The 45,641-nt window shown below is 61.1% G+C and carries 40 protein-coding genes; 17 read left to right on the forward strand and 23 right to left on the reverse strand.

The genetic code is table 11. The features are described from left to right. Positions 1–566: tRNA(Met) cytidine acetyltransferase TmcA domain-containing protein (locus LWH94_RS15435; RefSeq protein WP_232902774.1), on the reverse strand; the 566-nt coding region annotated here is incomplete at its 3' end. A 223-nt stretch (positions 567–789) separates the two neighbouring features. On the opposite strand from LWH94_RS15435, the gene LWH94_RS15440 reads away from it, so the two are divergent. Then, on the forward strand, positions 790–3,069 hold the full coding sequence (locus LWH94_RS15440) for an ATP-dependent helicase (RefSeq protein ID WP_232902775.1): 2,280 nt from the start codon (positions 790–792) through the stop codon (positions 3,067–3,069). A gap of 166 nt (positions 3,070–3,235) precedes the next feature. Then, complete coding sequence (locus LWH94_RS15445; RefSeq protein ID WP_232902776.1) at positions 3,236–4,423, forward strand: OmpA family protein; 1,188 nt, start codon at positions 3,236–3,238, stop codon at positions 4,421–4,423. A gap of 64 nt (positions 4,424–4,487) precedes the next feature. Here the strand turns inward: LWH94_RS15445 and LWH94_RS15450 are convergent, their stop codons facing one another. After that, a complete protein-coding gene (locus LWH94_RS15450) occupies positions 4,488–5,729 on the reverse strand; it encodes a methyltransferase (RefSeq protein ID WP_232902777.1) in 1,242 nt (413 codons plus the stop codon). Here LWH94_RS15450 and LWH94_RS15455 point away from each other — a divergent pair. Then, positions 5,728–6,411, forward strand: a complete 684-nt coding sequence (locus LWH94_RS15455) for a tRNA/rRNA methyltransferase (protein ID WP_232902778.1) — start codon at positions 5,728–5,730, stop codon at positions 6,409–6,411. The genes LWH94_RS15450 and LWH94_RS15455 overlap by 2 nt on opposite strands. 1 nt (position 6,412) lies before the next feature. Here LWH94_RS15455 and LWH94_RS15460 read toward each other — a convergent pair whose 3' ends face one another. Continuing rightward, positions 6,413–7,684 (reverse strand): D-amino acid dehydrogenase, encoded by a 1,272-nt coding sequence (locus LWH94_RS15460; protein ID WP_232902779.1) that lies wholly within the window; start codon positions 7,682–7,684, stop codon positions 6,413–6,415. A 12-nt stretch (positions 7,685–7,696) separates the two neighbouring features. Then, on the reverse strand, positions 7,697–8,527 hold the full coding sequence (locus tag LWH94_RS15465) for a polyphosphate kinase 2 family protein (RefSeq protein WP_232902780.1): 831 nt from the start codon (positions 8,525–8,527) through the stop codon (positions 7,697–7,699). Between the two features lie 118 nt (positions 8,528–8,645). Here LWH94_RS15465 and LWH94_RS15470 point away from each other — a divergent pair, with 118 nt between their 5' ends. Both LWH94_RS15470 and LWH94_RS15475 read left to right on the forward strand, forming a co-directional pair. Beyond that, entirely contained in the window at positions 8,646–9,455 is an 810-nt protein-coding gene (locus LWH94_RS15470; RefSeq protein WP_094624889.1) for a TatD family hydrolase, read from the forward strand. Further along, complete coding sequence (locus tag LWH94_RS15475; RefSeq protein WP_232902781.1) at positions 9,452–11,071, forward strand: Na/Pi cotransporter family protein; 1,620 nt, start codon at positions 9,452–9,454, stop codon at positions 11,069–11,071. Before LWH94_RS15470 ends, LWH94_RS15475 begins: the two co-directional genes overlap by 4 nt. On the opposite strand, the gene LWH94_RS15480 is transcribed toward LWH94_RS15475, so the two are convergent. The 5 genes from LWH94_RS15480 to acnA all read right to left on the reverse strand — a co-directional run bounded on the left by LWH94_RS15480 (position 11,041) and on the right by acnA (position 18,511). Next, complete coding sequence (locus LWH94_RS15480; protein ID WP_232902782.1) at positions 11,041–13,335, reverse strand: diguanylate cyclase domain-containing protein; 2,295 nt, start codon at positions 13,333–13,335, stop codon at positions 11,041–11,043. The two genes, LWH94_RS15475 and LWH94_RS15480, sit on opposite strands and share 31 nt — an antisense overlap. After that, positions 13,332–14,288 carry an ABC transporter substrate-binding protein gene (locus LWH94_RS15485; RefSeq protein ID WP_232902783.1) on the reverse strand — a complete coding sequence of 319 codons (957 nt, stop codon included), beginning with the start codon at positions 14,286–14,288 and terminating at the stop codon, positions 13,332–13,334. The genes LWH94_RS15480 and LWH94_RS15485 overlap by 4 nt, the downstream gene beginning before the upstream one ends. A 102-nt stretch (positions 14,289–14,390) precedes the next feature. Continuing rightward, positions 14,391–15,299, reverse strand: coding sequence for a lysine exporter LysO family protein (locus LWH94_RS15490; protein ID WP_232902784.1), 909 nt, complete (start codon positions 15,297–15,299; stop codon positions 14,391–14,393). Positions 15,300–15,333: 34 nt separating this feature from the next. After that, positions 15,334–15,651 (reverse strand): DUF2288 domain-containing protein, encoded by a 318-nt coding sequence (locus tag LWH94_RS15495; RefSeq protein WP_058342036.1) that lies wholly within the window; start codon positions 15,649–15,651, stop codon positions 15,334–15,336. Positions 15,652–15,751: 100 nt separating this feature from the next. Then, positions 15,752–18,511, reverse strand: coding sequence for an aconitate hydratase AcnA (acnA, locus tag LWH94_RS15500; RefSeq protein ID WP_232902785.1), 2,760 nt, complete (start codon positions 18,509–18,511; stop codon positions 15,752–15,754). A 250-nt stretch (positions 18,512–18,761) separates the two neighbouring features. On the opposite strand from acnA, the gene LWH94_RS15505 reads away from it, so the two are divergent. From LWH94_RS15505 to LWH94_RS15530, 6 genes are all read left to right on the forward strand, one after another. Beyond that, positions 18,762–19,142 (forward strand): PAS domain-containing protein, encoded by a 381-nt coding sequence (locus LWH94_RS15505; protein WP_232902802.1) that lies wholly within the window; start codon positions 18,762–18,764, stop codon positions 19,140–19,142. After that, a complete protein-coding gene (locus LWH94_RS15510; RefSeq protein ID WP_232902786.1) occupies positions 19,028–19,264 on the forward strand; it encodes a diguanylate cyclase domain-containing protein in 237 nt (78 codons plus the stop codon). Before LWH94_RS15505 ends, LWH94_RS15510 begins: the two co-directional genes overlap by 115 nt. Positions 19,265–19,351: 87 nt before the next feature. Further along, positions 19,352–23,836 carry an EAL domain-containing protein gene (locus tag LWH94_RS15515; protein WP_232902787.1) on the forward strand — a complete coding sequence of 1,495 codons (4,485 nt, stop codon included), beginning with the start codon at positions 19,352–19,354 and terminating at the stop codon, positions 23,834–23,836. Next, positions 23,833–25,302 carry a GAF domain-containing protein gene (locus tag LWH94_RS15520; RefSeq protein WP_232902788.1) on the forward strand — a complete coding sequence of 490 codons (1,470 nt, stop codon included), beginning with the start codon at positions 23,833–23,835 and terminating at the stop codon, positions 25,300–25,302. The genes LWH94_RS15515 and LWH94_RS15520 overlap by 4 nt, the downstream gene beginning before the upstream one ends. 12 nt (positions 25,303–25,314) lie before the next feature. Next, a complete protein-coding gene (locus LWH94_RS15525) occupies positions 25,315–25,878 on the forward strand; it encodes a biliverdin-producing heme oxygenase (RefSeq protein WP_232902789.1) in 564 nt (187 codons plus the stop codon). 89 nt (positions 25,879–25,967) lie between these two features. After that, positions 25,968–27,422 carry a B-box zinc finger protein gene (locus tag LWH94_RS15530; protein WP_232902790.1) on the forward strand — a complete coding sequence of 485 codons (1,455 nt, stop codon included), beginning with the start codon at positions 25,968–25,970 and terminating at the stop codon, positions 27,420–27,422. Here LWH94_RS15530 and LWH94_RS15535 read toward each other — a convergent pair. Then, the gene (locus LWH94_RS15535; protein ID WP_232902791.1) at positions 27,419–28,864 is read right to left on the reverse strand and encodes a rhomboid family intramembrane serine protease; all 1,446 of its coding nucleotides are present in this window, start codon (positions 28,862–28,864) and stop codon (positions 27,419–27,421) included. The genes LWH94_RS15530 and LWH94_RS15535 overlap by 4 nt on opposite strands. Before the next feature lie 232 nt (positions 28,865–29,096). On the opposite strand from LWH94_RS15535, the gene LWH94_RS15540 reads away from it, so the two are divergent. Further along, on the forward strand, positions 29,097–29,537 hold the full coding sequence (locus tag LWH94_RS15540; protein ID WP_058342040.1) for an OmpA family protein: 441 nt from the start codon (positions 29,097–29,099) through the stop codon (positions 29,535–29,537). 64 nt (positions 29,538–29,601) lie between these two features. On the opposite strand, the gene LWH94_RS15545 is transcribed toward LWH94_RS15540, so the two are convergent. From LWH94_RS15545 to LWH94_RS15565, 5 genes are all read right to left on the reverse strand, one after another. Then, positions 29,602–30,003, reverse strand: coding sequence for an MAPEG family protein (locus LWH94_RS15545; RefSeq protein WP_022988559.1), 402 nt, complete (start codon positions 30,001–30,003; stop codon positions 29,602–29,604). A 1-nt stretch (position 30,004) separates the two neighbouring features. Next, on the reverse strand, positions 30,005–30,247 hold the full coding sequence (locus LWH94_RS15550) for a GlsB/YeaQ/YmgE family stress response membrane protein (RefSeq protein ID WP_199457116.1): 243 nt from the start codon (positions 30,245–30,247) through the stop codon (positions 30,005–30,007). A 63-nt stretch (positions 30,248–30,310) separates the two neighbouring features. Continuing rightward, on the reverse strand, positions 30,311–31,030 hold the full coding sequence (locus LWH94_RS15555) for a lysophospholipid acyltransferase family protein (RefSeq protein WP_232902792.1): 720 nt from the start codon (positions 31,028–31,030) through the stop codon (positions 30,311–30,313). 48 nt (positions 31,031–31,078) lie between these two features. Next, positions 31,079–31,663, reverse strand: coding sequence for a class GN sortase (locus LWH94_RS15560; RefSeq protein ID WP_232902793.1), 585 nt, complete (start codon positions 31,661–31,663; stop codon positions 31,079–31,081). After that, positions 31,660–33,810, reverse strand: coding sequence for a marine proteobacterial sortase target protein (locus LWH94_RS15565; protein ID WP_232902794.1), 2,151 nt, complete (start codon positions 33,808–33,810; stop codon positions 31,660–31,662). The genes LWH94_RS15560 and LWH94_RS15565 overlap by 4 nt, the downstream gene beginning before the upstream one ends. A 180-nt stretch (positions 33,811–33,990) precedes the next feature. On the opposite strand from LWH94_RS15565, the gene pdsR reads away from it, so the two are divergent. From pdsR to LWH94_RS15580, 3 genes are read left to right on the forward strand one after another with little or no spacing between them, the layout of a single operon-like run. Next, positions 33,991–34,692: a proteobacterial dedicated sortase system response regulator gene (gene pdsR, locus LWH94_RS15570; RefSeq protein ID WP_022988564.1), complete on the forward strand. Its 702-nt coding sequence runs from the start codon at positions 33,991–33,993 to the stop codon at positions 34,690–34,692. 3 nt (positions 34,693–34,695) lie between these two features. Then, the gene (locus LWH94_RS15575; RefSeq protein ID WP_232902795.1) at positions 34,696–36,699 is read left to right on the forward strand and encodes an ATP-binding protein; all 2,004 of its coding nucleotides are present in this window, start codon (positions 34,696–34,698) and stop codon (positions 36,697–36,699) included. Positions 36,700–36,713: 14 nt separating this feature from the next. Then, positions 36,714–38,021 (forward strand): DUF3422 family protein, encoded by a 1,308-nt coding sequence (locus LWH94_RS15580; protein ID WP_232902796.1) that lies wholly within the window; start codon positions 36,714–36,716, stop codon positions 38,019–38,021. 6 nt (positions 38,022–38,027) lie between these two features. Here LWH94_RS15580 and LWH94_RS15585 read toward each other — a convergent pair whose 3' ends face one another. Further along, positions 38,028–38,807 carry an ATP-binding protein gene (locus tag LWH94_RS15585; protein WP_232902797.1) on the reverse strand — a complete coding sequence of 260 codons (780 nt, stop codon included), beginning with the start codon at positions 38,805–38,807 and terminating at the stop codon, positions 38,028–38,030. A gap of 103 nt (positions 38,808–38,910) precedes the next feature. Here LWH94_RS15585 and cysK point away from each other — a divergent pair, with 103 nt between their 5' ends. Beyond that, entirely contained in the window at positions 38,911–39,882 is a 972-nt protein-coding gene (gene cysK / locus LWH94_RS15590) for a cysteine synthase A (RefSeq protein WP_058342049.1), read from the forward strand. 63 nt (positions 39,883–39,945) lie between these two features. Here the strand turns inward: cysK and LWH94_RS15595 are convergent, their stop codons facing one another. The 3 genes from LWH94_RS15595 to LWH94_RS15605 all read right to left on the reverse strand — a co-directional run bounded on the left by LWH94_RS15595 (position 39,946) and on the right by LWH94_RS15605 (position 41,857). Then, entirely contained in the window at positions 39,946–40,524 is a 579-nt protein-coding gene (locus LWH94_RS15595; RefSeq protein ID WP_058342050.1) for a porin family protein, read from the reverse strand. A gap of 119 nt (positions 40,525–40,643) precedes the next feature. Further along, on the reverse strand, positions 40,644–40,949 hold the full coding sequence (locus tag LWH94_RS15600; RefSeq protein WP_022988570.1) for a hypothetical protein: 306 nt from the start codon (positions 40,947–40,949) through the stop codon (positions 40,644–40,646). Next, positions 40,946–41,857: an alpha/beta hydrolase gene (locus LWH94_RS15605; RefSeq protein WP_232902798.1), complete on the reverse strand. Its 912-nt coding sequence runs from the start codon at positions 41,855–41,857 to the stop codon at positions 40,946–40,948. The genes LWH94_RS15600 and LWH94_RS15605 overlap by 4 nt, the downstream gene beginning before the upstream one ends. A 225-nt stretch (positions 41,858–42,082) precedes the next feature. Here LWH94_RS15605 and LWH94_RS15610 point away from each other — a divergent pair, with 225 nt between their 5' ends. Beyond that, the gene (locus tag LWH94_RS15610; RefSeq protein ID WP_232902799.1) at positions 42,083–42,676 is read left to right on the forward strand and encodes an ATP-dependent zinc protease family protein; all 594 of its coding nucleotides are present in this window, start codon (positions 42,083–42,085) and stop codon (positions 42,674–42,676) included. Here LWH94_RS15610 and LWH94_RS15615 read toward each other — a convergent pair. The 4 genes from LWH94_RS15615 to LWH94_RS15630 form a co-directional block, all read right to left on the reverse strand. Next, positions 42,673–43,569 carry a DNA ligase gene (locus LWH94_RS15615; protein WP_232902800.1) on the reverse strand — a complete coding sequence of 299 codons (897 nt, stop codon included), beginning with the start codon at positions 43,567–43,569 and terminating at the stop codon, positions 42,673–42,675. The two genes, LWH94_RS15610 and LWH94_RS15615, sit on opposite strands and share 4 nt — an antisense overlap. A gap of 52 nt (positions 43,570–43,621) precedes the next feature. Then, positions 43,622–44,059, reverse strand: coding sequence for a YtoQ family protein (locus LWH94_RS15620; protein WP_022988574.1), 438 nt, complete (start codon positions 44,057–44,059; stop codon positions 43,622–43,624). A gap of 65 nt (positions 44,060–44,124) precedes the next feature. Then, on the reverse strand, positions 44,125–44,382 hold the full coding sequence (locus LWH94_RS15625; RefSeq protein WP_022988575.1) for a YdcH family protein: 258 nt from the start codon (positions 44,380–44,382) through the stop codon (positions 44,125–44,127). A gap of 115 nt (positions 44,383–44,497) precedes the next feature. Further along, a complete protein-coding gene (locus tag LWH94_RS15630; protein WP_232902801.1) occupies positions 44,498–45,322 on the reverse strand; it encodes a hypothetical protein in 825 nt (274 codons plus the stop codon). Positions 45,323–45,641 lie beyond the last annotated feature (319 nt).

The following is a 45,641-nucleotide window of genomic DNA, read 5'->3' on the forward strand; positions in this document are numbered from 1 at the left end:
ACCAGCTCCGGCTGCTCCGGCGTCGACCCCGGCCTGAAAGCCAACCCGTCACCCCCGACATCCGGCAGCACCGGGCATTCATCAATACCCTGCCGAACCCGGACCACCGCACCGTCAGACGCCACAACCTCCGCCAACCGCGCCAGAAACGGATGCTCCCCCGCACCGTCCAGCCCCGTGCGCAAGTAATCCGGATCCTCAAACCCCGGCCAATCCTCCAGCGGCGGCATCAACCAGAACAACAACCCACCGGCCCTCAACGTACCCGCCAACCCGGCAAACCCATCCGGCGGATTCCCCTGCCAGCCATCCCAAACCAACACCCCGGTCTCCTGCCCCAGCCACCGCTTGTACTGCGCTGAAGAGACGCCACGTACACCCGCAACCCCGGCGTCCTCATCACGGCCCACCCACAGCGCCCCGGCGACATCAAAACCACCCAACCGCTCCTGCACCCAGCCCCGGGCCCACTCCTGCTCACCCTCCACCAGAACGAGGCGGCGTTGACCGGTATGGGCCAGTTGCTGCGAGAAAAGCGGCCAGCTTTGTTCAGAAGGCAATGACATAGGCGAACTCGAACTCCGAAGGAGTGTTCGGCCGGGTATGGCTTGCCAAAAGTCTGCGGAGCCAGGGATGGCGGAGCCGAAGCGCCACAGGGAAGTGCCGAAGGAGCGTCTTTTGGCAAGCCATACCCGGGTGAACACGGGCGGCAAACGCTGTGTATGAACAAGAACCAAGATTATGGGACAACACTACTCCCGCTGCCAGCAGCCAAGTACAATACCCACCATGCCAAACCAGCCCCAGATGCCAGACACCAGCTACCTGCCAAACCACCTAACCGACGAACAGCGGGCCATCATCACCGCCGGCTACGAACACTCGGTAATCACCGCCGTGGCCGGTAGCGGCAAAACCTCCACCCTGGCCTGGCGCATACGCTACCTGCTGCAACAGGGCCACGACCCGGACCGCATGCTGGTACTCATGTTCAACCGCAGCGCCCGCATCGACTTCCAGCGCAAACTGCAGCAAGTGTGCCACCAGTCCGGCCTGGCCCTGCCGGAAATCCGCACCTATCACGCCATGGGCCTGCGGCTGTACAAACGCTTCGTGCGGGAAGGCTACCTTCCCGGATTCTCAGAAAAAATCCTCACCGAACAGGAAATCGGCTACCAGGCCTGGCTGCTCACCCGCCGGCTGGCACCGGAAGACCTGGCCGACGAAATCCGCCGCAACAAAAAAGACTATGTGGAAACCGCCACCGGCTTTATCGACCTGGTCAAAACCTGCCTGTCGCCGGCAGAGATCGTGTTCGAAGAGCTGGGCTACTCGGAAAAGCACAAATATCTGATCGACCTGTTCCACAGCTTCGAACAATGGCGCAAAGGCCAGGGCCGCATCAGTTACGCCGACATGCTGTACGAACCGGTGATGGCCATCCACCAGAACCCGCCCCTGCAACGACTGGTGGGCAACAAGATAGACCTGATCCTGGTGGACGAATACCAGGACACCAACGAAATCCAGCACCTGCTGCTGCGCTACGTGGCCGGCGACCGTGCCCGGGTGACCGTAGTTGGCGACCCGGACCAGACCATCTACGAATTCCGCGGCGCCAAGCCGGAATTTATCCTGCGCCGGTTCAGCGACGAGTTCGAAAGCCCGCTGGAACAGACCCTGAGCTACACCTTCCGCTACGGCCACCAGGTCGCCTTGCTGGCCAACCACCTGATTTGCCACAACACCGGCCGCAAGGATGTGCTGTGCCATTCCCACTCATCCACTCCGGCTACCGGTGTCAGCCTGCACCGGGCAGAGAACGACAGCGACCAGATCCTGAAAATCCTGCAGCAACAGACCCCGGAGCAAACCAGCCAGAGCGCCATCCTGTTCCGGGTCTGGAGTCAGAGCGTGCCGATCGAGCTGAAACTGCTGGCCCGGCAGATCCCCTATCGCATCGACAGTGGCAAGGGCGCCCTGTTCAGTCGGGAAGTGCAGGCCATCATCGCCCTGCTGATGGTGGTCAGCGGCCGCCTGCAACAACTACCCGACAGCGACCGGCTGGACCTTGCGCGGCAACTGCTGCGTTTTCCCCACGTTGGCCTGAAAGAACCGGAACTGGAAAACCTGGCGCAGTTCCTCGCCGGCTTCGACAGCGACTGGCACGAACGCCTGCTGGCCATGGACTTCAACGCCCTGGCCCCCATGGCCGCCCGCAAGCTGAAAAAACTGGGCGAAGTGTTGATGCAGCTGCGCAACTACAAGGGCCCCGTGGCCGGACTGATCAGCGTCTACGCCGACCATACCGATCTGTACGAAGGCATTCGCAGCCTCGCCCTGACCCACGACAGCGCCGAGGAGCGCATCGACACCATTCAGGGCTTCCGCGACTACCTGAAAAGCCTGGATGTCGACGCCGCCGGTGCGCTGGACCACCTCAAGGCACTGAAACAGCAGGCCGGCGAGCAGCGGGAACAGGGCGTGCTGTTATCCACCATCCACCGCACCAAGGGCCTGGAGTGGCCGGTGGTCATCATTCCCGGCCTGCAGGAAAAGTACCTGCCCTACAGCCCCCGCCCGCAGGACGATGCCCGGGCCCTGCTGGAGAGTGAACGGCGGCTGCTCTACGTGGGCATGACCCGTTGCCGGGAGCAGCTGCACCTGATTACCCGCCCCGACAGCAGCCACCCGCACCTGGAGGGTGATCAGGGCCCCAGCCGCTTCGTGGCAGAATTCTGCTTCCCCCTGGCCCGGGAGCTGGGGCAGGTTCTGGACGCAGGTAACCCCGCCTCTGACCAGCCCATAACGCTCCGGCATCCCCTCACTCCGGTCAGCCTGCGCTATGCCGAAAGGGCCAAAATCACCCTGAATGGCCAGGCGCCGGCCAGCACCCCGGACGCCTCACAACCCGTATGGCACCAGCCCCGGCTCATTCACGCCATCTTTGGCGCCGGCCGCGTAACCGGGGAAAACGAAAGCTCATTCGAGGTACGCTTTGATAATGGCGACACCCTGAATTTCAGCAAGAAAAGCGCCCACCTGTACTTCACCCCGGTAACGGACTGATCCATAAATGGAATTCCCTGCGTACAACTCCTGACCCCGGTAAAGGTGTAATTTTTTGTATTTTTTGGCTTACTGTCCTAGATTCCAGATAAGACGTTGTATCTAGGGATTTGTCTGCGTTCCTGATGAGAGAACGGGAACATAAAAACGAAACAGGAGGTTCTGCATGAACATCATGCGCCCGGTCGCCTTGGCCGTTTTAGCTTCATCCCTGTCTGCGCCTGCCCTGGCCGCCGACAAACAAACCATTTACCTGAACCCGTTCGCCGGTTACCAGCTGTTTGACGACAAGCGTGACCTTAGCGAAACCGACACTTACGGCATTGGTGTTGAATACCGGTTCAAACCCCACTGGGCGGTAGAAGCGGTTTACTCACGCGCTGATGCAGACCGCAAGTACGTGAACGGCGATTCCGAGTTCGAAGAGCTGCGCCTGGACGGCCTGTATTACTTCCGCGGCCAGGATTCTGCCTGGAACCCGTACCTGGCCTTCGGTGCCGGCCACGCTGATTTCGGTGACGGCCCGGTATTTACCGCTGGCACCAACCACGATGAAACCCGTGTAAACGTGGGCGCCGGTGTACGTTACAACATCAGCGACATGATCTCCCTGCGCGGTGACCTGCGCGAGTTCCACGGCATTGACGAAAGCACCTTCGACACCATGGTGTCGCTGGGCCTGAGCCTGGCCTTCCACCGCACCACCACCGAGCCCAAGCCGGCGGATGCGGACAACGACGGTGTGCCCGATTCCCGTGACCAGTGCGCCAACACCCCGGCCGGTGCCCAGGTAGACAGCCGTGGCTGTGAACTGGATACCGACAACGATGGCGTTGCCGACAGCAAGGATCAGTGCCCGAACACCCCGGCTGGCGCTGAAGTAAACAGCCGCGGCTGTGAGCTGGACAGCGACAACGATGGCGTGGTGAACAGCAAGGACCAGTGTCCGAACACGTCCGCCGGTGCGGAAGTGGATGAGACCGGTTGCGAAGGCGTCACCGAAACCGTCGAAACCATCGAGCTGCGGGTTCAGTTCCCCACCAACAGCTCCGTGATTGACGCCACCTACGACGCCGAAATCCGCAAGGCTGCAGACTTCATGGAAGAGTACCCGGACACCACCGTTGAGATTGCCGGTCACTCCGACAGCATTGGTGATGCCGAATACAACCGCTTCCTGTCCCAGCGCCGTGCCGAAGCCGTGGCTGATCGCCTGACTTCCGTACTGGGCGTGGATCCGGACCGTGTGACAGCGGTTGGTTACGGTGAAGCCGAGCCGATTGCCAGCAACGACACTGCAGCTGGCCGTGCCCAGAACCGTCGTGTGGAAGCCCGTATCCAGGTTCGTCGCTAAGACCAGCCAAACGGGTAGTGAATAAGTAAGGCGCCTTCGGGCGCCTTACTTGCTTCTGTCGCAGTCATTCCACCCGAACAGCATCCACCAGCAGGTTTCGGGGCGTCAGTTCCCGTGCACAGAAACGGCCCAGGCGCACCCTGTAACCCTGCTCCTCCAGAAACACCGCGTAATCCAGCACCATCCAGAGCTCCAGTGGCCGGCGGAACAGATGCCTCAGTAACTCGTGGCGCAGAACCTGCAACGCCCGCTGTTCACCCCGCGCCAGCCAGTGCTGCCAGTCCAGGTCATCCGGCAAGTCCAGCTGTTTCTTGCCCGCAGCCCAGCGGCAGAAGCCTTCGAAGTCACCGTTATTCAGGGACGGCGGATGGGAGGGCACCGGCAGATAGCCGTCTACTGCCCGCAGATGGCGCTGCAGGGCATCAAAGCCCAGCCGCCATGCCGTTACCCGGACCGTCTGCTCCCGTACCCTTGCGGGCGCTGTGACCGTTTCCTGAACGGCCAGGCGCAGGGTGTTACGGCCTGGCCTCAGGGCGGGTGCGTGGTTTCGGCTGCCTTGTGCCAGGGGTTGATACTGCTCCTGGGCCGTCAGGTGATAACAGCACGGGGAAAAACTCAGTCTCGGCGTACCGGCCGCCGCGCCGCGCTTCAGCAGTTGCCGGTGCAGGTCGCCACAGGCATGCAGCGCCACGCCATGCACTCCCGCAGGCCAGTTCAGGGAATCCGCCATCACATCCTGATGGTGCAACTGCACCGGATCGCCGTAATGCCGGGCCAGCCGGTTGCCGTCCTGAACCAGCTCATCATTCCACTCGAAGCCCTGCACGCGCGCTGCCCCCCGGGCCGCCAGCGTTCGTGCCAGGTGGCCTTTGCCACAGCACCAATCCAGCACCGGCTGTTGCAGCGGCAGCACCGCGGCGGCAAAGGCACCGGCCTGCAAACGCTTGCGGCCGGGCATATCCACGGCCTGCAGCTCCGGCAGTGCCGACCGGGCCCCGCTGTCGGGAGGCGACAGCTCCGGCAGCTCTACCAGGGCGTCATAGTCAGCAAGGCCCGGCACAAACCGGGCAGCTTCGACGGCAAACGCCGCCAGGTTTTCTTCAAAGGCTTCGCAGGCGTCCAGCGTCAGCGTGTCCAGCCAGTGTGCAAGCTCCGGATAACGTTCGCACCAGGCCGGTTCCGGCTCCATAAACGGTGCCGGTTGCCACAACTCCTGGTGCCGGACCAGCCAGTCATTCACCTGCTGCCAGTGGCTGTAAAAAGATCTCGCTGGCTGGTGTAAACTCGCCGCCGGAGGTAACGTCATGAAACTGGCCTTTGTACTGGTTGAACCAAAAGTTCCGGAAAACGTGGGCGCAGCTGCCCGGGCCCTGTGCACTATGGGTTTTGCCGAGCTGTGGCTGGTCAATTCCGACCTGCACACCCGGCCTGAAGCCCACTGGCTGGCTCACGGCAGTGATCACATCCTGGATAACGCGCGCATTTTCCCTGATCTGGCAGCGGTTAGAAACTCCGCGGATTTGCTGATGGGCACCTCGGCCAAGCCCCGCCATAACCGGCAGGACTGGCACCCGCCGGCGCAGCTGAAATCGGTACTGGCCAACAAGGGCGCGGCAGTGGCTACCGCGGCCCTGGTGTTCGGGCGGGAAGACCGGGGCCTGTCGAACGACGAACTGGCCCTGTGTGACCTGCTGACCGGCTTCCCCATGGCGGTCAGTTATCCGTCACTGAACCTGGCCCAGTCGGTGATGCTCTACGCCTGGGAACTGTCGGGGCTCGCCGGTGCCGGCACCGACAGCCCTGCCGAAGAAACAGAAGCCGCCGGTTTCGGTGCCCTGCGCACCCGGCTGGAAACTCTGTTGCCGAAACTGGATGCCCCAGCTGACGAAAAGCTGTCGCAATGGGTGTTCGAGCGCCTGCCCCTGCTGTCGGAGCGGGATATCGGCTTTGTGCATACCCTGTGCGGCAACATCGAGCGCAAGCTCTGAGCTATTCTGAAAACCGCCCGGGCCGGAAGGCGTCCAGTTGCACCGCCGGCTCCTCGCCATCAATTACCTGGGCAATCACCGCCGCGCTGCCTGCCGACAGGGTCCAGCCGAAGGTGCCGTGCCCGGTATTCAGGAACAGGTTGTCCCTGGGGCCCCGCCCGATAATGGCGGGGCCGTCCGGCGTCATCGGCCGGAACCCGGTCCAGGTTTCGGCGTCATCCAGGTTGGCGCACCCCGGAAAGCGCGACTGCACGGATTTTTTAATGGTGGCAATGCGGGCCCCGGGGATATCCCGGTTGAAGCCCGCCAGCTCCACAAACCCGGTGGCCCGCAAGCGGTTGCCCAGCCGGGTGGAAACCACCTTGAAGTTGTCATCGTGAATGGTGCTCACCGGCGCCCGGCCGGGCTCGCTGAGTGGCACGGTAATGCTGTAGCCCTTGACCGGGTATATCGGCAGTTTCAGCCCTAACGGCCGCACCAGCTCCGGCGACCAGCAGCCAGCAGACACCACGAAGGCATCCCCCTCGACAATCTCGGTACGGCCATCAGCCCGCCGGATCTGCACGCCATTCACCCGCTGCTGGTCCGCCAGCAGGTGTTCCACTGACACTTCATAGCGGAATTCGGCCCCCAGCTCCTGGCATGCCCGGGCCAGTTCCTGGCTGAACAGGTGGCAATCACCCGTTCCGTCGGTGTCGTAGCGAATGGCACCGTACAGGGGGCCGCCACCGGTCATGCCCGGCTCCACCTGCCACACCTGCTCCGGGGTCAGCAGGCTTGAGGCAATGCCCATGCCGGCCAGCAATTCACGCAACTTGCGGTAGTCGTCCATGGCGCTTGGCGTGCTGGCCAGGTGCAGCAGGCCCCGATGGGCACCGTCAAAGGCCAGCTTGTGTTCCTGTTCCAGGGCCAGGAAACGTTCCCGGCTGTAGATACCAAGGCGCAACATGGCCCGCTTGTTCAGCCCGAATAACCCCGGCGACCAGGCGTAGCGCAGGGTGGCAAACATGAACCGCAAGGCCTCCAGCGACGGCGGCAGGCCCAGTTTCAGCGGGCCGTCCTGTTGCAACAGCCATGGCAGGGACTTGAACACCATGGACGGATCCGCCCAGGGATACACCACCCCGTAGGAGCGCTGGGCCGCATTGCCCTTGCTGGTTTCGTTACCCGCCACCGGGTGCCGTTCCAGTACCGTTACCCTGTGGCCACGCCGTATCAGCTCCCGGGCGGTGGTTACGCCCACTACACCGCCGCCTATTACCACAATGTGCATGACTTGCCTCCGTTAACTCACGCCATTCTCGGCCAGCAACTGCCGATACTCCTCCAGCACCTCCGGATGTTCCGCCGGATACTCCGGTGCCAGCTGCTTCAACACATCCGCCACCAGCGCCGCCACAATCGCACGGGCAACCGGCTTGCTGTCTCCGGGCACAACAAACCAGGGTGCATCGTCGGTATGGGTTGCCGCCAGCGCCTGTTCGGCATACTTCTGGTAAGTGGCCCGCTGCTTCCAGCCTTCGATATCGGAATGATCAAATTTCCAGCGTTTCCGGGGTTTGTCCAGGCGCTTCAGCAACCGCCGTTTGTGCTCATCTTCCGACAGGTTGAGCCAGACTTTCACAATACAGGTGCCTTCAGACACCAGATGCCGTTCGAAGTCACAGACCGCCTGGTACCGGGCCGGCCAGTTGTAGGTGTCCTCGGCCCGCACCGGCCACACCCGTTCGCCAATCACCGCTTCATGGTGGCTGCGGTTGAAGGCCACCATCTGGCCATAGGCCGGCAGGTAAGGCGTCACCCGCCACAGAAAATCATGGGCGGCCTCGGCCCCGGTCGGCCGGCTGAACGACCAGGCATGAAAGCCGGCAGGGTCTGCATAGGTGGCCAGGGTGCGAATCAGGCTGTCCTTGCCACTGGTATCCGGGCCATGGACCACCAGCAACAGCGCCTGCTTGCGGTTGGCCCAGAGCCTGCGCTGGTATTCCCCGATGTCTTCCAGGCTGGCCTCAAGCGATGGCACACCTGCGCTGTCATCCAGCTCGGTGGGGTAATGCCCCAGCCCCGGTTGTTTCGGGCTCAGAAACCAGGAACGGGCAAACGCCGTGTACTTCATCAAGGAAACTCCCTAGGCCTGCCGGGCAGGTCAAGCTGTATGCAAACTGTTAAACTCAGGGTATCAACTTTCAGGATAGCAGCCAGCTCTGTGCTGCGATGGAGCCAGAACCCCGGATATGAGCAAAAAACGTCGCGAGATTCCCGTTTTCGATCACCCGATCATTGAGACCCACTGCCACCTGGACTATCTGAAAGACCAGCCCCTGGCGGATATTCTCGAGCACAGCCGGAAGGTCAATATCGAAAAGGTCATCACCATCGCGGTGTCGCCGGACAACCTGGCGGCAGTGCGGGAACTGAGCCAGGCTGCCGACTGGGTGTATGGCACCCAGGGTATCCACCCCCATGAAGCCGAGAGCTACACCGATGCGGTGGAAGCCGAAATCCGCCAGCACGCGGGCGACAGCAAGATCGTCGCCATTGGCGAGATCGGCCTGGATTATTACTACGACAACGCCGACCGCGAAGTGCAGCGGGAGGTGTTCCGCCGCCAGCTGCAAATTGCCTGCGACACCAACCTCCCGGTGGTGATCCACAGCCGGGATGCCGATGACGACACCATCGCCATCCTCAAGGAATTCGAAAACACCCTGGAACGGCGCGGCGTCATTCACAGCTTTACCTCCGGCCCCGGCCTGGCGCAATACGCCCTGGACCAGGGCTGGTGTCTGGGCTTTAACGGCATCACCACCTTCAACAAGGCAGAAAACGTGCGGGACATCGTGCGCATGACACCCATCGAGCAGATTCTGCTGGAAACCGATGCCCCGTTCCTGACGCCGGTGCCCTACCGCGGGCGGGAGAACGCGCCCTTCTACCTGCCGTTCGTGGCGGAAAAAATCGCCGAGGTTAAAGAACTACCGCTCGGGCAGGTTGTGAGCCAGACTTATCAAAACAGTCTCAGGGTGTTTTTCCCGCAACCATGATCTCATCCGTTTTTCAGGTACTCGGCGGGCTGGCGTTGTTCATGCTGGCCATGGAAATGATGACCAACGGCCTGAAAAACGCCGCCGGCCATTCCCTTCGCCACCTGCTTGGCCACTGGACCCGCACCCCGATGCGCGGGCTGATGGCCGGCTTTGTGATTACCGGTATTGTCCAGCACTCCGGCGCGGTCACCGTGGCCACCATAGGCTTTGTTAACGCCGGCTTGCTGTCCCTGAAACACTCCCTGGGCGTGATCTTCGGCTCCAACATCGGCACCACCATGACCGGCTGGCTGGTGAGTCTGGTGGGCTTCGGCTTCAAAATCGAAGCCATTGCCCTGCCCCTGCTGGCGGCGGGCGTGGGATTCCGCACCATCAGCCGCACGCCCCGAAACCAGTTTCTGGGAGAGGCCCTGGCCGGTTTTGCGCTGTTTTTCCTGGGCCTGTCGATTCTGAAAACCGCGCTGGAATCCGCCGCCGGCGGCCTTACCAGTGGCGACATCATCAGCCCGGACTACGGCCTGCCGGCGTTCTTCATGATTGGCCTGATCGCCACCGTTCTGACCCAGTCCTCCAGTGCCTCGCTGGCCATTGTGCTGACTGCAGCTGCCGGTGGACTGATCCCGCTCGACAATGCCGCAGCAGCCGTGGTGGGTGCCAACCTGGGGTCTACCTCCACCGCTGCGCTGTCTGCCCTGAAAGCCACCGCCAACGCCCGGCGCCTGGCTATTGGCCACATTCTGTTCAACGTGGTGACCGGCATCATCGCCCTGCTGATCCTGCCGGTGATGCTCTGGATGGTCGCCACACTGACCGACCTGCTGGACCTGGAAGCCAACCCGGCAGTATCGCTGGCCCTGTTCCACACCCTGTTCAACGTGTTGGGCGCCGCCGTGATGCTGCCGTTTATCACCCCCTTTGCCCGTTTTCTGGGCCGGCTGTTCCGCAGCAAGGAAGAGGACAATGCCGAACCCCGGCACCTGGATGACACCCTGATCACCACCCCGGAACTGGCGATCGGCGCCGTAGACCAGGAGATGAAACGGCTGATCGGCCATACCCGGGGCCTGCTGAGGGTATGCCTGGACCGGGAAGGCCTGAATGTCGCCCAGATCCGCCCAAAAATGGAGGCCATCAAGGCCCTGAACAGCGCCATTACCGACTATATCGGGCGGTTGCGGGCGGAGAAAATGCAGGTCTCCATTGTCGATGCCCTGACGATCAGCGTTCGCACCTGTCGCTACCTGGCCGAAGCCACCGACCTGGCAGACCGGTTGCTGACCCTCAGGGAACTGGCAGACCGCACCGAATTTGCCGGTTCCAAACAGGCCTACAGCGACTACCTGGACACCCTGCGGGCACTGGTGGCGTCGGAAGAACCGGCCCCTGAGTTGCTGGCGAAAACCGAACAGGTTTATCACAGCCTGAAGAACGACACCCTGCAGAAAATTGTCTGGCAGCGGCTGGCCACCACCCTCGGGGAACAGATGCTGGATACCCTCAGCTCGGTACGCCGGCTGAGTGACCAGTGGGCCAAGTCACTCTACTGGCGCGCCGGTACCGATATCCTGAACGGCTACCACCATCAGGAGCCGGTGCCGGAGAACCCGCAATAACCGTTGCGGCCCGTGTTCTTGGCCTGGTACATGGCCTGGTCGGCCTGCCGTAGCAGCTGGTCGCCGTCGAGCTCCACAGGCTGGGGATACAGGGTGTAGCCGACACTGGCAGAGACTTCCACCATGTGGTCGGCTACCCAGACCGGCTCGGCAACCGCCGTCAGCAGCCTGTCCATCAGGTTTTCAATGGCGTCCACATCGGCCACGTTCACCACTATGGCGGCAAACTCGTCGCCACCCAGCCGTGCCAGGGTATCTTCTTCCCGCAGCACCGTACGCAGTCGCCGGGCCACTTCCACCAGTAGCTGGTCGCCGGCGTCATGGCCGAAGGCATCATTCACCGGTTTGAATTTATCCAGGTCGATATAAAGCACCGCCAGCCGGTAATCCTGCCGCCTGGCCTGGGCCATGGCCTGCTGCAGGCGCTCGGCAAACAGCACCCGGTTGGGCAGGTTGGTGAGGGCGTCATAGTGCGCCATGGTGCGAAGCTTCTTCTCGGTTTCCTTGAGCCGGGTGATATCACCGAACACACCCACGAAATGGCTTTTCTCGCCCTGATCATCCACCACTCTGCTCAGGGTCAGGCTCAGGATCAGCCGCCGGCCATCCCGGTTACGGCTGGCGAACTCGCCGCTCCATACTCCGTGTTTGCGGGCAGCCACCAGTATCGAGCTGCCTTCATCCACCGGCAGCGGTGGCAGGCGGCCTATTGCGGTGTTGCGGTCCCAGCCGGTAATCAGGAAGTAGGCCTCGTTGGTGTCGATGACCACACCATGGGCATCGGTGATGAAGATCGCTTCCCGGGCATTTTCAAACACCTTCAGGGCCAGCCGCTGGCGTTCTTCGGCCTGTTTCCGCCGAGTGATGTTGTACCAGGAACACAGCACCGAAGGTGTGTCGTCATCATTTTCGTAGACCGGGGCCAGGGTCATGTCCACCCACACGTGGCTGCCATCCTCCCGGCCGAATAGCCACTCTGATTGCGCCACATCCCCTACCTGAACCCGCTGCAGCAGTCCCGCCAGCTTTCGGGCGGAGTCCTGGCCATCCGGCTGGACCTCCGGGGAAAACCGCTCCAGGGGCTGGCCCAGCATGTCAGCAGCAGAGCGGCACTCCAGCAGCTCCACTGCGGCCCGGTTACAGTCACTCAGGGCCCGGCCACGGATCATCAGCATGGGCTGGGGCCAGCTTGCCACCAGCTCCTGAAGCCGGCGGCTTTCCCGGGACAGCTGGCGCTTCTTGCGGCCCAGCCAGATGCTGGTAGCCAGCAATAGCAGCACCAACACGGTTACCACCGCGACCCATAGCCGGTACTGGTGGAGTACATCCAGCCAGGTTACCCGGGGGACCTGGTCGTAAGGCGGCAGGCGAAGGCTGCGGGTCAGGTGTTCCACCGACTGGTAATCGGCCGGGGGTGCGAAGGAAGCCAGGCCTGCGGCCACGGCAGCCGGGTCGTCTGGTTCCAGGGCAAACAGGGCGGAGGCAATCTGGCGAATGGTGCGGGAATCCACATGGGGCAGAGACACCAGTGGCCATTCCGGATACAGGCGGGTTGAAAGCCGGAACGGATAGCCCCGGAGGTTCTGGGCGTTGATCACCTTCAGCGCGGTTTCCAGCCCCGGTTCTTCCTGCAGAAGTTCTTCCAGAACACCGGTGCGGATAAAGCCGATGTCGGTGTCTCCCGCCAGCACAGCCCGAACCACCCGGTCATGGTTACCCAGATAGATGATCCGGTTATCCCGCCGGATATCCAGGCCTGCCGACTGCAGCTCCAGGGCCTGGGCCTGGTAGCCGCCCAGATAGTGAAGGCCCGGGGTAGCAATGCTTTTGCCGCGCAGGTCTTCCAGTGCTTGAATATCACTGCGCCCGGCTCGGGCAATGATCACACCGCCAATGCTGCCGGTAGTGATGCCGTTCCAGTCGCGCTGCAGGGTAGCCAGTACGCCGGTCAGGCTGCGCTCGCTGCGGATCATCAGGAAATGGGCCGGATTGGTCAGGAAAAAATCAATGCGGTTGGAGGCAACCGCACGGTCCATTTCTTCCTGGGCCAGCACACGGATGGTGATATCCCGGCCGGTCTCCCGGCTCAGATAATCCGCCAGCGGCTGATACTTTGCCATCACCAGGGGGTCGGGGCGGTATCCCAGCACCCCCAGCGTCACGCTATCCGCTTCTGCCGCCACCGGGAGCGGCGCCAGAACCAGCAGCACCAACAGCGCAATCGCCCGCGCCGGGTTACCTGCAAGAACCGAGAACCAACTCACTCTGCCCGCCTTGGCAGAAACTGCTGGCTGGCGATCCGTTCGTGTTCCGGGTGCTTGTCCATCAGTCCCTCCCGTTCCAGAAGCCCGGCCAGGCGTATGGCCGTTGTTTCAATTGTTCCGTTCTTGGCCAGGTAACGCTGGTTGGCGGCGAGATCTGGCAACATAACCGTCGCCAGTGCCTGGCGGATAAGCTCCGGCGCCATGCCCTGCCGCGTTGCTATCCGGTAAACCGCATCGTGCAGGTTGCGCACCAGGTACCGGTAACCGGCAAAATGGCCGGCCACCAGGTCCTTTATTGGCCCGGGCTGGCGGCCTTCGGCCCGGTGGGTCACCGCCAGCACATCAAAGATGGTATCCGGCAACTCCCGGCTGTCAAACAGGCTGACGGCCCCAGCCTGCTGCAGGCGGGCAGCGACCGGCTGGTAACAGACCGACGCATCAATCAATCCGTTATTCCAGGCTTCCAGGTGCTGGTCTACCGGTATATCGACAACCGAAATATCCCCTGTCGTCAGCCCTGCCCGTTCAAGCAGGTGCAGCAGCATAACCCCGGACACGCCATTGAGTTCCACCCCCACCGCTCGTCCCTTCAGCTGCTCGATTGCGGTGATGTCCGGTCGAACCAGCAGCATATCGGCGCCCACCGAAACGTTGGTGACCGCCACCAGCCGCAGGTCTACCCCCGCCGAACAGACCCGCAGCGCTTCATCCAGTGTCAGGGCGGCTGCGTCCAGTTGCCCTGACAACAAGCCGCTCATGGAATCCCTGGCCGCCGTGCCCTTGACCAGTTGCACGGTATCCGGTAACCAGCCGAATTCTTCCGCCAGGTACAAGGGCTCGTACCCGATCCAGGGGTGAATACCGACTCGCAGGGGGTCACCCCGGCCACAACCGGGCAGGCTGGCGGCCAGGCCGGCGGCAAGCGAGAGCTGTAGGAAGCGACGGCGGTGCATAAAAGGCTCCGAATAACACAATGTGTCGGATAGTAATACAGATGTTCTGCAGCCGCCTACCCGCAAGGGCCATCGGACCCAACCAGAACCCTGTTATTCAGCTTAGCCGAAAGACAGGAACACGCCCATCAACACCGGAGACAGAAACGACAGCAGAAAACCGGAGGCAATGGCCACCGGCACACAGGCCAGGCCGCCACTGCTGCGGATAACCGGCAAAGTGAAGTCCATCGCGGTGGCACCACCGTAACCGATGGCCATGGCCGGGCGAGCGGTGATCACCAGCGGAATCAGCGCCAGGGCAATGATTTCCCGCAGCACGTCGTTCAGAAACGCCACGCCACCCCAGGCCGGACCCAGGGCATCGCCAATGACAATGCCGGACAGCGAATACCAGCCAAAGCCAGACGCCAGCGCCAGGGCCTGGTGCCAGGGCACCTGCAATACCGGAACCAACGCCAGGCCCGCCACCAGGGAGCTTGCCACCAGCGCCAGGGCAATGCCCAGCCCCTGACGGTTCATCAGCAACTTGCGCAGGGAAAGGCCGGCATTACGTAATTGCAGGCCAATCAGAAACAGCAGAAACATCAAGGCACCGGTAGCCACATCGTCCACCAGCGGCAGCTCCGGAAACAGGAAATAACCCAGCAAAGCCCCCACAAGCACCGCCAACAGGGGTTTCAGCCCCGCCAGGAACAGGCGCCGGTAACCCGGCCGGCCCTCGCCGGTTTGTTCCCCGGTATCCAGTGGCGCCCAGCGATGAAACAGCCACAGCCCCAACATGTTCGCTACCAGCAACACCAGCACCAGCGCGCTGACCTGTCCCGCCATGGTGCCCAGTTGCCCCAGCAGCCCTTCCATCTGCCCGAGGCTCAGGCCCAGCAGTGCAAGAATGAAATACACCAGCCCTTCCACGGTGTAGTGAATCGCCGTCATCAACCGGCGATTGGACAGGGCAAAGGCAAAGCCCAGAAATAACGGGGCAAGAATCAGCAAAGCGCCGGTGAGCATGGCAACCTCGGAAAAGAACGGCTAAGGGAAACGATCAGTGCAGGCTGGCGCCCGAGCGATCCTGCACCAGTACCCAGGGCGCAATGACCACGGCCCAGAGTTCCGCGTTGCGGTCGTACCAGCCGCGCGCCAGGTCCGGTGCCACTTCACCCACCTGCCCGGAGGTCATCCACTGTTCGAACCGGGCCTTGTTGTCGGCGGTCAGTTCTGCGGCCACATCCAGCAAGTCCAGCTCCGGTGCAACCCGCACAACTTGCCCGCGGGCGTAGTAGGTCTGCAGCTCGTGCCAGTGAATTCGGGAGGTTTCGAGGTTGAGTTTGGCTTTGATGTCGTCGCGTGGGGAGTCAGCCATGGCACCTTGTCTTCATTCAGGGATTAAGAAAAGGCCGCCAGCTTACCTGAAAATGCGGGGCAGGACACGGGGCCAGCCGGGCTGGCCCCGCAGGATGGCATCAGGCGGTGCGAAGCATCTCCCGCACCACATAGTGCAGGATACCGCCATGCTGGAAGTACACCGCCTCATTCGCGGTGTCGATCCGCGACTTGAGTTCACAGCTCTCGGTGGAGCCGTCCTTGTACTTCACGGTCATCTTAAGGGTCTGGCCCGGCTTGATCTCGCCGGACAGGCCTTCGATGCTGATGGTTTCCTCACCGGTGAGTTTCAGGCTCTTGCGATCCGTACCCTCCGGGAACTGCAGCGGCATCACCCCCATGCCGATCAGGTTGGAACGGTGAATACGCTCATAGGATTCCGCCACCACGGCTTTCACGCCCAGCAGGCGGGTACCCTTGGCGGCCCAGTCCCGGCTGGAGCCGGTGCCGTACTCCTTGCCGGCAATCACAACAAGCGGGGTGCCGCTTTCCTGGTACTTCATGGCGGCATCGTAGATGGCCATCTGCTCGCCGGTGGGCACGAATTTGGTGAAGCCGCCTTCCACGCCGTCGAGCATCTCGTTGCGGATGCGCACGTTGGCGAAGGTGCCGCGCATCATCACCTCGTGGTTGCCCCGGCGGGAGCCGTAGGAGTTGAAGTCTTTCGGCTCAACACCGTGTTCCTGCAGGTATTTACCGGCAGGAGTGTCCGGCTTGAAGGAACCGGCCGGGGAGATGTGGTCTGTGGTCACCGAATCCCCCAGCAGGGCCAGGATGTTGGCATCCTTGATGTTCTCGATGGGCTCGGGCTGCTCGCCCATGCCTTCGAAGAAGGGTGGGTGCTGAATGTAGGTGGATTTGTCGCTCCACTCGTACACCTTGCTCTCCGGCACCTTGATCGATTTCCAGATGTCGTCACCTTCGAACACCTCGCCGTATTCCTTGCGGAACATGTCGGTTTTCACCTTCTCGACCGCTTCGGCAATTTCCGCCTGGCTGGGCCAGAGATCGTTCAGGTACACCGGGTTGCCGTCTTTGTCGGTACCTAGCGGGTCTTTGGTCAGATCCAGCCTTACGTTGCCCGCCAGGGCATAGGCCACCACCAGGGGCGGCGAAGCCAGCCAGTTGGTTTTCACCAGCGGATGCACCCGGCCTTCAAAGTTGCGGTTGCCGGACAGCACCGAGGCTACGGTAATGTCGCCATCGGTAATGGCCTTTTCCACGGCATCCGGCAACGGGCCGGAGTTACCAATGCAGGTGGTACAGCCGTATCCCACCAGGTTGAAACCGAGCTTGTCCAGGTCGTCCTGCAAGCCGGCCACTTTCAGGTAGTCGGTGACCACCTTGGAGCCCGGCGCCAGAGAAGTTTTCACCCAGGGCTTGGTGCTCAGGCCCTTCTCCACCGCCTTCCGGGCGATCAGGCCGGCGGCCATCATCACGCTCGGGTTGGAGGTATTGGTGCAGGAGGTAATGGCAGCAATCACCACGGCACCCGGATCCAGCCGGCACTTTTCGCCGTTCATTTCCAGCGGCTGACTAGCCGGGTGTTCGTAGCTGTTATCCACGCCCACTGCGGTCTGGCCGCCTTCTGATTCCAGTTTGCCTTCCTGGGCTTTCGCCGGGCCTTCAGCGGTTTCCATCAGTAACTCGAAGGAAGCCTTCATGTTTTTCAGGGCCACCCGGTCCTGGGGCCGCTTCGGGCCGGCCAGGCTGGCCTCGACATCGCCCATATCCAGTTCCAGGGTGTCGGTGTACACCGGCTCATGGCCCGGCTCGCGCCACAGGCCCTGGGCCCTGGCGTAGTTCTCGACCAGTTCCAGCAGTTCTTCGTCGCGGCCGGTCAGGCGCATGTAGGTGATGGTCTGGTCATCCACCGGGAAGAAGCCGCAAGTAGCACCATATTCCGGCGCCATATTGGCAATCGTGGCCCGGTCGGCTACCGGCATGTCTTTAAGGCCGTCGCCATAGAATTCCACGAACTTGCCCACCACGCCTTTCTTGCGCAGCATTTCCACCACGGTCAGTACCAGGTCGGTGGCGGTAATGCCCTCACGCAGCTTGCCGGTGATCTTGAAGCCGATGACTTCGGGAATCAGCATGGACACCGGCTGCCCAAGCATGGCCGCCTCGGCTTCGATACCGCCAACACCCCAGCCCAGGATACCCAGGCCGTTGATCATGGTGGTGTGGGAATCCGTACCCACGAGGGTATCCGGATAGGCAATGGTCTTGCCATCCACATCCTTCTGCCAGACGGTCTTGCCCAGATATTCCAGGTTCACCTGGTGACAGATACCGGTGCCCGGCGGAACCACCCGGAAGTTGTCAAAGGCCTGCTGGCCCCAGCGCAGAAACTCGTAGCGTTCCTGGTTGCGCTCCATCTCGATGGCAACGTTGTCTTTGAAGGCAGACGGATTGCCGTACTTGTCCACCATTACCGAGTGGTCGATGACCAGGTCCACCGGCGACAGCGGGTTGATCAGGGCCGGGTCTTTACCCGCCCGCTTCACCGCCTCACGCATGGCCGCCAGATCCACCACCCCGGGCACCCCGGTGAAGTCCTGCATCAGCACCCGGGCCGGGCGGAACTGGATTTCCGTGTCGGAGCCCCGGTCTTTCAGCCACTGCACCATGGCATCGATGTGGGAACGGTCGACCGTGGTGTCGTCTTCGTTGCGCAGCAGGTTCTCCATCAGTACTTTCAGGGAGAACGGCAGGCGGTTGAGATCGCCCAGGGTGTCTGCTGCCTTGGGCAGGCTGTAGTAGTGGTACGTCTTGCCGCCCGCGCTCAGGGTGGAGAGGGTATTCAGGCTGTCTTTGCTTGGTGATGTGTTCGACATACGTTGCCTCCTCGTGGAGTTTGTCTGGTAACACTCTATCCACTAACTATTGCACCGATAAGTGAGACTTCAACCGGCGACGATGAATGTTCGACATTTCCTTGGTGAATAGTCACTTGCGTTGACACGGCCGGCAATCTGAACAATGCTGGCCTATGGTTTCAATCCAACGTCACCCGACACCACAGGCGGCAACTTGACCAAGGTACCTTCCATGAACCTGCCAGGTATCTCTGCTGATGACTCACTCATGTTGTTGCGCGCGGCAACGGAGTTGTCGTTCAGCTCTATACTGGTCACCGACGCCCAACACCGGATTCTCTATGCCAACCCGGCCTTCTGCGCAACAACCGGGTATAGCCCGGACGAGCTGGAGGGCCAGAACCCGCGCATTCTTCAAGGGCCGCTGACCGACGAAAGCGTGATCGAAAAGTTGCGCCATGACCTGGACACCACCGGGCATTTCACCGGTTCTACCTTCAATTACCGCAAGGGTGGCCGCCCGTACCTGGTGGAATGGAGGAGTTCATCGTACTGCTGCCATTCTGCTACCTTGAGAAAGCAACCATTATTGCCGAGAGTATCCGTATCGCCCTGGCCAGCCAGGTTTTCGACGAGATTGGCCAGGTAACCCTGTCGATCGGCGTAACCGAATCCCGGAACGAGGACACGCCCACCAGCATCCTGGACCGTGTAGACCAACTGCCGTACGACTCCAAGCGCGGCGGCAAGAACCGGGTAACGTCAGGCTGAGTCCGGCAGGGTTATCCGCAATAAACACAACGCCTTGAAATGAACTAATCTGTCAGCAAAACATACACTTTCAGGACTCTTTCATCCTTGATCCCGACAAGCGACTACCTGACTCGACCACCCGTTGTTGGTATCGGCGCCTCAGCAGGCGGCCTTGAGGCAACCACCCAGGTTCTCAGAAACCTCGGGCCGGAATTGCCCTTCGCCTATGTTGTTCTGCAACACGTCTCGCCCACCCACAAAAGCCTGCTGCCGGAAATCCTGGGGCGGGAAACCCGACTGACAGTCCGTACCATGGAACACGGCGGGGCACCCGAGGCCGGCGTGGTGTACGTCGTGCCGCCCAACAGCAACGCGGCCATCCATGAAGGTCGGTTTGTCCTGGTGCCAGCAAAGCCGGAGGTATTCCCGAAACCTTCAATCAACGATTTTTTCATTTCGCTGGCTGCGGAATTCGAGGAAGCCGCCATCGGCCTTATACTGTCCGGCACCGGGTCAGACGGCACCGCCGGCCTGCGGGCCATTATGGCAGCCGGCGGCATGACACTGGTGCAGGACCCCGCCACGGCAAAATACGATGGCATGCCCCGGTCCGCCATTGAAGCCGGTGTTGCAGACCGGGTGCTGAAGCCGGAAGACGTGGGCAACGAGCTCGGCAAGCTGGCCACGGTCCAGAAACTGATTGCCTCGAGTGACGAAGAGCACCGCATCCCCGACACCCTGCTGGAACTGCTGCAGGAGCGCAAAGGCGTGGATTTTTCCGGCTACAAATCCGGCACCCTTTCCAGGCGAATGCGCCGAAGAATGGTGGCCACCGGCAACACCACCCCCGATGAATACACTGCGTTTATAACCCGGACACCGGAAGAGCTGGATGTGCTGGCCCGGGACATCCTGATCTCCGTTACAGCATTTTTCCGTGACATCACCGCGTTCGACACCTTGCGCAGCCATGTGGAAGAGCTGTGCCGGAAGTCGGTAGATACCCGGTCAGAGATCCGGGTCTGGGTGGCCGGCTGTGCAACAGGAGAAGAAGCCTATTCCGTTGCCATGCTCTTTGAAGAGGCCTTGTCCGGCGAAGAAACGCCGCCATCGGTTCAGATCTTCGCAACCGATATCGATGAAGATGCCCTTGCCTTTGCCCGCCGGGGGCTCTACCCGGCGGCGGCCCTGGACGCCCTGGAACCGGAGCGACTCGAACGTTTTTTCCGCCCCTACAACAACTCCTTTGAAGTGGGCAAACGCCTGCGGGATATGGTGGTGTTTGCCCGCCATAACCTGGTCAGCGATCCCCCCTTCCTGCGCATGGACCTCATTACCTGCCGGAACGTGCTGATCTATTTTGACGGCGACCTGCAAAACCGGGTTCTGAAGCGCTTCCATTTTGCCCTGAAAAAACAGGGGCTGCTGTTCCTGGGCCGCAGCGAGAGCGTGACTCACTCCGAAAGCATTTTCCTGCCACTGGACCGTCGGGAGCGGCTGTTCCGCAAGAAAAACAGCAACCCGGCCACCCAGACAGCGACCAGCCCGCCGGTCGCCATGGTGCTTCAACACCGCAGGCAGCGGGACCAGGAAATCCAGCACCTTCTGGATGGCGTGGTTACCCACCTGAATGCCACCGTTGCCCTGTGTGATGCCAGCGGCAACATCATCCACACCGCAGGCGATGTGGAACGGTTTTTCCAGTTCCCGCGGGGCCGTACCCAGATCCACGTTGCCGAAGTAATTGCCGGGCCGTTCCGGGCCGAGTTGATGTCGATGCTGCACCAGCTCAACCGGCGCTCGCAGGTTTATCTCGGCCGCAGCCGGGAGTTCGATGAAGATGTCTGGAGATTATCCGTCCGCCCCATTCCCGGACGTGACGACGCCCATATTCTGGTACTGCTGGAACCAGCCCCCAAGGCAAGGCATTCCGGTGCCAGCCAGCTGCAGGCTAACGAGGAAATCTCCGAAGACGAGCTGACCGCAACCCGGGAGCACCTGCAGTCACTGATCGAGGAGCTGGCCACTGCAAACGAGGAAATGCAGTCCCTGAACGAGGAAGCCCAGGCGTCCAACGAGGAACTACAGGCCACCAACGAAGAACTCGAAGCGGCCAACGAGGAGCTGCAGGCCACCAACGAAGAGCTGATGAGCCTGAACGAAGAGCTCAACGTGAAGTCCGCCGAGCTTCTTGCCCTGAACGAAGAGTACACCCACGTTTACGATGCCATCGAATTTCCCATCATGGTGTTCGATGACAACCTGCGCCTGCGCCGTTTCAACGCCGCCGCCAGCCGCTACTTCGGCTTGCGCCCTACCGCCTTGCAACAGCACGTCAGCCGGGTGCGCCTGCCCGAAGAACTACGGTCACTGGAAGACTGCCTGGAAGATGCAGCCAAACAGGCCGAGCCCCAGGAGCAGCTGATTGTTCACCATACCCGCCAGTTACAGCTGGTGGTTACGCCGGGGCTGGACTCAGGCCGCCATGCGGAGTTGCTGGTGGCCACGCTGGTGGATGTGACCGAGATTCGCGAAACCGAGTCGGAGCTCAGGCAATACCGGGTACAGCTGGATACGCTGATGGAAAACACCATCGTGCACCTGGCCACCAAGGATCTTTCCGGCAAATACCAGTACGCCAACCCTGCATTTATCCAGGCCTATGGCCTTGGGGATACAGAAATAGAGGGCAAGAACGACTTCGAGCTGTTTCCGGAATCCTTTGCCGGTGCCTGCTGGACCAATGACCTTGAAGCCATGCGCACCGGAAAGGTCATTATGGCCGAGCATACCCTTCCGGGGTCCCCGAACAAGATCTTCAAGACCGTACACCAGGTACTCCGGGACGAAAACGGCCGTCCGAACCTGATCATCAACGAGTCGGAAGACATCACCGAATGGAAAGCCGCCGAGCAGCAACTCCAGATATCCGCCAAGGTCTTCGAGCACGCGGGCGAAGCTATTGTGGTTACCGACAGGAATACGGTTATCACAACCATTAACCAGGCGTTTACCCGCATCACCGGGTACACCGAGCAGGAAGCCATCGGCCAGAAAATCGGCGACCTGGTGAAATCCGGTAAAACCCCGAATGCCCTCTACAGCAGGATGTGGCACTCGCTTGAGCACGACAATTTCTGGCAGGGGGAGATTACCAATCGCCGCAAGAATGGCGAGATCTTCCCGCAATGGCTGACCATTAACCGGGTAGACCAGGGCCGTGACAGCGACCACTTTGTTGCCGTGTTCTCGGACATCACCGAACTCAAGCAAAGCCAGGAAAAGGCGGAATACCTGGCCACCCACGATGCCCTGACCGGCCTGCCCAACCGGGCTTTGTTCCAGGACCGGCTGGACCTGGCCATTGCACAGGCACAACGCCATGGTTCCATGGCTGCACTGATGTTCATGGACCTGGACAACTTCAAGAACATCAACGACACCCTGGGCCACGATATTGGTGATGAGCTGTTGATCGAAGTGTCCACAAGGCTCGGCCACCTGGTCCGGGACATGGATACGGTTGCTCGCCTGGGCGGTGATGAGTTTACCGTGATTCTGCCCGATACCGACTTTAACGGCGCCGAGCGGGCTGCCGACCGGATCATCCAGGCGATGCGGGAACCGGTCATCATCCGGGGCAAATCCCTGTTTGTCTCAGCCAGTATTGGCGTGGCTTTCTACCCGGAAGACGGGGAAAGCGCCCAGACCCTGATCAAGGCAGCCGATACCGCCATGTACCGCGCCAAGGAAAACGGCCGCGACCGGTTCGAACTGTTCAAGGCAGAGCTGCAAGCACAGATGCAGAAACAGGCAGACCTGGAGGATGCGCTTCGCAAGGCCCTGGGCAGCAACCAGCTGCGCCTGGTGTTCCAGCCCAAGTTCACGGCTGGAGCTGAGCGTCGCATGGTCGGGGCCGAGGCTCTGTTACGCTGGCAGCATCCTGAACTGGGCAACATTCCCCCGGCCGAATTCATTCCGGTAGCGGAAACTACGGGCCTGATTCGTGACATCGACCGTAAAGTCATGCAATTGGCCATACAAGCCGTCTCCGGGTGGCGCGCAGAAGGCCTGGACCCGGTGCCGGTTGCCATCAACGTAACCGGCCGGAGCTTTCAGGACGAGCAGTTCCCCCATACGCTGATCCAGCGCCTTGAGCGTTATCGCGTACCGCCCTCCATGATTCAACTGGAAATAACCGAAAGGACACTGGTTGACCAGAGCGTGACAGCATTGGGTAACATAGAAAACCTGCGCCTGGCGGGTATCCGGTTATCCGTTGACGACTTCGGTACCGGCTATTCATCCCTCAGTTATCTCAAGCGCTTGCCGTTGGCGGAACTGAAAATCGACAAGAGTTTTATTGACGGTGTCGGCGGGCTCGACAAAAACGATGAGGCAATTGCCCGCGCCATCCTGGCCATGGCATCGGCGCTGAACCTGCACACGGTTGCCGAGGGCGTGGAAACCGAACAACAGCAGCAATGGCTGGCCGAAAACGGCTGCGACTATATCCAGGGTTACCTGTGTGCACGGCCCATGGAACACGACGACTACAGCAATTTGCTAAGGACTGGTAAACACCCATGACGGTAACTGGCGGTTTTATTGAACAGTGTGAGCAGGAACAACTGCACCTGTCCGGCGCCATCCAGAGCCACGGTGCCCTGCTGGTGGCCAGCGAGGCCAACATCATCAGCCATGCCTCCGCCAACATCACGGACTGGCTGCCGGACGATCAGGGCATCAGCGTTGGCCAGCCACTGCCGGATGGCTTGTCAGCACTGGCACAGCGGCTGAAACCGGAACCGGGCAGCCGGCTGCGTTTCGTGAATGCCCCGGTAGACGGGTGCCATTGCTCGATGATCCTTACCCGCAGCAAAGACCAATCGGTTGTGTTCGAGTTATTGCCGGTTGAAGGCAGCGACCCGGAACAGGCCTCTGCCGGCCGACTCCACCATTTCCGGGAGTTCGCCAGTAACGATGAGATTCAGCGGGCACGGGAGCAGTTAACTGAAAAAGTGCTCCAGGCCAGCGGTTTCGATCGCGTTCTGTATTACCGTTTCCGCCAGGATGGAACCGGCGAGGTACTGGCCGAATCTGTCGGGCCTGCCGCACAGGGGCAATATCTGGGCCTGAGATTCCCCGCCAGCGATATTCCGAAAATCGCCCGGGACCTGTACCGGCAGTCGCCCTGGCGCACCATCCCCGACGCCCCTGCCGACAACATCGGGATCTTTGGGCGTGAGGACACCCCGCCCGACCTGAGCTATGTTGATCTTCGCAGCGTGTCTCCGGTACACCGGGCCTATATGCACAACATGGGGGTTGTCGGCTCTGCTTCGTTTCCGGTGATGGTTGCCGGAGAACTGGTGGCCCTGATTTCCTGCCATGCCAGCCGTCCCCTGCGCCTTAGCCTGCCCACACTGAACATGCTGAACGACCAGGTAACCTCCTATGCCCTGGCGTTGAAGGAGTTCCGGACACGGGAGCGCATGAACCTTTTGAGTACCGCCAGGTCCCGGACCGACTACTTGAAACAGCGGATAACAGAGGCAGGCGGCCTGGTGCAAAACTGGGACGGTATCAGCGAGCGCCTGCTGGAAGAGTTCGAGGCCGATGGCGTTGTCCTTGAAACCGGGCAGGAGCTGCTCCAGGCAGGATTGCAGGCGGAGCCGGAAACCCTGGAAGCCCTGGTTGCGTGGCTTTGCAGCGAGACGAATGAAAGAACCCTCAAACTGTCCGACCACCTGCAGGCTGATTGCCCTGACATGCCCCTGTCAGAAGTAGCCGGTGCCATGGCCTTGCGCTTCCGGCGGGCTGACGGCCTGGATGGCTACTGCATGCTCCTGGGCAAGGAAGAAACACAGGAAATTGCCTGGGGCGGCCGCCCCGACAAACCACCGGAAGACAGTCAGGGGTCGCTTGGAATTACGCCCAGGCGTTCCTTTGAACGCTGGCTGGAAACCCGGATGGGGCATTCCCGGCCCTGGCCGGAACTGGCCCAGCTCAAACTCTACAAATTCCGGGAGCTGCTCGTTGAACTGCTGCACTGATAACACCTGCCAATGACCACGCTCCGTCAATTTTTGCAGCAGGGCACAGCCCGGGCTCACCAACAGCTGGATTCGCGCCCGGAACTCAAACGCCTGCTCAGGCCGGGGCTTGGCATGGACGCCTATCTCGAGAGCCTTCAGGCGCTGGGGCACGCATTCGGGCAAGCTGAAGAGGTGCTGGCAGAACAACCACCGATGCCGGAACTACCACCCTACCAGCCGCGGGCCGCAGCCATTAACCGCGACTTGCAGGTACTGGACGGGCAAATCCCGGGGGCAGGGGCCCGGACCGGGCTATTGCCGCCAACCCGAACCACCGGAACCGGACTGGGTATCCGCTATGTACTGGATGGCTCATCCCAGGGCTCCGGGTTTATTTACCCGAAACTGTGCCGCCACCTTCCCGAGCTGGGCGCCCCGGAATGCAGCCATTACTGGCAGGTTCAGCAGACAGCCGGGCGATACTGGCCCGAGCTTTGTGCCCTGCTCAACCAACCCCACCCGGACAACCTCTGCGAGCAGGCACTCGAAGGAGCCCTGTGGACGTTCACCGTGTTTGAACGCGCCTTCCGGTGACCATGCCGGAACGTGAACACAATGGCTGCGACCCCCTGCCAGTTCTGTCATCATTAGCGCCTGTTTTCTGACGGACCAGGATCCTCTCCGTGAAGCACGATTGTCATTACCACCCGGGCGAGCCTGCCAAGTGGCATTGCGGTGAATGCCAAATGCATTATTGCACCCGCTGTATGCCCGATGCCGACACCCGGCAGCGCCGGGCCCTTTGCCCCCGCTGCAGCAAGGCCATGCGTTATCTGGGCGCCGCCACCGAAGTGGTCCCTTTCTGGCAGCGCGTAGGCGCGTTTTTCCGCTACCCGTTCCATACCGACCCGCTGATCGTCATCGCCATCTGCACCCTGGTGCCGCTGATTGCACCACCCAACCTGATCGGCCTGCTGATCTGGATTGTGCTGGCTCTGGCGCTGTTCAAGTACACCTACGCGGTCATCAACCACACCGCCGAAGGCCACCTCAAGCCACCACCCGTGGCCGTCGCCTTTACCGGCAGCGGGTTCAACATCGTGATTCTGCAGCTACTGGTGTTTGTGCTGATGGGCGGCCTGGTAGGCGCCGCCGCCATGGTCGGCGGGCCGATCCTGATGATGCTGGCACTGGCCTTTGCCGTACTGGCCCTGCCCGCCAGCATCATGGTGCTGGCCATGGAGCGGTCGGTGGGTGCCGCAGTAAACCCCATGAACCTGGCGGTGCTGATCTCCCGAATCGGCACCCCCTACTTCCTGCTGTATGGCTACCTGATTCTGCTGACCCTGGCCTCCGGCGCAGCCCAGGACTTTGCCGTTAACCACTTCCCCATGTGGGTAGCGCAACCACTGGCCGGCTTCCTGAACAGTACCTTTACCCTGATCCTGTTTCACATGCTCGGTTACCTGCTGTTTCAGTACCAGGAGGAGCTAGGCTTTGCGTCAGACCTGCAGGATGAGGAAGGTATAACCGAAAACCACCAGCGGGATCGCAGCAGCCGGTTTGATGCCGACCTGGACATGAACCTGAAAGACGGCAACTACGACCGGGTACACAGCATGCTGCTGGAAGCCCTGAAAAATGACCGGGATAACCCGGTGCGCATTGGCCAGCTATACCAGCTGCTGACCGCCCGGAACGATACCCGGGAGCTGTACCGGTTCCACCCCAGAATCATGGCCTGGCTGGCCGCGCGACAGGATGGTGACGGGCTGAACCGGCTGGTAGAAACCCTGCAGACGCTGGAGCCCGGCTTCAAGCTCGAAGACCCGGAACTGGCAGTAACCTGTGCCACCACCCTGTATCACCGGGGCCACCCGAAAACGGCTATCCGCCTGCTGCAGGACTTCCACAAACGCTTCCCGAACAGTGACCAGCTGGCACCCGCCTACCTGATTGTGGCCCAGGCCCTGGCCAATGGCCTTCAGCAATGGGAGAAGGCCAGCGCCTTCCTGGCGTTTATCCAGAAGCGATGCGCCGGCCATCCGGTGCACCAGGATATTGAGGTGTGGCTGGAACAGGCCCGGAACCACCAGCCCCTGAAGGGCCCGAAAGCCAGCTTTCAGGTGCCGGACTAGCCCCTTAACAACTGCCGGTAATGCCGGGCCTTGGGTTCCATCTGCAGCTTTTCGAACTCGGCCAGCAGTAACCGGCAGGCTTCCTGCACCATATCCGGCTCAGCCTTAAGGCGCATGCGTTCGAAGGCCTTTTCAGCGGCTTTCAGGTCGTGGTTTTTCAGGCTGGTGAACAGCACCCGGTTATGGTCTTCCACCGCCAGCGGGTGGTGGGCTTCGCCCTTGCTGAGGTACTCGTTCCAGACGTCCAGCATCTGTTCTGGCTGCCGTCGGTTCATGGCATCGGCCATCAGGGTTCGGGCCAGGTCCCGGTATTCCGGCAGGTCCGGGCGCAACTTGGCCAGCTGGTACAGGTGCTCCAGCAATACCGTTCTGTCCGGATAGTTTTCCCTTAAAGCCTCGAACTGGCGCCGGGCCAGGTCGAATTCCATGCGGCCAACACTGGCCATGGCCTGGGCATACCCCCGGGTAAACTGCTCGTCTTGCTGCTCCGGTTCCGGCTCGAAGAACTCTTCTTTTACCTGCAACCAGCTCTTGCCCAACAGCCAGACCAGCGCAGCCCCCGCCAGCAGGCCGCCGGCGTGGGCCATGTAGGCAATACCGGTGGCCCCGGCAAACCAGTAATCGTAGATCTCCTTGCCCAGCCACACCGGCAGCATGGCAATGGCCGGCGCCCGGAAGTAGTTGAAGTACACACCCAGAAAGTAGAAAAACCGAATTTTCTGCAGGCCATAGATGGCCACGTACATACCCATCAGCCCGGATATGGAGCCGGATGCGCCCACCAGCGGGATCTGGCTGCCCATGGAAAACCCGGTAAATACCAACCCGGACAGGGCTCCGCACACCAGGTAGGCCACCAGGAATTTACCCGGGCCCAGCGCCCGTTCCACGGTAAAACCGAGCAGGAACAGAAACAGCAGGTTGCCGATGATGTGGCCCCAGCCGCCGTGCAGGAACTGGTAGGTGATCAGGGTATACAGCGACAAGTCAGACGGCACCAGCCCCAGCTGGAAGGCGCTCATGCGGCTGATCCACTGCTCCTCGATGGCACCGCGCTGCTCCGACCACTGGTTGCGCTCGGCTACCGACCAGATCAGGTCACGATTGTCTTGCAGGTACTGGTAATAATCCCGGTCAAACAGCAGGGTAACCGCCTGCCAGCCTTGTTCATCCTGCTCCCTCAGGGCCTGGAATTCCTGAAGCTCCAGCACACTTTGCTGGTCGCCTTCGAAGCGGATTTCCCGCTGCAGGTAGTCTTCGTAGGCGGGCGCTTCCAGTGCCAGCAGGTTGCCATCGAGGTACTGCTCGATCGCTGCGTCCAGCTTGCGGTCGTCTGCTCCCTGATAGAACAGGAACACCATGATGCAGGCCATCATCAGGCCCAGGGTTACCCAGGGTGGGCGTTTCCAGTTGATGGCGTTCTCGGCGGGGATAATCAGCATGGGCGGTCACAATTCATCATAATCTGTCCCTGAAAAGCTGTTTTTTACCACAGCGGGGCCTTCTTTTCGCGGTGTAATGTCATCACCAGGTCACACAAATGCCATTCAATCGGTGACCAACAACCCCGTCAGGGGCTATCGACCATTAGCCAATTGTTGTTATTGCTCTATAACTGAATAGTGAAACGGCAATAACAAGAAGAACCTGACACTGGACTCAAGGATACTGCACATGACCGTACTCGTTCTGGACAACCCCGAAATGCTCGCCCGGGCCGCCCTGCTCTCCGGTGTAATGGCAGATTCGCTGGGGACAGAAGCCGGCCGCCCTCACCGCACCCGGTTCCATTATGGCTTTAACAAACATGTGCCTGACGCCGGCGATGCTGCCATTATGCGCCAGCATGCCGCCTACCTGAAAAACCACCCCGGTGTACGGGTCAGAATCCACGGCCATACCGACAATTTTGGTTCACCCGAGTACAACCGCTTCCTGGCCAGGCTGCGTGCCAACGCTGTAGCCCGGTTGCTGATTCAGGAGGGCGTGCCGCAAAGTGCTATCCTGATGACCACCTGGGGCGCCGAACGCCCCCTGACCCGGCCGGAAGACCACGCAGCCAACCGGCGGGTGGAACTGGAGTATCTTACCGTGGATATGGCCCAGGCCCTCTGAACCGTCCGGCGCTGTAAACAGAAACGGGGCCTCGAGGGCCCCGTTCCTTAGACAGCTATCCGGATCAGCCGTATACCTGCCAGACATTCCACAGCAGCAACAACGCCGCCACCAGGATCGCCAGCCAGGTCAGCAAAATACCGATCATTCGGGCTTTGTGGGGACCACCCTTGCCGTTGATCATGCCCCAGGCATGCAGGATTCGCCCGACCACTAATGCCATGCCTGTCCAGTAGATCAGGCCGCTGGCGACACCGTTCAACTCGGCAATGGCCAGCATGATCAGGCCAACCGGCGCGTATTCCACCAGGTTGGCGTGGGCGCGCACCGCCGCTTCAAACTCCGGGTCGTCATTCACCCCCAGACCCATGCGGTACTTGAGCCGGTATTTCACCACCTGGCCCGAGAGCACCAGCAACAACAGGCCGATAACGGCCGCGAATACTGCGGTTACGGGTACGATCATGTCAGCCCTGCTTGATCTTGTTGACCACGGCCAGCAGCAACACAGCACCCACCGTGGCTGTCACCAGCTCACCGACCATGCTCTTTACCGCCAGGCCCAGCATGCTGAACAGCACACCGCCAATCACCGAGCCGACAATACCGATACCGATATTGGCCAGTACGCCGAAGCCTTTGCCCTTCATGATCAGACCCGCCAGCCAACCGGCCAGGCCACCGATAATCAGAAACCAGAGAAAGCTCATTTATCCACTCCCCTTATGTGGTGTTCAATCCTGCCAAAAGACTGCCCTGTTTTGGGCAGGCATTCAAGCTGTTCCGGGGCGGTGGCCGAGGGCTGTGATGGCGTCTGCCATTTGCTGGTGACACCGGGCCATCAGCTCCGGCACATCGTCACGGGTCAGGCCGGTGGTTTCTACCGGCGGCAGGATATGTACCGGCACCGGTTTCCGGCGGCCGGCCCAGCCACGGGTTTGGCCGTGATACTCGCCGGCACACACCATGGTGATGGGGGCTCCGGCGGCAATAGCCGTGTGGAAAGCGCCTTTTTTGAAGCTGCCCAGCCCCCGGCCACGGCTACGGGTGCCTTCAGGAAACACCCAGATGCTTTTGCGGTCATTGCGGATAGCATCACTGGTAGCCTGCATGGCTGCCACGGCTTTATGGGATCGGCCGCGATTGAGGATGATGTTGCCGCCGAGCCAGAACACCTGGCCGAAGAACGGCAACCACACCAGTGAGGACTTGCCCACCGCCACAGTGCGCGGCGGTAGCAGGTCGCCCACCACGAACAGGTCATCGTTCTGCTGGTGGTTGGCGATGATTACCGTGGGCCGGTCTTGCGGCATGTTTTCGGCGCCATACAAAGGGCGCTTCATACCCAGCAGACAGCGCCCCACACGGGCCAGTGTCCAGGCCAGCAAACGGTTGTTATCCGGGTTGAAAGGCCGTGCGATGTAGCCAATCAGGGCCAGCATGCAAATCAGCGGAACACTCAGCCAGGCCAGGATTTTTCTTGCGACTGCCATACAGCTTTACCGTTACTCGAAATTTTGGCGCACAAGTGTACGCCAAAATCAGAGGGCGGCAACAGTATCCTTTTGTACCGGTCTGTTAACCGGTTTTGCCTCCACCACGAAACGCAGCGGGCCGTTGACATCAAGCGCATCAAACGGGTAACAGGTTACCAGCAGCAGGGTATCCGGGCCGAAGGTGCTGGTATCGATGGACTCTGTTCTGCTGTCCACCACCCGGGTTCTGGTTACCTGGTACTGCTGCCACTGCTGGTCCTGGCCCTGCAGCTGCACCCGGTGGCCCTGCTCAAGGTGCTCCAGGGGCCGGAAATGGGTATCCCGGTGGCCAGCCAGAATCACCGGCCCCTGCTCCCCGGTGACCATCCGCCCCGGGCCAAATGCCAGGCTTTCTCCGTGCAGGCCCTCCAGCACAATCATCGACACCCCCAGCTCCGGCAACTCCAGCCTGGCCACCGGCCAGGTATCGGCCCAGGGCCAGGGCCGGGCTTCCACTTGCCGCGCCTGGGTTTCGGCCCAGGCCAGTGCCAGCAGCTCCTGGGCTACCAGCGCCTTGAACGGAATCCACAGGCCGAACATCAACACGGTGGCGGAGGCACCAAACAACAGCAATAGCAGGCGGTTCATCATGCTGGCCTCCGGTTCAGCAGCAACATGGCCAGTGCCAGCATCAATCCGGACAGGCCCAGTGCTGCCAGCAACGGCCAGGCGGTGGCAGTTTGCGGGTAACGCAACATGCCATCCCGGCTACCTGCTGGCAGCAAGGTGGGAACCGCCTCGGTGTCCAGCTTCGCCTCCGCCGGCCGGGCCGGTTGCTCCTCGACCGCCACAAAACTGGTGAACGGCGACATCACCCCGTGCTGCACCGACAACTCCACGATCGCCGGCTCATCCGGTGCCTCACCCTGCAGGCGGGCGGCATCCATCAGCTCGTCAATCCGGCCCCGGGCCCACTGGCGGTTCAGGCCGCTGGCCGGGGCGGCATTGCCCAAATCAAGCCGGGTGTTCCAGGGCCGGCCGCCGGGCAAGCGGCCAGAGACCTCCAGCTCACCACCGGCGGGCACACCGCGTACCACCTGCACCAGCGGGCTACCCTGAAACAGGTCTCCGGGCCTGGCCGGCACCGTTTCCACCGGATTGCCACCGGTGGGCCAGCGCACGGTCAGATCACTCATCACCGGGGCTTCCATGGCCGCAAACAGGCCGTTCAGGGCGCGATTCACCTCACCGGTATTGTGTACCGCGGTGAACTCGCCACGGCCCCAGCGGGCCGCTTCGCGCAGAAAGTGCATATTGGGGGCCGAGCCGATGCCCACCGTGAACAACCTTCGTTCAGCAAGGCCGGTACGAATCCGCTCGAACAAGGCCGATTCATTGCCTACGGCACCGTCGGTGATAAACACCATCTGCTGCACCAGTCCTTCTGCCGGCGCTTGTTCCATCGCCATCGCCAGTGACAGCGCCCCGGCCATTTCAGTGCCGCCGTCGGCGTTCAGGCCTTCCACATACCGCCTCGCACGGGCCAGGTAATGGCCCTCGGCCGGCACCGGGCGGGCAAACAGGCTGTGGGCCTGGGAATTGAACTGAATAACGTTGAAATAGTCCCCCGGGCGCAGGCTATCCAGTCCTTTCAGCAGCGCTGAACGGGCCTGGACAATGGACTCTCCTGCCATGGACCCGGAGGTATCAATCACAAACAACAGCTCCCGGCGCAACACCGGGCCGGTGGCGTCCGGGGGCAATATCATCGCCATCAGAAAATCCTCACCCTGCCACTGCTGGTGAAACACCGCCGCAGCCGGTTCCCGGCCGGTTAACGGCCGCCAGCGCACAATCAGGTCACGATCCATCAGCACTTCCCGGGCTTCCGGACGCACCACCACCCGGCCGCCGTCGGCCTCGGTCACCAGGCTGTGACTGGGGCTGGTTACCCCGGCCAGCGGGAATCCACTGTCGATGGCCAGCTCAATCCGGGCCCGGTGGCTGCGCTCATCTACATCAGCCGCCCGCACCGTGAACGGGCTGATCTCCGCAGCATCCGGCACTTGCGTGGTGGCCGTGGCCCAGCCCGCCTGCCACTGCGTTGCTGTCTCGATAAGTGATTCACCCGGCATGTAACGGGGCGTGAGCGTGGTGGGCAGGCGCAACTCGAACTCGCCTTGGCGATAGCTCACCGGTTGCTGGTAGCGAACCTCCACCCGGACGGTTTCACCGGGCGGGATATTGGCCACCCGGCTGGTAAACAGATTGGGGCGCTGCTGCTCCAGCGTGGCGGCGTGCTGGCCGGCAGACTTCGCTTTCTCATAGGTTTCCCGGGCCTTGGCCCGGGGCTCGATACGCCCGACAATCCGGCGTTCACCCACGGTCATAGTCAACCCGAATACGGCGGCCTGTTCCGGTAACGGAAACACGAAAATGCCTTCGTGCCATGAATCACTGGTATTGCGGAATTCCCGGGTAAGCGTGGTCTCCGCCAGCAGGCCGGACACCCGCACCTGAAACTCACTGTCCAGAACCAGTGCCGGCTGCTGCCGGTTGCCCTGGCTGTCGACAAAGTAAAGCTGGCCGGCTTCCTCAGCTTGCCCGGCTTGCCGGTCACTGGCCTCGGCATACAGCGGGTGGACAAACAGCATCAGCAGAACCGCCAGCCACAGGCTCACACCTTCGGCACAGCGCAGCCACCGGCGTTTGTTGATCAGCGGGCGAGCGGTGCGGATAGTTTGTGGATAAAGGTCGGCCCGCACGGCCGGGTTGGCAAGCAGCGATAGCAACATCATCACGTCATCCTTTTAGTGGAAGTTGGTGATGCCATTGCAACAGCCGGAACGGGCGCCGCCGTGGCAGAAACGGGCAGGCTGGCTACAAATAATGATGAATTATGGCAATCGGGCCGGCATAACTTGTACCAACCCTTGAGCGTGGTTTAATGGCAGCACATTCCGGTGAAACACACAGCCATGAAAAAACACATTGTTCTGATAGAAGACGAAGCCGGTATCCGCGACAACTACCGGGCCGCATTTGAACGCCGGGGCTACCGGGTATCCGCCTATGGTGACCGGCCCTCCGCCTGGCAGGTGCTGCGCCAGAGCCTGCCGGACCTGGCTATTATCGATGTAGGCCTGGGCGACGAACTCGAAGGCGGCTTTACCCTGTGCCAGGATTTGCGGGCCCTGTCGGCCACCCTGCCGATTATTTTCCTGACCGCCCGGGACAGCGACATCGACTCGGTACACGGCCTGCGCCTTGGCGCCGACGACTACGTGACCAAGGACATGAGCCTGGACCACCTGCTGGCCCGCATCACCGCCCTGCTGCGCCGGGCCGAGGCCTGGGCCGAAGCCCTGCAGAAGCCGGACGAAGTGATTCACCGGGGCCGGATGACCATGAATGTAGACCGCATGACCGTCGCCTGGAACGACCAGCCGGTGGACCTGACAGTGACCGAATTCTGGATGCTGCACGCACTGGTCCAGCACCCCGGCCATGTCCGCACCCGGGACCAGCTGATGGAAGCCGCCAGCACCGTGCTGGACGACAACACGGTGACTTCCCACATCAAACGCATCCGGCGCAAATTTATTCAGCTGGACGAAACCTTTGATGGCATCCAGACCGCCTACGGCATGGGCTACCGCTGGAATGCCCGTGAGGTGTAAGCCTTGAGCCTGAAGCGCCAGCTGTTCCTGGCCAGCCTGCTGATGCTGCTGATTCCCTGGGCCGGCCTCAGTTTTGTGCTGGAGCTGGACACGGCCCTGCGCCAGCAAACCCTGCAGCAGCTAAAAACCCAGAGCACCCGGCTGACCGAGCTGGCCGACGACCTGCTGCTGGGGCAACCGGCCATTGGCGCCGACCCGGTGGTGTATGCCCGCCCCGTGCAGACGCCAGGCGACACCTTTGTCTGGCCCAGCTATGAAGACCAGGACCACCGGCAACCCTGGCAAAGCGCCGCAACCCGCCCGGGCGAGCCACAATTGCGCTGGCAGGCAGCGGCGGATGATCGTTACCTGTACCTGCTGGCCGACATTCAGCATCACCCGTTGACCCCCTTCAATCCGGCCCGGCCGGAGCAACCCTATGATCGCTTCGAACTCTGGCTGCAGGCCCCCGCCAGCGAGCTGGAACAACCCGCCGGCCCCCGCATCTGGCAGATCAAACCGGATGAAGTGCGGGCCACCACCGCCAGCGAGCCGGAACAGTGGGACTACCGGGTCCATGCCAACTGGCGTATCCGCACCAACAGCTGGCAGCTGGAAGTGCGAATGCCACTGCCCGCCCAGGGCAGCCGGCTGGGTTTCCGGGTGGCCCGCAGCGATACCGGCGCAACTCTGGCCGGAACCGGGACCGAGCCCCTGCCGGCACTGATCTATCCTCACCGGGTTCTGGAGCGGGCCCTGGGCCGGCAACTGGGCCCCGGACAGCAGGTCACCATCACTGAGCCTGCCGGCTGGATAACCGCCAGCGCCAGCCGGGAGGGCCGGGATAACGCCAATTTCGAGAACCTGTCGCCCGGGCAAATCCTGGATACCGTCATCCTGAACGGCCTGCGCGCGCTCGTGCGCTGGTATCAGCCAGAACCGCTGATGCTGACCGGTGCCGACTTCCAGCTGAACAGCCGCCAGGTACCCGACAACGGGCTGGTAAAACACCCGGACGATTCCCTGTGGCTGGCCACGGCACACCCCCTGTTCGATGGCCGGTCACTGCTGCTGGAGCAATCCCTGGACCAGCTGCTGAGTGTTTCCGGCTCGGCCCTCGGCAGTGTGCTGGCCCGCTCCCTGTTGATCATCCTGGCACTGATGCTGGTGTTGCTGGGCTATGCCAGCTGGTTGTCGTGGCGTATAACCCGCCTGCAGCGGCTGGTCAGCGCCAGCGTGGACGATGACGGCCGCATCCTCGGCCCGGTGCCTGTGCCAAGATCCGGCGATGAGCTGGGCCAGCTGCAGCAGCACTTCGGCCAGATGGTCGACCGCCTGCAAAGCTACAACCGGTACCTGGAAAGTTTTTCCCGCCGGCTGTCCCACGAGCTGAAAACCCCGGTGGCGGTGGTGCGCTCCTCGCTGGAGAACCTGGCCCACAGCCAGTCGGAAATCGAGCGCCGGGAATACCTGGAGCGGGCTTCCGCCGCCACCGAACGCCTGCGCCGCATTCTCACGAGCATGAGCGAAGCAGCCCGGCTGGAACAGAGCTTTGACCAGGCCGACAAAGAACCCTTTGACCTGGCCGAGGTCGCCAGCCAGGCCTGTGCTGCCTACCAACAGCTCGATGACCGGCACCGGATTCACTATCAGGGACCGCCCAATGGCTGCCCCCTGCTGGGCAACCCGGAAATGCTGGTACAAATGCTCGACAAGCTGGTGGATAACGCCCGGGATTTCACCCCGGAACAGGGCAACATCGAGGCACGCCTGCAACATCGAACAGACCACTACCAGCTGGATATCTTCAACGAAGGCTCACAGCTGCCGGAAACCGCCGGTGTGGATATCTTCGGTGCCTTTGTCACCCGAAGGGAAGGCAAGGCCGAAGGCCACCTGGGCCAGGGCCTGCTGATTGTCCGACTGATTGCCGACTACCATGGTGGTAAGGTGGAAGCCTTCAACCAGCACCATAACGGAATTGACGGCGTGTGCTTCCGCGTTATCATCCCTGTACAACCAGCATAACCAAGGACAGCTCCGTGACCTCCCAGCCACGCCCCCTGGATTTCCACCCGCTCCGGGCCGATCTGTACCAGGAACTCCATTCCCGGCCGTTCCAGGTGCTGCCTTCACGCGCCCGGGTTACCCAGATCGCCCTGCTGACCACCCCGGCCCAGCGGCAAAGCCAGTTCCGCCACCTGCAGAACCTGCACCGGTTGCTGGGCGAACACTGGCCGGAACAGGAAGTAAGTTGCTACGAACAGGATTTCGGCCCGCTGCGCATCCGCCGGGAAGTGCACATGGAGTTCACCACCTACACCTTCACCAACCTGCGGGACTCCGATGCCGATCCGTTTGCCGAAACCGGCATCAGCCTGCTGCCGGACGGCTGGCTGAACGAACTCGAAGGCACGGTGGTAGGGGCCTTCCATGTGGAAGTACGGCCATCGTCTGAAAGCGCCCGCAACGAGCTGGCGTTCATGCGTAAACACTTTGAAGGCATGCGCCTGGTGGGTAGCAGTCCGCAGGAAGGGGCGGCGCGGATTCTGGGCACCTTCCAGTTGCACAGCGACCAGTTCGGGCGGTTTATGGTGCTTAACCACAGCATGTCAGACAGCCAGCTGGGCCGGTTGGTGCAGCGCCTGATGGAAATCGAAACCTACCGGCTGATGTCGCTTCTCGCCCTGCCCCTGGCCCGGGAAATCACCCCGGCCCTGAACGACATGGATCAGCAACTGGTAAACATCACCCAGTCACTGGCCGACAACGAAACCCTGGACGAACAAAAGATCCTGGCGGAGCTGACCAACATTGCCTCGCGCATTGAAGCTTTCCGGGCCCATTCCACCTTCCGCTTTTCCGCCACCCGGGCCTACCACCGGCTGGTACTGACCCGGCTGGAAGAGCTGCGGGAAGACGAAGTGTCCGGCCACCTCACCCTCACCGAGTTCATGACCCGGCGCCTGACCCCGGCGGTGAAAACCTGTGAGGCCGTGGGTGAACGGCTGGAAGACCTGTCGCGCCGGGTAGACCGGGCCTCGGATATGATGCGCACACGGGTGGAACTGGCCATCCAGAGCCAGAACCAGCAACTGCTCAGCTCCATGGACCGGCGTTCGCGCATCCAGCTGATGATGCAGCACACCGTGGAAGGCTTCTCGGTGGTGGCCATTTCCTACTACCTGATCGGCCTGCTGAAGCTGGCACTGGATACCCTGCGCGAGGCCGGCGTAGCCTTTAATCACTCGCTGGTGCTGGGCGTTGCCATTCCGGTGGTGATGGTGCTAGTGTTCATCGGCATCCGCATGATTCACCACCGGTTTATCAAGATGGCCCGCCGGCAGTAGCCGGCCTCAGGTGAACCGGGGGTCACCGGAAAACTGGCGGAAAAACTGCTGGGCGGTGCGGCCGTTGCGCACGCCCTTGCCGGTGGCAAAGCGCAGCGCTTCGATATGCAGCTGTTCCCGGTCTGCCACTTGCGGGAACAGGGCATCCACCGCCTGCAGGTAGATATCCTGGGAGAAGGGATAGAACGACAGCTGCAGGCCAAAGCGGTCTGCCAGCGACACCTGCTCCTCGATAGCCTCCGCCGGATGCAACTCGCCATCCCGCACTTCGCTTTTCACATTGTCGCTCATGAACTCCGGCATCAGGTGCCGGCGGTTGGAGGTGGCATACACCCGCACATTCTCCGGCGGTAACTCCAGCGAGCCTTCCAGCACGCTTTTCAGTGCCTTGTAACCGGACTCCCCCACATCAAACGACAGGTCGTCGCAGAAGATCACAAACCGGTACGGCAGGTCACAGATGTCATCGACAATTTCCGGCAGGTTTACCAGGTCGTCCTTGTCCACCTCGATCATCCGCAGCCCCCGGTCCCGGTATCGGTTCAGCAGGGCTTTAACCAGCGACGACTTGCCGGTACCCCGGGAGCCCCAGAGCAGTGCGTTGTTGGACGGCTCACCGGCCAGAAAACGCTCGGTATTGCGGGCCAGGGCCTGTTTTTGTCGCGCGATGCCGGTGAGATCGTCCCAGCTGATCGGGTCCAGCCGGCGAATGGCCCGCAGGCCCGAACGGTGGCGACGCCAGACCGCAGCCGGACTCTGTGCCCAGTCGAAGGGGGTTTCGTTCATAACCTTACTCCGTTTGGTTCTGAATATGCCCGCTCACAGTCTGGCCTTGGCCAGACCTGTAGGGGTAGGATCTGCAGATCTTATCAGACACCAGGAGCAAACCATGGCACGCATCTATAACGACAATTCCCTTTCCATCGGCAACACCCCCTTGGTAAGACTGAACCGGGTGAACGACGGCGCCACGATCTGGGCCAAGATTGAAGGCCGCAACCCGGCCTATTCCGTCAAGTGCCGCATTGGCGCCGCCATGATCTGGGATGCGGAAAAACGCGGCGTTCTGAAGCCCGGCATGACTATCGTTGAGCCCACCAGCGGCAACACCGGTATTGCCCTGGCCTACGTGGCAGCCGCCCGGGGTTACAAGCTGGTACTGACCATGCCTGCCTCCATGAGCCTGGAACGCCGCAAGGTGCTGAAAGCCCTGGGCGCCGACCTGGTACTGACCGAACCCGCCAAGGGCATGGCCGGCGCCATTGCCAGGGCGGAAGAACTGGTGGCGGCAGACCCGGACAACCACTTCCTGCCCCAGCAGTTCGAGAACCCGGCCAACCCGCGCATCCATGAAGACACCACCGGCCCGGAAATCTGGAACGACACCGACGGCGAAGTGGACATCTTTGTTTCCGGCGTGGGCACCGGTGGCACCCTGACCGGTGTTTCCCGCTACCTCAAACAGACCAAGGGCAAGGCTGTGACCACCGTAGCCGTGGAACCCACCGATTCGCCGATCATCACCCAGGTACGCAGCGGCCAGGACCCGAAGCCGGCCCCCCATAAAATCCAGGGCATTGGCGCAGGCTTTATTCCGGGCAACCTGGATATGGACCTGGTGGACCAGGTTGAAGCCATCAGCAACGAAGACGCCATGGCCATGGCACACCGGATGATGAAAGAAGAAGGGATTCTGTGCGGCATCTCCTGCGGAGCTGCAGTAGCGGCAGCCGTCCGGGTAAGCAAACAGCCGGAGCACCAGGGCAAGAACATTGTGGTGATCCTGCCGGATTCCGCCGAGCGCTACCTGTCTACGGCGCTGTTTGCCGACACCTTTGGTGAGCTGGAAAACCAGCAGTAATCCAGGTTCCTTAAACGCAAAAAGCGCAGCCTCGCCGGGCTGCGCTTTTTGGTTTCAGGCGGCTCAAAACTGGAACTTCAGGCCCACCCGGCCAGTATCGAAGTCCGGGCCGTCATTGGTCACCTGGCCGTTGAAGTCGTCTTCATCGATATCCACGTTGTAGCGGTTGTATTCGGCGAACGCTGTCAGCTGCTCGGTCACCCGGAAATCCACACCGGCACCGACATACGGGTTTACTTCATCGTAGGTTTCACTTTCATCGAAAGCGTCTACATCAAACGCCGAGGCAAAGGCACCTGCCTTGGCATACACACCGAAACTGTTGGTCAGCGGCAGGCGGCCAATGGCACTCAGGCCGGCACCTTTAAGCTTGCCCTCTACCTCGTCATCACCGAAGTTGCCGAAATCGATGTACTCGGCCTCCAGGGCGAAGAATTCGTTGAACTGGTAACCCAAGGCAGCACCCAGCAAGTCGTTCTCATCCTCGAACTCGCCACCGTGGGACTTGTAGCCCCCGTAGCTACCGCTGATGTAGGGGCCGGATTGATCACGGCTGACGCTGTCCTGCGCCCAGACGGCCGGGGCGGTGAATACAGCAGCACTCAGAACGGTGGCACACGCAAAACTGGCTTTGTAGCTCATAACGCGTTTTCCTCTGTGGTCAGGTTTCCATTCGTCGAAACGAACAACCGGGACGACTCGTTCCCGATTGCGTGAACCTACCCTACCGGGGAAATTTCGCGTTTTGGGTTAAAACCGTACTAAGAATTATTCACATTCAGGTCATGTTTCCGGACATGACCCGCAGCGGCCCTGGCGGCCAGTCCGGCGGCTGCCCGCCCGGCCAGCGACAAGCCGGTATAGCTCAGGCGGGATATTTCGTGGTGGCAGACACGTACGATGCGACTGCTGTGCCGGGTTGCGGGAATGGCTTCCAGCACCCGAAAGCTCTCATCCGCCACCGAAAGGTGAATCCGTTGCAGCTTGACCGCTCCGTGTTGCACACCATGGGCCAGCAGGTCTGCCACGCCGAGCCACCAATGGGCATTGCTATGGGTTGGTTTCATACCAGCCACTCCTCAAGTTGCCGTGCTACGGCTGAATGATGGGCCAGGCGGATGTGATCCACCCCCGGAAAATTCGCTGTGCCGGTCAGCTGCCAGCCCGGCTGCCTGGCACCCCGGGCGCTGGCCTCATGCACCAGCGCATCGCCAAACAAGGCATTCACCAGGTGCTCTTCACCCCTGGCCAGCAGGCCGCTGATCACATAATGCCGGGCGCCGGCTAACAGCGGCTGGTGCGCCGTGCCCGGTTCAAACACCTCGCCCCGTGACAGGTTGCGAATGCCTTCACTGCGCAGGTCGATCACCTCGCCCACCACCTTCAGGTAATCCCGGGGCACCCGGTTGAGCCAGCCGGCGGCCTTGTGGGCACCGACTGCCAGCCAGGAACCGTCGTGGGGCGAGCCGATGTACACGCAGTCCGGGTTCAGCCGGATCCAGCTATCATCATTTTCCGCCCCGTAATGACAGGCACTGCGAATCAGCAGGCCGCCCATACTGTGGCCAAGCAGGACAAGGCGTGTTACCGGTACCGGCCAGTTGCTGACCAGCCGCTCCAGCAGCGCGGCCAGGTCCTGGCCATTGCGATAGATGGGACGGCCGGAATTGAAACGGAGCTTGAGTGCCGAGGCATTCCCTAACCGTTCAGCCAGCCGGGAGCCATAGTGCTCGCCTGGCTGGCCCGGAAAATCCCATACTGATTCCAGCTCCATTAAGCCATGGATGGACAGGCACAGCACACTGCCCGGCGCAGCGGGCCGGGGGTTCAGCAGATCCAGTGGCTCGCCGTCGGCAAACACCGTCATCGGCACCGCCAGTGCGTTGCCCCGGTGCTCCAGCCAGTCACCCAGAAAGCCGCTGGCGATGGCTGAAATGTGTTGCTGGACTCGCCCAGCGGAAGGAACAGACACCATGGTTATCTCCCGTGTATCCTTCCAGTGTACGCCCTTGGCGGTGCTTTGCACTGGCCATTTTCGGGCCAGAATGCGGCCCCGGGGCAAACCGGAGCGCCGTGGCTCAACGTTTGGTAATCTGCCCGAAAGGGCGACAGACACCTGATCCTGCTAGTCTTTGTGCCCGTATCACCCAAACCGGCCGTGCGCGCCTGTTGTCCACTGAGCAGCCAGAGGAAGTAGCCTATGCGATTTGCCATCATCGCCCTGACGAGCCTGTTGTTCTCAGCCAGCCCGGCCCTTGCCGAGCCCCAACCAGAAAGCTCTGCCGAACCGGAAGTGCTCGGTTTCATTGAATGGGTGGTGATGGGCGAAACCGGCATCCGGCTGAAAGCGCGCCTGGACACAGGCGCCAAGACCTCGTCGCTGCATGCAGTGAACGTGGAATCTTTCGAGAAAGACAACGAGGAATGGGTGCGCTTCCAGCTCCCGCTGGGCGATCATGAAGACCAGCCCAGCGAAGGTGAGCTGGAACACGACGAAGTCATCCTGGAATTCGAGCGACCGGTTTACCGCACGGTGCTGATCAAGCGCAAAGGTGCACCCTCCCAGCGCCGGCATGTGGTGAAAATGGAATTCTGCATCGCCGGCAAGATGCACGAAACCCAGTTTTCCCTCACCGACCGGGGCAAGTTCGCCTACCCGGTACTGCTGGGCCGCCGGTTTATGCGGGATGACAACATCCTGACCGATTCCGCCAGAAGCTTTGTTGCCGAACAGGAATGTCAATACAGCACACTGGAAGAGCTCGCCGAGAGCAGCAAGGCGGTAGAGCCCTAATCGGGGCTCACCTCCGGCTCATCATTTCGCACTCGTAGAAAGCTGGCAAACCTGGGCAAGCCGGTGGCCGTGACGCCCCGGTAGCGGAAGGTGATCACCGTGCCAACAGTCGGCGGATTGTGTCGCTCAACATCACTGAAGCCGGTGCCAATACGAAAGCGGCGGCCATTGGCCAGCTCCACTTCCAGCGATCCCATCAGCCCCTTGTACTTGCCCTTACCTTGCAGGTGACCAACCACCGTGGCTTCGGCGTCGTCGTGGGTTTTCACTTTCAGCAGATCATCTGAACGGCCGGCCTGGTACCGGCTGCTTCTACGTTTGAGCATCAGACCTTCAGCACCGGCAGCCACCACCCGACCAAGTTCTGCCATCAGTTCAGATTGGCTAGCAACCGGCCGCTGCATCACCAGGGCCAGATACGGTGAACCAGACGCTTCGACCAGCTGTTTCAACTGGCGATAACGCTGCTCGAACACCTTTTCAGGAACAGGCAGGTCAAACACGTGAAACCTCACCTGGCGCCATTCCTCGTCCACCGGCTGCGCCTTGCGCACCACCCCGGACAACTCGGCAAAGCGCCCGCGACCGTTCCAGAGTTCACCGTCCAGCGGATGTGACGGAAACTGCGCCGTAAACCAGTCCGGCGCCGCATACACATGCCCGCCCCGGGACCAGAGCTTCTCGCCATCCCAATAGGCCCGGACACCGTCCAGTTTTTCACTGACCCAGTAATCCTCGAGGTTTACACCCGGGTGATAGACATTCGCCAGGGGAATGGCCGGAGGCCCCGCACCCGCATTGGCCTGAGCCGGATAAGCGGCAAGTGACGAAAGAAAAAGCAGGCTGAGTGCCAGGGCTGCTGCCCTGGCACTGCCGGTCATGAAGAGTGGCATGTTCCTTTGCCCTTTTTACATCCTGTTGATGGTATTCCGAAAAACTCTTTGCTCAGGCCGTTACATACTTCAGCAGCTCAACCACCTGCTCCGGCGTTTGTGCCCAGGCCATGGCAGCTGCATCTACTTCCTTGAGCGGGTGCACGATATCTTCATCATGCAGCGTGATGTATGGCGTGCCCATGGCGGCACAGTAGCCGGCGTCGAAGGCCGCGTTCCACTGCTTGTACTTGTCGCCAAAGCGGATAACCGCCAGGTCGCACTGCTCAATCAGAGTCTTGGTGCGGATGGCGTTCACCTTGGAAGACTGGTGATCACGCCAGAAGTTGCTCTCCGGCTTGCCCAGGAAGTCGCCCGCAGCGTCGCTGGATTCGTGGTCGGTATTGGCAGAGGTGAACTCAACCGGCAGGCCGGCCGCCTCGGCACCCGCAGCAATCTGCTCACGCCAGTCGGTGTGGATTTCGCCGGAAAGGTATACGGTCCAGATCATTTTGGGCTCCTTAAGCTGAATTAAAGCCGGCCAGTCTAACCTACCGGCCGGCTATAATGTAGGTATCAGCCCGCGACGGAAGCCTCATGCTCACGAATCATGGTGTAAAGCTGATCCTTCAGGTGCAGGCGTTTTTTCTTCTGCTCTTCCAGATACTCGTCTGATGTGTTCTCAACACCGGTTTCGATGCGGTGAACCTCGTGGTCGAGATCATGGTACTCGTCAAACAGCTTGGCAAAGTGGCTGTTGCTGGTTTTCAGTTGGTGAATGGCTTCCTTGGACTCGGGAAGCTCGTGCAACAGATCATGCTTTTCGATAGTCATTCCTGGTGTTCTCCTGGGTTTTGTTGGTGCCTGAATTCACTGTATGCCTATGGCTTGAGAGCGCTCTTGATCAACGTCAACCCGATGGCCATCAGCCATGACTCACGGCCCTTTGTTACCACTTGTTGTTGTGCAGTTTGTGTCGATTGTCCTGCTTGAACCGCTCGTATTCCTGCTTGCTCATATCCCGCCAGTAACGGGGATTACGACCGGCTTTCTCATCATGGCGAACCGAGCGGGGATCCTGGTGACGGAAGGATTCGAACAGCGGAATATCCGGCAGTGGCTGGGTGACATCCATGTACCGGCAAACCAGCAGCCAGAAAGCCAGGACGTCTTCCCGGTTAGTGGTGGCTGGCATCAACTGGTTCAGAGGTAAGGCCCACTCTTCAGTTTTGTGTACCAGGTTCAGTCGATACCAGAGGTTGCCCTGACGATCCGGCAAGGTAACCAGGTAACCATCCCATTCATCGAAGGGTGCCTGGGCACTGATCTCACCTGTCCGCTCGTCGGTTTCCGGATCGTAGTAGAGGGTCACCATGCCGGTGCGACGGTTCAGCTCCCATTTGGGGCCTTTGGGGCGGCGGTAGATGATGTGGGGGAAGTGCTTTTCAAGAAAGCGACCTATCGCCCAAAATAAAAAAGCCGGTGCATAGAGATATGCGACAAAAGGGAAAACCGCTTCCGTCCAGAAAGCGTGAGCGCCAATTTCTTCGCCTATGTTGAACCAAGTCATCAACATGGCTATGACAAACAAACCAAACAACCAGGTCGCTATAAAGCGGCCGCCATGCTGCATCCACAACAAAGCCCAACTCACGCGAGGAAGTGTTGCGAATCGGATGCTGATTCCGTTGATCCAGCCTGCTGGATTATAGGGCTCTCCGCCTTCGACCGCTTCTCGCTCGAACTGGCGCCTGAGATTATCCTCTTCCACCATGACTTCGGGCGACCAGGTTTCCAAAGCCTTGGGTGGAAAAACACCAGAGCGGCTGCTTTTCGCAAGCGGCCGGCCACCCTGAGTCCAGCCATTTATGAACAGTTTACTTTGTTCAGATGGAGCAATAGGTTCAGGGCTTTTTCTGTTGCCACGATACGCGGTGTCTTCGTACTGAAGCGAGGCAGCGTTACTCCCCCCTCTGGCAGGATAGTTGGCACTACTTAATTTTTAACCAGTTGGGCGGTTCAGGTGTTGATAGTGCCTCGTTATTCCGAAGAACGTAAAGCCTCCGTGCTGGCGAAGTTGTCGCCGCCCCATA

Source organism: Marinobacter sp. G11 (assembly GCF_021282325.1).
Lineage (GTDB): Bacteria > Pseudomonadota > Gammaproteobacteria > Pseudomonadales > Oleiphilaceae > Marinobacter > Marinobacter vinifirmus.

What these genes read in the sequence shown, in the direction of transcription:
- LWH94_RS15440 (WP_232902775.1), top strand. Translation starts at nt 790, where the DNA reads ATGCCAAACCAGCCCCAGATGCCAGACACCAGCTACCTGCCAAACCAC.
- LWH94_RS15445 (WP_232902776.1), top strand. Translation starts at nt 3,236, where the DNA reads ATGAACATCATGCGCCCGGTCGCCTTGGCCGTTTTAGCTTCATCCCTG.
- LWH94_RS15455 (WP_232902778.1), top strand. Translation starts at nt 5,728, where the DNA reads ATGAAACTGGCCTTTGTACTGGTTGAACCAAAAGTTCCGGAAAACGTG.
- LWH94_RS15450 (WP_232902777.1), bottom strand. Translation starts at nt 5,729, where the DNA reads ATGACGTTACCTCCGGCGGCGAGTTTACACCAGCCAGCGAGATCTTTT.
- LWH94_RS15460 (WP_232902779.1), bottom strand. Translation starts at nt 7,684, where the DNA reads ATGCACATTGTGGTAATAGGCGGCGGTGTAGTGGGCGTAACCACCGCC.
- LWH94_RS15465 (WP_232902780.1), bottom strand. Translation starts at nt 8,527, where the DNA reads ATGAAGTACACGGCGTTTGCCCGTTCCTGGTTTCTGAGCCCGAAACAA.
- LWH94_RS15470 (WP_094624889.1), top strand. Translation starts at nt 8,646, where the DNA reads ATGAGCAAAAAACGTCGCGAGATTCCCGTTTTCGATCACCCGATCATT.
- LWH94_RS15475 (WP_232902781.1), top strand. Translation starts at nt 9,452, where the DNA reads ATGATCTCATCCGTTTTTCAGGTACTCGGCGGGCTGGCGTTGTTCATG.
- LWH94_RS15485 (WP_232902783.1), bottom strand. Translation starts at nt 14,288, where the DNA reads ATGCACCGCCGTCGCTTCCTACAGCTCTCGCTTGCCGCCGGCCTGGCC.
- LWH94_RS15490 (WP_232902784.1), bottom strand. Translation starts at nt 15,299, where the DNA reads ATGCTCACCGGCGCTTTGCTGATTCTTGCCCCGTTATTTCTGGGCTTT.
- LWH94_RS15495 (WP_058342036.1), bottom strand. Translation starts at nt 15,651, where the DNA reads ATGGCTGACTCCCCACGCGACGACATCAAAGCCAAACTCAACCTCGAA.
- acnA (WP_232902785.1), bottom strand. Translation starts at nt 18,511, where the DNA reads ATGTCGAACACATCACCAAGCAAAGACAGCCTGAATACCCTCTCCACC.
- LWH94_RS15505 (WP_232902802.1), top strand. Translation starts at nt 18,762, where the DNA reads ATGTTGTTGCGCGCGGCAACGGAGTTGTCGTTCAGCTCTATACTGGTC.
- LWH94_RS15510 (WP_232902786.1), top strand. Translation starts at nt 19,028, where the DNA reads ATGGAGGAGTTCATCGTACTGCTGCCATTCTGCTACCTTGAGAAAGCA.
- LWH94_RS15520 (WP_232902788.1), top strand. Translation starts at nt 23,833, where the DNA reads ATGACGGTAACTGGCGGTTTTATTGAACAGTGTGAGCAGGAACAACTG.
- LWH94_RS15525 (WP_232902789.1), top strand. Translation starts at nt 25,315, where the DNA reads ATGACCACGCTCCGTCAATTTTTGCAGCAGGGCACAGCCCGGGCTCAC.
- LWH94_RS15535 (WP_232902791.1), bottom strand. Translation starts at nt 28,864, where the DNA reads ATGCTGATTATCCCCGCCGAGAACGCCATCAACTGGAAACGCCCACCC.
- LWH94_RS15540 (WP_058342040.1), top strand. Translation starts at nt 29,097, where the DNA reads ATGACCGTACTCGTTCTGGACAACCCCGAAATGCTCGCCCGGGCCGCC.
- LWH94_RS15545 (WP_022988559.1), bottom strand. Translation starts at nt 30,003, where the DNA reads ATGATCGTACCCGTAACCGCAGTATTCGCGGCCGTTATCGGCCTGTTG.
- LWH94_RS15550 (WP_199457116.1), bottom strand. Translation starts at nt 30,247, where the DNA reads ATGAGCTTTCTCTGGTTTCTGATTATCGGTGGCCTGGCCGGTTGGCTG.
- LWH94_RS15555 (WP_232902792.1), bottom strand. Translation starts at nt 31,030, where the DNA reads ATGGCAGTCGCAAGAAAAATCCTGGCCTGGCTGAGTGTTCCGCTGATT.
- LWH94_RS15560 (WP_232902793.1), bottom strand. Translation starts at nt 31,663, where the DNA reads ATGATGAACCGCCTGCTATTGCTGTTGTTTGGTGCCTCCGCCACCGTG.
- LWH94_RS15565 (WP_232902794.1), bottom strand. Translation starts at nt 33,810, where the DNA reads ATGATGTTGCTATCGCTGCTTGCCAACCCGGCCGTGCGGGCCGACCTT.
- pdsR (WP_022988564.1), top strand. Translation starts at nt 33,991, where the DNA reads ATGAAAAAACACATTGTTCTGATAGAAGACGAAGCCGGTATCCGCGAC.
- LWH94_RS15585 (WP_232902797.1), bottom strand. Translation starts at nt 38,807, where the DNA reads ATGAACGAAACCCCCTTCGACTGGGCACAGAGTCCGGCTGCGGTCTGG.
- cysK (WP_058342049.1), top strand. Translation starts at nt 38,911, where the DNA reads ATGGCACGCATCTATAACGACAATTCCCTTTCCATCGGCAACACCCCC.
- LWH94_RS15595 (WP_058342050.1), bottom strand. Translation starts at nt 40,524, where the DNA reads ATGAGCTACAAAGCCAGTTTTGCGTGTGCCACCGTTCTGAGTGCTGCT.
- LWH94_RS15600 (WP_022988570.1), bottom strand. Translation starts at nt 40,949, where the DNA reads ATGAAACCAACCCATAGCAATGCCCATTGGTGGCTCGGCGTGGCAGAC.
- LWH94_RS15605 (WP_232902798.1), bottom strand. Translation starts at nt 41,857, where the DNA reads ATGGTGTCTGTTCCTTCCGCTGGGCGAGTCCAGCAACACATTTCAGCC.
- LWH94_RS15610 (WP_232902799.1), top strand. Translation starts at nt 42,083, where the DNA reads ATGCGATTTGCCATCATCGCCCTGACGAGCCTGTTGTTCTCAGCCAGC.
- LWH94_RS15615 (WP_232902800.1), bottom strand. Translation starts at nt 43,569, where the DNA reads ATGCCACTCTTCATGACCGGCAGTGCCAGGGCAGCAGCCCTGGCACTC.
- LWH94_RS15620 (WP_022988574.1), bottom strand. Translation starts at nt 44,059, where the DNA reads ATGATCTGGACCGTATACCTTTCCGGCGAAATCCACACCGACTGGCGT.
- LWH94_RS15625 (WP_022988575.1), bottom strand. Translation starts at nt 44,382, where the DNA reads ATGACTATCGAAAAGCATGATCTGTTGCACGAGCTTCCCGAGTCCAAG.
- LWH94_RS15630 (WP_232902801.1), bottom strand. Translation starts at nt 45,322, where the DNA reads ATGGTGGAAGAGGATAATCTCAGGCGCCAGTTCGAGCGAGAAGCGGTC.